We start from the raw sequence: 56663 nt of genomic DNA, 5'->3' as shown, positions 1-56663 counted from the left end.
AAGGTACTATTAGGCGCGTTGATTTGACCGATACTGAAAATCCTTATAATACTTATGTTATTGAAGGATTACCACCAACTCCAATTGCAATGCCAAGCATTGCCTCGCTCGAAGCTGCAGCACACCCAGCTAAAACCAATTATCTGTTTTTTGTGGCGAATGGAACAGGTGGACATACATTCTCAAGTACTTACAGTAACCATCAGCAAGCAGTTAATGAGTATCGTCGAATGAATAGTAGTGGGAATTAAATAAAAATTCAATAAAATCAATGCTCTGTCTGAGCATTTTTTCATGTTTGTTAACTTTAATTATTACCGCATATTAATGCGGTAATTTTTCATAATTAAGTTGCGACAAATCATCAAGTTGCTTAATTAGGTAAAGTAGATGATTAACATCTTGTTCTTGCTCTTTTAGTGCTTCTTCAAAATAAGGGTGTAAGGCAAATTTGGGCAAATTTGTTTTGGCGTCAATCATTGCTTGTATACGTGGAATAAAAATCCATTGTAACCATTCGTGTGCTTGCATGGTATCGATAGCAAAAGGTTCTTGGCTTAAAAATGCATTGGGATTTGGCGGTATAGTTTGCCATAAATCGATTTTTTGTAATTCCTCAATAATTTGGTCAAGTTGATTTAGTAGCTTTTGCCCTTGCGATTTTTGTGTTAATAAATTCTGATAATGTAGCCAATCAAAATAGGGGCCAGGATCTGTTTTTCGATTTGGAGCAATATCGCTATGCCCAGCAATATCTTTGATGGCATAAGTTTGTTGTAATAATAACGTAACGTTTACTAATTGCTGATATTGTTGTTCGGTAAAATTATCGCTATCACATCCTTCCATTTCGATGCCGATCGAAAAATCATTACAATTTTCTTGCCCTTCAAATGCTGATTTTCCTGCATGCCAGGCACGTTTATCAAATGGAACAAATTGAATAATTTCACCATCACGTCGAATAAATAGATGGCTTGATACTTCAAGTTGATGAATCGAAGCAAAGTACGGGTGCTGGTTGGGATCGAGCCGACCAGTAAATAATTGCTCAACATAAGGACCTCCATATTCATTGGGCGGTAAGCTTATATTATGAATAACAAGTAGTGATATCGGTTTATTAATAGGGCGTTCATTATAAAAAGGCGAAACAACTTGCTTTATACCTTGTAACCAGCCATTAACAATTTTTAGGGACATAGTGACTCCACTTATTTGATAAACCGATGTATGGATTTGTCTATTTTGCGATTTGCTTCGCAAAAATTGAACATACAACGTAATAATTAACTACATTAAGGATTTTACTTTCTAATCTTACTTTTTCATTATTATTCCATTTTTTTGTTTTGCTATAAAGGCTCTTAGATTAAATAATTGACTAAAAAATAGAGGTGTTTATGTCTAATCAATCGGGCTTTACGTTATTTGAACTTATGATTGCCATTATTGTTATCGCTATCTTAGCCGCTATCGGTGTTCCTGCTTATCAGGGATATGTAAAAAAAGCCGCAATGACTGATATGTTGCAAACAATGACATCGTATAAAACCGCTGTAGAAATTTGTGCTGTAGAGCAAGGTAGCTTAACCAATTGTAGTAATGGTAATAATGGCGTACCAGCTAGTCGGACATCAAATTATGTTACTTCTATTACGGTTAATAACGGAGTTATTACTTTGGTTGGAACTAGCGCCTTAACAGGGTTAACTACTACACTAACACCAACAATCAATGCTACAAATGGCAATTTAGATTGGAGCCGAGTTTGTACTACATCGCCAAGTGATACCAGTTTAACCAGTGCTTGTGAAGATATTTTTAAATTCTAATGTTTGTATTTAATAATTGACGAATAAGGAACCACCTTTATGCAAGAAGAACAGTTAATTGAAAGTATCGATAAATTGTTACTTGAAGCATTAGATAAGCGTGCTTCGGATATTCATTTTGAGCCTTACCAACATAGCTATCGTATTCGTATGCGCATTGATGGTGTTTTGCACGATATGTTATCACCCCCACTTGCATTAGCGAAACAGATAACAGCAAGATTAAAAATCATGTCTCAACTAAATATAGCTGAACATCGATTACCGCAAGATGGCCAACTCATTATTGATCGTTATACCATGCGTATTTCCACTTTGCCTGTAATGAATGGCGAAAAAATTGTTTTAAGAGTAATGGATAATCATGAATCTGAATTAACCATTAATGATTTAGGGTTAACGGATGCAGATCTGTTAACATTTAAACAAATTTTAGACTACCCACAAGGATTGATTTTAGTTACAGGTCCAACAGGAAGCGGTAAAACGGTGACGTTATATAGTGGATTAAAGCGGTTAAATAAAACCGAACGTAACATCTGTAGTGTCGAAGATCCCATTGAAATTCCTCTAGAGGGTATTAATCAAACTGCGATTAATCTCAAGGCTGGCTTAACATTTGCTATTGTATTGCGTGCTTTACTACGGCAAGATCCTGATGTAATGATGATTGGCGAAATTCGCGATCATGAAACCGCCGAAATTGCAATTCAAGCTGCGCAAACAGGGCATCTAGTATTATCTACATTGCACACTAATTCAAGTGTCGAGGCAATAACACGATTAAAGCAAATGGGGATAGAAAATTATCTATTGTCATCAAGTTTAAAATTAATTATTGCTCAGCGGTTAGTTCGAAAATTGTGCTCACACTGCAAAGTTGTGGCGAGTGATTTAGTTAAGCTAGGCAATGAATACGAACCGCATTATTTAGCTTCAGGATGCCCAAATTGTATTGGCGGTTATAAAGGACGAATTGGGTTATACGAGTTTTTAGTTATCACGCCCGATATTCAACAACAAATATTAGCCAATCAAACTATTTTACCTTCAAATATGACTTCGCTAAAAATAGCAGGACAAAAATTAGTGAGGCAGGGCGTGACAACATTAGCTGAATTAAATCGAGTCTTGGGTGATACAGCGTGAAACGGCTCTATTATTGGTATGATGTTGATTTTAATCAACACAAAATTATTGCCGAATCATCACAGGCAGCTAAAAGACTGTTATTATTGCAAGGTAAAATTGCCATTAAGATTAAAGCTGGTAAAATTATTACTGTACATAGTTTTAATCGTACAGATCTACTGATGATTACCAAACAATTAGCGACTATGTTAAAAGCAGGTTTGTCTATTATTGATACATTACAATTGCTAGCTCAAGAGCAAACCAAACCGCATTGGCAATATTTGTTACTTGATATCAAACAACAAGTCGCTAAAGGCGAATTTTTATCTCAAGTATTGCAGCAACATCAATCGGTGTTTTCCTCTTTGTATTGTGAGATTATAGCAACAGGTGAACTAACTGGGCAGCTCGATGAAAGTTTTGAACAATTATCGTTATTGCTTGAAAAATCAATTAAACTGCAAAAAAGCCTAAAAAAGGCAATTCGTTATCCGTTGTTTTTATTATTGATTGCAATGATGGCAAGTTTGGTAATGTTATTATTCGTTTTACCAAAATTTTCCGATATTTATCAAAATTTCGATGCTGAACTACCAGCTTTTACACAAGGAGTTATTGATTTTTCGAGTTATTTGCAACAAAGCTGGTTAATTTGGTGTATCGTCTTTTTTATTAGTTATTTCTGTTATCAACGCTATTTAAAAGTGCGTTATCGACGTAAAATCGAAATGATAGTAATAAAATTTCCCTTTATTGGAAAAATTATTCAAACCACTTGCTTAACTCAGATTTTTCAAACAATTGGAATCACTCAAAAAGCTGGCATACCATTATTAGCTGGTTTAACTGCGGCGGCTAATACTACTTGCTATTGTCTTTATCGTGATAGTATTTCTCAAATTATTGTAGGCATTGAGCAAGGGCTTCCATTTAGCCATGTATTGCATGGGCAACGATACTTTCCTAATTTATGTTCACAGTTAATTCATGTGGGGGAGGAATCAGGCACACTAGATTTAATGCTCGATAAATTAGCAATTTATTATCAAGAACAAAATCAAACCTTAACCGATAATTTATCACAAGCATTTGAGCCATTATTAATGCTAGTTTTGTCTTTAATTATTGGCAGTTTAATTATGGCTATGTATTTACCGATATTCCAAATGGGCGATGTAATTCACTAATGTTAGTATTTATTATTATCTATTTAGGTTTTTGTATCGGTAGCTTTGTTTATGTTGCTTATTATCGTTATTTGCCAACACTGACACCATACCAATATTTATGTCGAATTAGTTTTCATCGATCTGCTTGCCCACATTGTCATAGTAAGCTTAAAGCTTGGCAATTGATACCGATTATTTCTTGGTTAATATTAAAACGACGTTGTTATTACTGCAATACCAATATTTCATGCCAATATCTTATTGTTGAATTATTTGTCGCTGTTTTATTTACTTTTATCTATATTGATAAAAGCATCAATTATCAAAGCGGTATTTTAATGATTCTTGGTTGTTATTTTTTACTTTTAGCTTTAATCGATTTTAAATACTATTTATTGCCAGATTTGTTTACCCAACCATTAATGTGGACAGGTGTAATGCTTGCCTATTTTGATTTGGCAAACATCGTTTTAACCGATGCTTTGCTAGGTATCTTTTGGGGATATCTATTATTAAAAATACCTGCTACTTTATTTTATTTGGTATTTAAAAAACAGGGATTAGGGGGAGGTGATATCAAATTGCTTGCCGCTCTTGGTGCTTGGTTGCCTTATACATCATTACCAATGTTATTATTTTTTGCTTCCCTATTGGGGATTATATATTCTCTTTTTTTGCGATATGTGATCAATGAACCAAAATCAAAAGTTATTCCATTTGGTCCTTTCTTATTAATTTCTGGTTATGTGATTTATTATTTCTGTTAAAAAGTTTCAGGAAAATAGGTGTTTTAATCAATTTATTGTTAATCAATAAGTGTTAAAAGTGCATAAATGTATTATTTTTTCATTAAATGCAATATATAACTAAAATTGATATCCATAGTAAAAATAGTTATTTTTATAAAAGTGAAAATCGCGTTATAGTGTTAGCTAGGTTTGTTGAACCGCAGGTTATTCACCTACTAAGGAATTACTTATGATATCTAATAGTATTAATCAATTAAAAACCGAAATGATAACATGGCGCCATCATATTCACGCCCATCCAGAAACAGCCTTTGAAGAGGTTAAAACCACGCAATTTATTATCGAAAAGTTACAATCCTTTGGTATTACCGAGTTATATACTGATTTTGCTCCAACAGGAGTTGTTGGTATTATTAAAGGTAATCGTGATGGACGATGGATTGCTCTGCGAGCTGATATAGATGCATTAGATATTATTGAAGAAAATAATATTAATTATTGCTCAACCATTTCTGGCAAAATGCATGGGTGTGGTCATGATGGGCATACTGCAATGTTACTAGGAACGGCTAAATATCTTAGTGAACACCGTGATTTTGCTGGTACTGTTGTTCTTATTTTTCAACCAGCTGAAGAAAACGAAGGCGGAGCCAGAGTCATGGTTGAAAATGGTTTATTTGAACAATTTCCGATTGAAGCAGTATATGGCATGCATAATCAACCTAATATGGAGTTAAATCACTTTTATATTAATCATGGCCCAATGATGGCATCGTATGATGTATTTGAGATCAAAATAACAGGTGTTGGTGCTCATGCCGCTGCGCCTCATCTAGGAAAAGATACAATTTTGACAGCTACGCAAATCGTAAATGGATTACAAAGTATTGTGAGTCGTAATGCTGATCCTTTAAGTTCATTGGTAGTTAGCGTAACGCAAATTCATAGTGGCGATACTTGGAATGTGTTACCACAGGAAGCGGTTATTCGCGGTACTGTTAGAACATTTAGTGCACAAGTACAAGATATGGCTGAAAATCGTATTAAACAAATAGCAACAGGTATTGCCACAACATTTGGAGCCAAGGCGGAAGTAGATTATCAACGCCGTTACCCAGCTACCATCAATTACGCTAAACAAGCTGATATTGCTATTGCAGCTGCTAAACAAGTTGTGGGACAAGATAACTTAATTATTGATCCTCTCCCTTCAATGGGTTCAGAAGATTTTGCTTTTATGCTACAAAAAATCCCTGGTGTTTATGTATGGTTGGGCGCTGGTAAAGGGGCTAATTTGCATAATCCAGCTTTTAACTTTAATGATGAAGTGTTAACAACTGGTGTAAGCTATTTTGTTGAAATAGTTAATCAAGAACTTACTAACTAAGTTAAAACGATATTCCAACGACAGCTGGAATAAACGTTGCGTTATTCCAGCTTATTAGTCGAAAACAATTAAAATGTCATTCGGCTATTGTCATTTCCATATACTCTAAATGGCGTATTTAAATCAATTCCATTATTAAGTACCACTTGGACACAAACACCGTCTTTTTCGTCTAGTTTTGCCGCAGCTAACACAAGTCCCCCTTCTCGCCAACCACCGGCAAGTTTATACTCAAGCGTACTGCCTATTTTAGGTAGAACATCACTCGTACCCTTTATTACATACATACCACGAGTATTTGCTCCACGGAACTGCGCTCTAGCTACCATTTCCTGACCACAGTAACAACCTTTTTCAAAGCTGATTGCGTCATAAGATTGCAAATTACAGGCTTGTGGTAATAATATTGCCATATTGTCATTATCAATGATAGGGTAACCAGCTTGCAGATCAAGTTTTAGCCAGTCGCTACATGGATGTAAATCTTCAGAAATAGGCTCCGGCGTTACCATAATAACACGCATTTGCGGTAAAGGTAGTTTGATATAGGTGATATTATTTTCAGTAAAACAGTTTTTATCGCTTAATTTTTCTGTGATTCCAGGGGGGATCGCATCTCCAACCAAGCCGACCATATTTAGATCTTCGACTGGTTCGATAGTTACTTTAGAAAAAACAGCGTATTTTGTTAGTTCGGCAATCTGTTTTTTAACAACACTTTTACGCTCAATATAGTAAATATCATTACCTCGTTGAAATAACAATAAAGTACTCCACATTCTGCCTTTACTGTCGCAATGAGCAGCATAAAGCGTAGATTTTTCTGAAAGTCGGTTAATATCGTTAGTTATTTGACCTTGCAAGAAAGCTCGGTTATCCTCACCTGTAACTTTAACTAATTGCCAGTCAGCAAGAGAGGTTGGTTTAGAAGAAATATTGCTCATATTTGTACCTTTGGGTGAAGAAGAATCCTAGTACCGTTATGGCTAGAAATACTCATCTCCTGAGTTTATATAAAAAATAAAAAAATAACAATAAAATCAATTAGCAATATTTAAATAAAATAGATAGATTACGGATATTATTCATAATATTTTAAAAAATAATTTTATTTGTGGATAATTTTTTCAGTAAAACACTTAGTTAATTGACTTTAATTGATTTTGTTTATAAGTTGATGCAAAATAAACCACTAAATGACTAATCAGTTACATTGGAGACAACAACCATGGCAAAACTGTCAGGCGCAGAGATGGTTATTCAATCTTTGATTGACCAAGGAGTAAAACAGATATTTGGCTATCCCGGTGGTAGTGTTCTTGATATTTATGATGCCATTCACACGTTAGGTGGTATTGAACATATATTAGTTCGCCATGAACAAGCTGCGGTACATATGGCCGATGGTTATGCTAGAGCAACAGGGAATGTTGGCGTTGTTTTAGTTACATCAGGCCCTGGGGCAACAAACACTATTACTGGTATTGCAACAGCTTACATGGATTCGGTTCCACTGGTTATATTGTCTGGACAAGTTGCCAGTAACCTAATTGGTAATGATGCATTTCAAGAATGTGACATGATCGGAATTTCGCGTCCGATTGTTAAACACAGTTTTTTAGTCAAAGATAGTAAAGATATTCCAGAAACCATCAAAAAAGCATTTTATATTGCTTCGACAGGTAGGCCTGGTCCAGTCGTTATCGATCTACCAAAAGATATTGTTAATCCAGCTAACAAATATAATTATCATTATCCAAAATCAGTTTTAATGCGATCTTACAATCCAACGATTCAAGGTCATAAAAAACAGATCAAAAAAGCATTAACCACGTTGTTATCGGCTAAAAAACCGGTGTTATTTATTGGTGGTGGGGTTATTGCCGCCGATGCTAGTGGCGAAATTAAAACACTTGCAGAAAAATTAAACTTACCTGTCGCTTCAACGTTAATGGGTATTAGTGCTTTTCCGGGAACCGATAAACATTATCTTGGTATGATAGGCATGCACGGTATTTATGAAGCTAATATGGCCATGCATAATGCCGATGTAATTTTTGCAATCGGTGCACGTTTTGATGATCGAACAACCAATAATGTTGAAAAATATTGTCCAAAAGCCAAAATTATTCATGTTGATATCGATCCGACTTCTATTTCAAAAACTATATCTGCTTCAATTCCTGTAGTTGGTGATGCAAAAGTTGTTCTTGAAACGTTGCTGTCTATGTTAGATGAGTTAAATACAGAACGTGATCTTGACGCATTAATTGATTGGTGGAAACAGATAGAACACTGGCGATCACGTCACTGCTTAGCTTATAACCATGAAGGGCAAAGCATTAAACCACAAGAAGCGATACAAGTGTTATATAAATTAACCAAAGGTGATGCATTTGTGACGACCGATGTCGGTCAACATCAAATGTTTACTGCGCTTTATTACCCATTTGATAAACCTCGTCACTTTATCACATCTGGTGGGCTAGGCACGATGGGATTTGGTTTGCCAGCAGCGCTGGGAGTCAAATTGGCATATCCTAAAAAAACCGTTGTATGTGTAACAGGCGATGGTAGTATCCAAATGAATATTCAAGAATTATCAACCGCATTGCAATATGGCTTACCAGTACTGGTTTTAAATTTGAACAACCGCTTCTTAGGCATGGTTAAACAGTGGCAAGATATGATTTATTCTGGACGCCATTCAAGTTCTTATATGGAATCTCTACCTGATTTTGCTAAAATTGCAGAAGCCTATGGTCATGTTGGTATGGTAATAACAAAGCGTGAGGAACTAGAATCTAAACTGAAACAAGCACTGGCAATCAAAAACCGTTTAGTTTTTGTTGATGTTATGACTGATGCGACTGAACATGTATATCCAATGCAAGTTCGAGGTGGTGCAATGAACGAAATGTGGCTTAGTAAAACGGAGAGAACCTAATGCGTTATATATTATCAATCTTAACCGAAAACGAACCTGGCGCATTATCACGAATTATCGGCTTGTTTTCGCAACGTGGTTTTAATATCGAAACTATCACCACTGCGCAGACTGAAGATCCAACCATGCACCGCATGACAATTCAGACCTCGGGTGATGAGTATGTGATTGAACAGATCCAAAAGCAATTGCATAAACTTGTTAATGTTTACCGTGTTCATGATTTAACCGAAGGCCCGCATGTAGAGCGTGAAATCATGCTAGTAAAAGTAGAAGCAAAAGGTTCACAAGCACGTGATGAAGTTAAACGTTGTGCCGATATTTTTAGAGGATCGATCGTAGATGTTACTGCAACACATTATATTGTACAACTATCGGGTACTAGTGAAAAACTAGATTCATTTTTATCCTCAATTCGTGAAACATGCAATATTATCGAAACCGTCCGTTCAGGAATTATTGGCTTATCACGTAGTGAAAAAACAGTTAAATAGCCATATTTATAGTTAACATATTTATTAAGGCACATTGTGTGCCTTAATTTTGTTAACAATACTAAGACTGTTGATTTCTCAATCAAAAGGCATAAAGATGTTGTCATATTTTAATCTCGCCAAAAATTAACAATAGCAACTAGTTATGCCTAGAACAATGCTACTAGATACTTACTTGAAAAGGTGCCAAAATTAGAAGATCAGTAGTCTTTAGATTAAAGTAATAATTGTTAGTAATAACCATTACTGTATGAAGCAATAATAGAAACAATAATTATCATATATATAATGAAAAATAGTATTGAAGCGATAAATGTTATTAAAGCATATTTCCAATAGCCATATAGGTTTTCAATAGCATCAATAATATCATTTTCTTTTTGAACACTTGCAGCTAAGCTAAATGCGCTTCCTGACTTAAAAAGTTTTACCCCAGCAATGATTTGTGGAATACCAATAATAGCAGTGATTATACCTAGACAGGTAAGAGCGCCTACAATTATAAAAATAACGCCAAAAATTTGTTGCATTGTTGCAATAAAACGCATATGTTTTTTTAATAATTCAGTAGTTTGAAAAGAAATTACATTTGCTTGATTTGTATCCATTTTTATTCCTTATATTGTTGCTCTATTTAAAAACGACAAATAGAATAACATTTTATAAATTAATGTCGAGGTGATTTTTGCATAACATTTTAAGTTTAAATCGTTTTTCTATTTCCCCAATGTTAGATTGGACAGATAAACATTGCCGTTATTTTCATCGAATTTTAACAAAAAAAGCATTGCTATATACCGAAATGGTGACTACAGGCGCAATTTTATTTGGGAAAGGTGATTATTTAGCTTTCAACAATGAAGAGCATCCACTTAGCTTGCAACTAGGCGGTAGCGATCCTAACGCATTAGCGCAATGTGCAAAATTAGCGCAAGAACGTGGTTATGACGAAATCAACTTAAATGTGGGATGTCCATCGGATCGCGTACAAAATGGTATGTTTGGTGCTTGTTTAATGGGAAATCCAAATTTGGTTGCCGATTGTATCGCTCAGATGCAAGATCAAGTTGATATTCCCGTCACGGTAAAAACAAGAATTGGTATTGATGATTGCGATAGCTATACTTTTTTGTGTCAATTTATTGAAAAGGTAATGCCTTACACCAAAACATTTATTGTACATGCGCGCAAAGCATGGTTATCAGGGTTAAGCCCAAAGGAAAATCGTGAAGTTCCGCCACTTGACTATGAACGTGTTTATAAATTGAAACAAGATTATCCTAATTTAACTATAGCCATCAATGGTGGCATAAAAACAATTGATGAAATAAAATGCCATTTACAGCATGTTGATGGTGTGATGGTTGGGCGAGAGGCATATCAAAATCCACTGTTACTTACTGAAATTGATACGCAAATTTTTGGCACAAATACCCCCATCATTGATCCCCTATCTGCTATTCAAGCACTTTACCCTTATATCGAACAACAGCTAATGCAAGGTGCGCAACTTAACCATATTATGCGGCATACTTTAGGTATATTTAATGGACGTAAAGGAGCAAGGCAATGGCGGCGCTATCTTAGCGAAAATGCGCATAAAAAAGGGGCAGGGGTCGAGGTTGTTGAACAGGCTTTAACATTCATCAAATAATATTTAACAAAATAGCAATTTTATTTGCTCAATAATGACGCTAATTGCGCGCTGCTAGTATATCGTTATATACTAGCTCACATTTTTCCTAATGGTTTTATTCTGTGCGTTTAAATTCAAGTCAACAAAAAGCCGTTGAATATGTTTCAGGACCGTGTCTTGTTTTAGCTGGGGCAGGTTCTGGCAAAACTCGGGTTATCATTAACAAAATTTCCTATTTAATTCGTGTTAAAGAATATTTACCACGCCATATTGTTGCAGTTACCTTTACGAATAAAGCCGCACGCGAAATGAAAGAACGTATAGCCCAAGCACTTAGTAAACAAGAAGCAAGAGGGCTTAAAATATCAACATTTCATACGCTAGGATTGGATATTATTCGCCGAGAGTATACTCATCTGGGAATTAAATCTAATTTCTCATTATTTGATGATCATGATCAAACAGCGCTACTCAAGGAACTAACTCATCAATGGTTAGAAGATGATAAGGATCTGATTAATCAATTACGCTCAACAATCTCAAATTGGAAAAATGATCTTGTTGATTCAACTATTGCGATGGCAAGAGCGCAGACGAATAAAGAGAAACTATTTGCTCACTGTTATCAATTGTATGAAAAACAATTAAAAGCTTGCAGTATATTAGATTTTGATGATCTTATATTATTGCCCACACTCTTATTAAAAACCAACGAAGAAGTTCGCGAAAAATGGCAAAACAAAGTTCGTTATTTGTTGGTTGATGAATATCAAGACACAAACACAAGTCAGTACGAATTTATCAAATTACTAGTTGGTAACCGAGCTAAATTTACTGTTGTTGGTGATGATGATCAGTCTATTTACTCTTGGCGTGGTGCACGACCACAAAATTTAGTATTACTTAAACAAGATTTTCCTAATTTAGAAGTGATCAAATTAGAACAAAATTACCGATCATCGGGTCGAATTTTAAAAGTGGCGAATATCTTAATCGAAAATAATCCACATATCTTTGAAAAAAAACTTTTCTCAGAACTGGGTTATGGTGAAACATTAAAAGTTATTTCAGCCGATAGCGAAGAGCATGAAGCCGAAAAAGTTATTAATCACCTTATTGGCCATCGTTTTGCGCATAACAGTCAATATGGTCAATACGCTATCTTATATCGTGGCAATCATCAGGCACGACTAATTGAAAAGATACTCATGCAATATCGGATACCGTATCGAATCTCTGGCGGTACATCATTTTTTGCTCGAATTGAAATTAAAGATTTAATGGCATATTTGCGATTATTAACTAATCCAGATGATGATAATGCGTTTATTCGTATTATCAACACACCAAAACGAGAAATTGGTCCAGCAACTATTCAAAAACTTGGCGAATGGGCTAATCATCGAGGTGTTAGTTTATATCAAGCAAGCCATGATATGGGGTTGACCCAATTGCTTTCAGGTAAACGTATGGAGTCATTACAAGAATTCATACATTGGTTTGATGCCCTTATTCAAAAATCTCATACTGAACCCATGGAAGCAATTTATGAACTTCTACACGGGATTCATTATGAGAGCTGGATTTATGAAACCTCATCATCCCCAACATCTGGGCAAATGCGTATGCGGAATGTAGAACAATTGGTCAGTTGGTTAAATGATATGTTGCAAGGTGATGATATTGATGAAGCAATGACACTTGAACAAGCTGTCGCGAGATTTACTTTGCGTGATATGTTAGAACGTAACGAGTCCGAAGAAGAACTCGACCAAGTACAACTTATGACACTACATGCATCTAAAGGATTAGAGTTTCCTTATGTCTACTTGATTGGCATGTCCGAAGGTTTATTACCTCATCAAACTAGCATTGATGAAGATAACATTGAAGAAGAGCGCCGTTTAGCTTATGTTGGTATTACTCGGGCGCAACGAGAACTGACTTTCTCTTTTAGCCGGCAACGTAAACAATTTGGCGAGACACTTCAAGTTGAACCGAGTCGATTTTTATTAGAACTGCCACAAGACGACTTAGAGTGGCAAGATCAGTGTAACGAATTATCACCTGAAAAAAAAATGCAACAAGGGCAAAGTAGGCTAGCCATGCTAAAAGCGCAAATTGCCAAGGCTAAGTAACCAAATTTTGACAATTATAAAATAAGGAATAACAAATGATGAAGTTAATAATAAGTGTCATATTAATTTTAACTAGTTGCTTTGCGAATGCTACAGGTTTAAATTATCACTCAGAACGCACGAGGCTCTATCAATTAACCAAAAAATTTGAAGCGCAAAAAACATTACCTAGGTTATATACAAAAGAAGGCAAAGAAATTCTTAGCCAATTTACTGATCCCAAACTTCTTGAGAATTTTTCAAAAGATAAAATAGATGAGAAATTAGATATAACCAATTATATCAACCATATAGTTGAGACTTATTTAATCTTTTCATCAAATAAATCAAACGAAATAACCAGCCAAGATCTAACGAATAACCTAAAACGATTCCAACAAGAAATTATTTTATTAAGCACTTTTAATATAAAATATTTTGCGGCAATATCTCCCCATATTAATCAGTTTTATAAAGAACTTCCCGATAATGAAAGAGGTGGAGTCATACAGTATAGTGTGAAAATGATGCAATCAGAAATGTTAAAATATTACTACGGTGGATTTAAGTGGATTGCTTTACTAGATTGTTTAACTGAACAATCTAAATTGGATATTATCGACACATTTGAACAATCAGCTGAAAATTACGCTAAATTTATCCCAGAATCGAAAAAGACCGCAATCATTGAAAAGGCCGAACAATTAATAACTCAACAGCCTATATTTAAATCACAGTTATCACATATTATCAACGTGATGAAAACAAACGAATGTGAAGAAATATGTCAAATAATCTACGAAAATAAGTGACTTATGTATATACTCTTTATCAATCTAATTAAATTTATCATAGTAGAAGTTAGTTATAACTAATTTGGTTATTTGTATTAATTTTCATCAATATTTTTAAGGATAATTTGGTATGATTTTAGGTAATATTAATCATTTAGGGTTAGTTCCTTATTTACCCGAAAAAATTAAACAATCAATTGAATATATTAAAGATAATGTCAATAATAACACGCCTGTGGGGCGTTACGATATTGATGGTGATAATATGTTTTTTATGGTGTCAGATAGTACATCGCGACATATTCATGACGTTAATCCGGAATATCATGAAAAATATATTGACGTTCAGATTGTTTTAGTTGGGCAAGAGGGTATGGCAGTAAGTACGTTACCGCCATATACAAAAGTGTTAGATAATAAATTAGTAGAAAATGATATTGCCTTTATCGAAACACCAAAAGAAGAGACCTTGTTGATATTACACCCAAATGATTTTATCGTGTTTTTACCTAATGAAGTGCATAAACCGCTTTGTGCAATTGATAATAATATCGAAACAGTTCGCAAAGTTGTGGTAAAAATCGCGTTAGATTATTTATAAAAAGGTTAAAGATGATAAGTATATTATGACTACAAAAATAGCTGTTATTGGCGAATGTATGATTGAATTGTCGATGAATCAGGATTCGACTACGCGTGGTTTTGGTGGTGATACGCTTAATACATCGGTTTATTTGTCTCGTTTACTAAAAGATAATGATTTTTCAATACATTATGTAACCGGGCTTGGTACCGATCCCTTCAGTCAAGAAATGTTAGATTGTTGGCAAACAGAAAACATTCAAATAGATTTAGTTCAAAGAATGTCTGATAAAATGCCGGGGCTTTATTCTATTGTTACTGATGAACATGGTGAACGGTCTTTTTATTATTGGCGTAATGATGCTGCTGCTAAATTTTGGTTGAAAACAACTGAAACAGATAGAATAATTCAGCAAATTGAACATTATGATTATGTATATTTGAGCGGTATTAGTATTGCTATTTTAGATGCTGAAAGTATCCTTAAGTTATTAGATCTTTTAAAACGTGTTAAAGCTAATGGTGGTAAAGTTATTTTTGATAATAATTTTCGTCCATGTTTATGGAGTAGCCTTGATTTGGCTCGTAGTGTTTATGCTGATATTCTTAGCTTTACAGATATTGCATTTTTAACATTAGATGACGAAGATTTATTATGGGGTAAGCTACCTTATGAGCAAATTATTGAGCGTACAAAACAATTTGGTGTAACTGAAATTGTTATTAAACGTGGCAGTGATAACTGTATTATTGATTCTGCTGATGGTCGTTTTGAAGTTCCTGCTAATAAAATTACTAAAGATAAAGTGATTGATACTACGGCCGCTGGTGATTCATTTAGTGCTGGATATCTTGGGGCTCGTTTAAGTGGAAGGAACCCTTCTCAGTCAGCATTACAGGGGCATTTGGTGGCTGGCACGGTTATACAATATCGCGGCGCAATTATTCCTGTTGATGCGACTCCAAAATTGATATACTAAGTTAAATCAACAAATGACGGTCATTAATGACCGTTTTTTTCTGCTGTAGAAATAAAAATTTTAGTTTATTTTTTGTCAAAAAGTTTCAGGTAACACTGTGTTTTAGTATAAAATTAGTCAAGTAGTATATTCAGCTATATAGTTGTATATTTAATCAAATGTTACTGGTATAATATACAGTTAATTTTCTATCCATTTTGTTTAAAAACACAAAAAAGAAGAGATCTATGTCAATCAAAGATATCGATATTCGTGGTGCGAGAACGCACAATCTAAAAAACATTAATGTAACCATTCCAAGAGATAAATTAGTTGTTATTACAGGTCTTTCTGGATCAGGTAAATCTTCGTTAGCATTTGATACTTTATATGCCGAAGGGCAACGACGCTATGTTGAATCGTTGTCGGCGTATGCTCGTCAGTTTTTATCATTGATGGAAAAACCTGATGTAGATCATATTGAAGGATTATCACCTGCAATTTCGATCGAGCAAAAATCAACTTCGCATAACCCTCGTTCGACAGTAGGAACTATCACTGAAATTTATGATTACTTACGTTTGCTTTTTGCTCGAATTGGAGAACCTCGTTGTCCAAATCATCATTTACCGTTAGCTGCACAAACGATATCACAGATGGTCGATAGCATCATGGCGTTACCAACTGATAATCGTTATATGCTACTTGCCCCTGTGGTTACTGAGCGTAAAGGGGAGTTTGTTAAACTGTTCGAGCAACTTGCTGCTAGTGGTTATATTCGGGTACGAGTGGATGGTGATGTATATGATCTTTCTGATCCGCCAATTCTTGAATTGCAAAAAAAACATACCATTGAAGTTGTTGTTGATCGTTTTCGTATTCGTGACGACTTAAAACTTCGTTTAGCAGAGTCGATTGAAACGGTTCTTTCGATCACTAATGGTATTGCTAAAGTGGCCAATTTGGATGATCCACAAGCTGAAGAATATTTGTTTTCGGCTAATTTTGCTTGTCCTATTTGTGGTTACAGTATTTCTGAATTAGAGCCGAGATTATTCTCGTTCAATAATCCCGCTGGTGCGTGCCCTGAGTGTGATGGTTTGGGGGTGCAACAATATTTTGATCAAAAACGTATTGTTCAGATGCCAGAAGTTTCATTAGCTGCTGGTGCGATTAAAGGTTGGGACCGTCGCAATTTTTACTATTTCCAGATGCTAAAATCATTAGCGGATCATTATAAGTTTGACATTGATAAACCGTATGAAAAATTACCTGAAAAGATAAAAGACATTTTATTAAATGGTTCAGGTAATACCGAAATTCAGTTTGTTTATTCAAACGATCGTGGTGATGTGGTTAAGCGTAAACATCCATTTGAAGGGATTATTAATAATTTAGCTCGTCGGTATAAAGAAACTGAATCACAAACTATCCGTGAAGAGCTAGCAAAATATATTAGCCATCGACCTTGTCCTTGTTGTGGTGGTTCTAGGTTATGTACGGCAGCAAGAAATGTGTTTATTAATGATACAAATTTACCAACAATTAGTGAGTTAAGTACGCAACAAGCCAAGGATTTTTTTGATAAATTGACATTGACTGGGCAACGAGCTCAAATTGCAGAAAAAATTTTGAAAGAGATCAACGATCGTTTACAATTTTTGATTAACGTTGGACTTAACTATTTAACGCTTTCAAGATCCGCTGAAACATTATCAGGTGGTGAAGCACAACGTATTCGATTAGCAAGCCAAATTGGTGCAGGTCTTGTTGGCGTGATGTATGTGCTAGATGAACCTTCTATTGGATTGCATCAGCGAGATAATACTCGTCTGATTGACACTTTAACGCATTTACGTGACTTAGGTAATACTGTTATAGTCGTTGAACATGATGAAGAAGCTATTATGGCTGCTGATTATGTAATTGATATTGGTCCTGGGGCAGGGGTTCATGGTGGTGAAGTTGTTGCTCAGGGAACACCCAAACAAATAATGGCATGTAAAACATCTTTAACAGGAAAATATTTATCCGGTAAAGAAAAAATTGAAATACCAACTATTCGCACCAAAGTCGATAAGAAAAAAATATTATCACTTATTGGTGCAACCGGCAATAATCTTAAAGATGTGACATTAAATATTCCAGTTGGCTTATTTACATGTATCACTGGTGTATCGGGCTCGGGAAAATCAACCTTAATTAATGATACCTTATATCCCCTTGCCCAAAACGAACTCAATGGTGCAGAAAAAACTGAAATAGCACCCTATAAATCAATCAAAGGACTTAACCATTTTGATAAAGTAATTGCGATTGACCAAAGCCCAATTGGACGTACGCCACGTTCTAATCCAGCAACTTATACTGGATTTTTTACTTCTATTCGTGAACTTTATGCTGGTGTACCAGAATCTCGAGCTCGAGGCTATAATCCAGGTCGCTTTAGTTTTAATGTTAAGGGTGGACGCTGTGAAGCTTGTCAAGGTGATGGTTTAATCAAAGTTGAAATGCACTTTTTGCCTGATATTTATGTTCCTTGTGATCAGTGTCATGGTGCTCGCTATAACCGTGAGACCCTAGAGATCAAATATAAAGGAAAGTCTATTAACGAAATTTTAAATATGACAGTTGAAGAAGGTCGCGAGTTTTTCGATGCCGTGCCAATGATAGCACGCAAACTGCAAACATTGATTGATGTTGGGCTTTCTTATATTACCATTGGACAGTCAGCAACAACATTATCGGGTGGTGAAGCGCAACGAGTAAAACTTGCAAAAGAATTATCTAAGCGAGATACTGGTCGTACTTTGTATATCTTAGATGAACCAACAACTGGGCTACATTTTGCTGATGTGAAACAATTATTAACGCAATTACATTCTTTGCGAGATAAAGGCAATACTATCGTTGTTATCGAGCATAATTTGGATGTAGTTAAAACAGCAGACTGGATTGTGGACTTAGGACCAGAAGGTGGTAATGGTGGCGGGGAAATTATTGCCGAAGGGACGCCAGAAGAGGTTGCGAAATCTAAACATTCCTTCACTGGAAAATATTTAAAACCGTTGTTGGAAAAACAAAAAGTAGTCTAGGATTATTATTAATTAGCATATAAAGAACGGGCGAGGAGCAACGCCCAGTCTTTTTATATACTTTAATTAATATTATAGTTAAATAAGTACTGAAAATAGACAGAAACTGGATTTGCGACGAGTTTGGTAAGATTCTTAAGTGCAATTATCAGCATGGTGTGGTTGATGAAAGGGGTTGTATTTTGACATTGCTAATTGTATTGATGATCATAGTCGCCTATATTTTGGGCTCGCTTTCTGGTGCAATGATTATTAGTCGCATCATGCATTTACCTAATCCTTCAGAACATGGATCTCACAATCCTGGAGCAACCAATATTTTACGACTCAATGGCAAATTACCAGCCATTTTTGTTTTAATCTTTGATATGTTAAAAGGTACAATTCCTGTTTATATTTCATATCGGCTTGGTATTACACCTTTCTTTTTAGGTATTATTGGTATTTTTGCTTGTTTAGGACATATTTTCCCCTGTTTTTTTCATTTTCGTGGAGGAAAAGGAGTTGCAACTGCGTTAGGTATGATGGCTCCAATTGGGTTTGATTTTACAGGTTGCTTTATTTTAACTTGGTTACTTACTTTACTAATTACAGGATATTCTTCGGTGGCTGCAGTTGTTGGTTTTCTTATGGCGCCATTTTATGTTTGGTTATTCAAACCTGAGCTTACTTTACCAGTTGCAATGCTTTCTTGTTTGATTATTGTTCGACATAATAATAACATTATGCGCCTTTTTAAAGGTGAAGAACCAAAAAGTTATCATCGTAGCAAGAACAAAAGATAGTCTAAAAATTTATACATAATAATGTTATATATTTGAATATGTGCTTTTATAACATAGATTGTACGTTATGTAACATCCTACCTACTTATTTTCTGCAATCTTTTTGATTTTATCGTTAGTTAATTAAACAATAGAATAATTCTTGTTTGATAGATTTTTTAAAAAAGGTATTATTATCTTAAAACTCAAATATGTGGAAACCAAATAATTCATGCAAATAAGCCCATTATTAGAATCACTTATGGAAGCATTGCGTTGTTTACCTGGCGTTGGTCCAAAATCGGCGCAACGAATGGCCTTTCATTTATTACAACGAAATCGACAAGGTGGCATTAAATTAGCTCATGAGCTACATGAAGCAATGATAAATATCGGCCATTGCAAGGAATGCCGAACTTTTACCGAACAAGAAACCTGTACTATTTGTGCAAATGCTCGTCGTCAAAGTAGTGAACAGCTTTGTGTGGTTGAAACTCCAGCAGATATAGTAGCCATTGAACAAACTGGGCAGTATAGTGGTCGCTATTTTGTATTATTAGGGCATTTATCACCTTTAGATGGTATTGGGCCTAGTGATATAGGTCTTGATTTATTGAAAAAAAAACTATCTTCAGAGTCGATTAGCGAAGTTATTTTAGCCACTAATCCCACCGTCGAAGGTGATGCAACAGCTAATTATATTGCGCAAATGTGTGCAGAGTTTAATGTAACAGCAACAAGAATAGCTCATGGTGTTCCAGTTGGTGGTGAACTCGAAATGGTAGATGGTACCACCTTATCGCATTCGTTTGTTGGTCGTCAAAAAATAGAATTATAATTTTATTGAACTTTTAGTACTTAGTCAGTCTTTATAGCTAAGATCAGAAATGAGAAGAGGTATTATATGAAGTATAAAGCCGTAGCCTTTGATATGGATGGTACGTTGTTAGCCGGCAATCGTTTAATTTTACCAGAAACAATAGCGGCCATTGAAAAAATTACAGCTAAAGGTGTGAAAGTTATTTTAGTTTCAGGGCGGCATCATTCTGTAATTTATCCTTATTACTATCAGCTCAAATTATCAACCCCGGCAATTTGTTGTAATGGATCTTATCTCTATGATTTTGAGAAACAAAACGCTTTTGCCGCTAAACCAATGACGAAAGATCAGGCTCGAATGCTACTAAATCTTGTCAATCAATATGGTATTCATACATTAATTTATACTGATAAAATGATGACTTATGAATTGTTAGATGATCATCTAGAAAGCTTTTTTAAGTGGGTTAAATCATTGCCTGAGTTTTTACAACCTGAAATTAAAAAAGTAGATGATTTTGAAAAAGTTATTGAGCAATCTGACGCTATTTTTAAATTTGCAACAAGTAGTCATAATATACCTGCTTTACAACAATTTTCAAATGCAGTTGATTCCTTAGGAGTGTTTTCGTGTGAATGGTCTTGGACAAATCGAGCAGATGTAGCAGTTAAAGGAAATACTAAAGGGAATGGGTTAACTCACTGGGCAGAGCACGAAAATATTGATTTAAGCGAAATAGTCGCTTTTGGTGACAGTTATAATGACATAAGTATGTTATCTATTGCTGGATTAGGGATTGCGATGGGTAATGCTGATGATGAAGTGAAAGCCAAAGCGAATTATGCCATTGGTGATAATAACGGCCCTAGTATAGCTAAAGAGCTTGAAGAACTCTTTTTATAATTGATATTTTAATAAATATTCTATGTTTGAAATTCTTTATCAAGATGATGACTTAATTGCCATTAACAAACCATCTGGTTGGCTTGTGCATCGCAGTTGGTTAGATAAAACTGAAACAGTTGTTGTGATGCAAACATTGCGTGATCAAATCGGTCAACATGTCTTCCCTATACATAGGCTAGATAGACCAACCTCTGGTGTTTTGTTGTTTGCCCTTTCTAGTGATGTAGCAAGAATTATGTCAGAAGAATTTGCAAAAAAACAAATTGAAAAAACGTATCATGCAATAGTGCGAGGTTATCTTGAGGGGGAAGCGGTGATTGATTACCCGTTAGTTGAAGAATTAGATAAAATTGCAGATAAATTTACTAATAAGAATAAACCAGCACAAGATGCCGTCACATTTTACAAATCTATCAGCAAAATTGAAGTTCCGATTAAGGTTGGCAAATTTGAAACAGCAAGGTATAGTTTTGTTGAATTAAAACCACAAACCGGTCGTAAACATCAACTACGTCGCCATATGAAACATATTTTCCATCCGATATTGGGGGATAGCAAACATGGTGATTTACATCAAAATCGTGCATTTGCAACTTATTTTAATATCAAACGATTGATGTTACATGCAAGCAAACTTGAAATCAAACATCCAATCCAACATAAACCAATGATTATTGAAGCTAAATTAGATCAAAGTTGGCAAGATATCCTTTTAAATTTTAAATAGTGTTATTATTCCATATTACTTTGCAATTATTTGATTATATAGTATTATTTTGTCGCTTTCTGTGATTCTTTCTGTGGATTCAATTTAGGAGCATAATTTTAACATATTAATATTAAACATAAATAATATTAGGAACGGAAATAAAAATGAAATTAGTAATAAAGTTTTTAAGCATTTTCTTATTAGCACTTATGGTAACAGCATGCTCGAATGATGATTCTCCTGAACAAGTAGCAGAAAAATTTATCTCAGCGATCTACAAAGGTGATTCAGATACTGTTATAAATCTCATCAATTTTCCTAAAGATGATGATAACAAAGGTATGGATATGCGAATGTTCGTTAAAAGCAAAATGCAAGAAGCACTACAGCGAGGTAAACAATTTGCTGATGAACATGGAGGACTTGATAAAGTCGAATCTGAACTCGTAAAATATACTAATGATGAAAAAAATATGGCAATAGTTAGCACTACTGTTATCTTTAAAGATGCTACTAAAAAAGAGGAAAAAAACATATCGGTGATTAAAGCTGATGGTAAATGGCTAATTAATCTTAAATAGCTATATTATTGTCAATATAGATTATGTTTTTAGAAGAATCTAAAAAGGGTAAATAGTGATTACCCTTTTTTATTAAGAAACGATTTTTGATGAGATCTTGCTATTATCTTTGTATGATGTTAATTATGATGCTAGTAAATTTTGCTCTAGCTAATGATACTGTTCATTTTTCAAATCCAACCACCGAAACACCACATTCAGTAAAAGTTGGCGATTGGATTTTTAGAAAAGGTATACAAACCGATAGTCTTATAGTCAATCAATTAGGTGGTAGTAATTTTTCACATATTGGTATGATTATATCAATCAATCCAGAAATTAGAATTATTCATGCTACGACCAGCGATGATGAGTACCATCCTAACCAAGTTATTGTATCAACTTTAGCAGAGTTTATAACGCCAGAACTAGCCGAAACATATGCTATAGCAAGACCTAATTTTATATCTAATGAGCAACAACAACAAATTGTTAATGATCTTTTAACAAAGCAAGGTGAAGCTTTCATATTAGCCCCCCGTGAAGAGCCACATCTTTATTGTACAACGTTACTTTTTGATTCCATCATCAAATTTCAACCTGATTTTAATGTTAATTGGCAATCAATTAATTTTCCATTTCTAAGTGGTGTTTATTTATTTCCAAATGCATTCGCTAATTATCCAGATATTACCTGGATCTATAAATATCCCGAAACATCAGAATAATATTGTACAATTTGTTCTAGCATAAAATTAAATTTAAACACATATTTTGTGCGATCTTTTTGGGGAATATGCTGTTTACTCTTACTGTGGTTAGTTAAAAATAAAGTGACTGCTGTAATTATAATCTATTTAATCTTGACGATTAGTCAAGCCAGTGATAATATTTGCAGCCTATTCAGATAGACCATCAAGGCGCGTTGGCAGAGTGGCCATGCTGCGGATTGCAAATCCGTCTACCTCGGTTCGACTCCGGGACGCGCCTCCATAAAAATCAACGACTTACCTAACAACTTCTGAAGTGAATAATAACAAGTGGCGGTAAAATGGCGGTGAAATTTTTTTATAATCGTATATAATCCATTCCTACATATTCAAAATAAATTGTTGACATAGATATGCTCTTTCGATAGATTAGCTTTGTGCTAGCAAAATCTAGTGCCAAGATTGACCTCTTGAGACTCACAAAGGGCATAACCGCTCTGCGCGGTATTTTTATGTGCGCTTAGTCATACCTATTCTACGGTGGGCCGAGCAAGGGCTTCGAAAGAAGCGCCGTTTTCTTTGTGGGCGGTAAGGTCAACCTTGTTCAGTTCACCACCAATAATTGACCTTGTTGGAGGTGTTTACTTAATTTATTACACAAAGGTAAATACTATGAAAAACTTTAATCAAATTACACCAGTCGACACATCAGAAAACGTTATCGTTCATTTAAACCAATTCGCAAAAATCGAACAAGCCGAAACAATCGCTCGCGCTTGTATAAACACACATTCAACCCCCTCCGATTTTATGGTTATGGTTTGCTGTATTGCGGATTTGCTGCATTCTGTGATTGAAAAATCTGAATAAAATTAGGTGGGCTAAGTGAGGGAGCCGAAAGGCTCGCCGTGTTCCTTGTAGAGCGGTCTGCTAACCTTGCTTAGTTCACCTCCAAATTTTAGCGGGTTTGGACGTGATTAATTATAATTAATCAACAAGGAAATAAGCATGAAAAAGAATGTTCCCCAACAAAAGTTTAACTCTATTGAAACATCAGAAATAAGTATTGATGGTTATTGCAAATTAGAGCAAGCCGAATTAATTACCCGCCTAACTCTTGATTCAAATTTAAATAAAAATGACACGCTATGCGCTATAACTTGTGTTCATGATTTATTGCGTGAAACAATTAATCACGTTCAATAAAAGATATTTATGACTGAGCAATTTATAATTGTTCAGTCAATTGGCATTATCAATGATGATATAAAATTCTTTACTTCGTGAATTGTTTCAAATACACCGATTAGATCAAGAGAATCTTTTTTTAAAAAGACCCACCACTCATTTACCATAAGTGCCACGATATAACCCGATTCACAATTTTCTATATCAAACGATTCATCTATTAATATTGATATTTTCATATTATCCATTGTAATAAAATTTCAGTTGTAATAATTTATAACAAATTGATATTAAATGAATATTATATTTTATTAATTTTGGGATCTGGATTCCAAATAAATGGCGGTGGATATTTATTTTCAAATATAAAATCTAGCTAGCCATTTCCTTATGTTAACGTTTTTATTTGTTTCTAATCTTTATATAGTTCTACATAAAACATTCAAAGAATCAGGATGTTGATTAATTGATTATAAAATTTTTGCTTGATAATAATTCCTGCAATAAATATACTGTATGTAATTACAGTATAAAAAGGGAGCAGGCGATGGATGAAATAACAAAAAATGATATTAAACTGGAACAAGCTGAATTTGTTAATCGATTAATGATTGATGCTGAGCTGTCAGAATATGATATAAAAATTGGTTTGTGTTTATTGCATGAATTATTATTGAAGGTTAAGAATAGAAATGATTCGGAAATTAAAGAAAACTAATAAAAGCGGGCGCCCCCGCTTTTATTTATGCTGCTTGATGATTTTTGGTTGTAAGCGGTATTTTTACATTGGGATCAGGCATTGCACTTGGGACTATTGTTGCCGATATAGACTGCAAAACAACAAATGAATGACAACAATAAATATTTGTGCATTGTCTGTATTGTTTGCGAGTTATAGGGCTTATTTCTTCGCTAGTGCGGATTATTGTTTTTGAACGGCAATGGGGACACTTCATTACTTTCACCTCTTTAGCTATTGACTAAATTATAATTAATTTTATCATAATTCTATTTTAATTCAAAATGTTATAGTTATTTTTCTTGTTCTTCTTTAGGTTTTTCGTCATCTTCTAATTTAATTTCGAGTTCAACATATGTGGTATAACCGCTGTTTGTGTCTAAGCTGTGCGTGCAACGGGTTATTGTCCATAGTGTTGAGTCAATTTCCTTTTTAAATCCTTCGACTGAGGCGGGCATTTCGGGGTAAATGTCAGGGCGTCCTTCGGCAAGGGTGATGCTAAATTGTGATGCACCACGTTGTAATTTGTACCATTCATTACGAGCCGCTCGGTAAGCATTTTGTTTTGATGCGTATGTGTGCCGTAATATTTTTACATTTCCATCGGCGCCGACTAGCACGCCATTTTCATCTTTGTTTGTTTGGTTGTTTTTGTTTTTTGTTTTTCGAGTCGCTTTGGTTTGCTGTTTTTTCTGTTGGCGGTAGTCAATCCAATAAGCTTTTACACCCGTGTAAGCATTTCTATCGGCAATAGCAAAGCGGTGCTGGTCGCCAAGTTTGCGGGTGATTGTTGTTGTCGGGATGTCTTGACCATTTACCGTTTTTGCCAATCCTTTTTTGAAAATAATCAGCATGCCATTTTTTAATGTTACAGCGGCATTAAAATCGTTGTATAGGCGTGTTAAAAATGAAGCATCAGATTCGTTGGTTTGGTCTATATGGGCAATGTGTTCATGCTCTATACTTTTATCTATCCTGTATAGCAGATTGTGCCGTTTTGCAATTTCTTCGGTTATTGCCCCAAGCGTTGTATCGGAGTAGCTTTTTTCGCGTTTTTCGTTTAGTGAGTCACGCAAATTGGCGCTTTTGCCACGAATTGATAGTACATCTGGCGTTCCAGAGTGCTCACATTCGTCAATAGTGAAGATGTTTTGTAAAATGACGTTATCATTAACCCAGCCTAGTGATACGCTAATTTGAACTCCTCGCTTTGGTAGTTCAAGTTTGCCGTCGCTATCGTCTAATTCAATAGATATGGTGTCAGCATCTAACCCTCGATTATCAGTAATCTGCATCGAGATAAGACGTTTATCAAAGTTAGATGTAATATCTTTATCATCAATTGTAATTGTGTAGGTTGGTTGTTTCATATCATTCCTATAATATCCGCGAAAGGTAACCAGTCTGGCGGATCAACTTTTGTTAGTGATATAGTGAATTCAATCTTGCGTGGCGCACCATCTTTAAAAAATTCCGTTTTGGTTTTTTTTAAGTTGGTCATAACGAAGAAGCCAAGTGGTATGCCGGTACCTTCGATTAATGGCCATGAGTAACCAAGGTCGGCCATTCTTTCTAAAACTACTAAACTTAATCTACCCCCTGTTAATTCTGGATACAATACGCCAGATAAGGTTATCGTTTCGTTATCACGACCAATAAATTGTAATGCTGAGCGCTGATTTACACGAGAATTTGCTGGAAAACGCCAATCTTTGTTTTCTTCGGCTGTTTGGTAGGGTATTGTTTTTAAGCTGAAAACAAATAAGCCATAACACATCATCATATTAATCGATATCCCTTAAACTTGATCGGTAGCGAGCTGATTGATTGCGTTCACGTCGTTCTATCTCTTTAGCCACACAACGTGCCAATTGTTGTTCATTCATGCCAGGTGCGGCATTTATTGTTATGTAATATTGCGATATACCTGAGGTACCACTAATAGGGCGGCGATTATCTATGGCAACACCACTTGAAAGTTGTGATCCTGTGGTTATTATGTTGTTTGCAAGTTGGCCAACGCTTCGTATTGCGTCATTTTGATTTCTTTCAATACCGTTAACATACCCATCAACCGTGTGTCCGCCAAATTTTGCAAACAAACGAGAAGGGGAGTGAATGTCTAATGTATTTTTAAATCGGTTGCTGATACTTTTTCCAAGTTGGCTCATTGAGCGGAATGCATCGCTTTGGTTATGTTCGATACCGTGTATATAGCCGTCGATAGTATAACCGCCAAACTTAGCAAAAACTCTGGATGGTGAGTGAATATCTAAAGTGCTTTTAAACCAGTTGCCAATATTATTACCGAGATTGGACACTGTTTTTTTTGTTTCATCCCATTTGTTGTTTATTCCTTGAATTAGTCCGTTAGAAATATCAGATCCAATTCTTGAAAATTTATTAAATAGGCCATTTTCGCCTGTGAATATTTCTTCAACTTTTTTTGCTAAATCCCGAATTTTTTTCGGCATTGACAGTAATTCTCTAATTGTATTTACAATTATTTCATGTAGCTTTTTAAACGGCCAAATTAATAATTTAATTGCAGTTCCTATGGTGTTGCCAAAAGATTTACCCGCTTCTTTTGTTTTTTGAAACTCTTCTTTTGTTAATTCTACGGGTTTAAATAGATCACAAAACCAATTTATTAAGCCGCTTATTTTTTCTCCAAGCCATTTAAATCCATCTCCGATTGTTGTAACAAACGGTTCAAGATATGAAAATTCTTCAACTACGGGTGATAATGATTCTTTCAATCCCTCCCAAAATCCAATAAAGAAAGCTTTAATTGGTTCCCAGTACTTACGAATCACTAAGGCCGCAATAACAATAACAGCAATTATTGCCGTAATTGCTAATCCGATTGGGGTTAATAAAAAAGCGCGACCAACAGAAGTGAATATGAATCCTAAACCCTTAAAAGCGGCTCCCAAGGTTTTTATCGGTGAGCCAGCAATTGCAAGTAAAGTACGTCCAAAGGCTTTAAACCCACCACCGGCTATATTTGTTTTAGTTAATAAACCACCCAGAGACAATCCCAATCGTGATAATATAAATCGGGTCATCAACATTGGACCAAATACACTCATTAGCATTATTGCAAATGCGCCAAATGCAGTAGTAATTGTTGCTAGCCCCGCACCAATAACAACCAATGCTTTACTTACCGCTGGATGTTTTTTGAGAAACTCACCAAATCCATGTAATAAATTAGTTAGGCCTTGAACAGCTTTACGTAGCCAGTCATTATTTTTTTCGAATAGTTCAACGCTGATGTTTTCAAATGCAGCATGTAGCATTGTCATATCACCGGCTAAATTGTCGAGTTTGGTTTTTGCAACTCTGGCGGCCTCTCCATCATATTCCCCTTGCTCACCACGCATTTTTTTCAAAAAGCCTGTTGATGCTTGGGTTAGCAAAACTTCAAATCCAGTTAAACCAATTTGCCCTGCAATTTGTTTATTTATTTGGGCTCGTTGTACATTGCCCATATGTTTGGTTGCTTCAGATATTTCTGACATGATATCAATAACATCACGCATATTGCCGTTTTTATCTGCAACTTTAACGCCCAGTTTTGCTACTGCATTTGATGTACCAAGCCGTACTAAAATTTGACGTAATGTTGTACCTGCTTGACTTCCTTGAATACCTGCATTACCCATTACAGCTGTTAGTGTTGAAATAGTTTCTAAGCTTTGGCCAAAGCTAGCGCCAACACCCGCACTATATTTTAGAGATTCACCTAGCATAGGGATATCAACATTATTGCGAGTAAACATGGCTGTTAGAACATCAGCAACGTGATCCATTTTTTCTGCAGGTAATCCCATAGCCATTTGAATGTTTGATGCAATATCAGCTGTAGTGCCGAGATCAACATCACCAGCGGCGGATAGATTCAGCATGCCAGGCATTGCTTTTAATATTTGATCTGGGTTATATCCCGTTCTTCCTAAGAAATATTGTCCTTGAGCAACTTCGCTATCGGTAAATTTAGAGACTAATGGCAATTCTCGTGCTTGTTTTCGTAGTGCTATCATACGAGGATCGTTTTTGTCATCAATTCTTGTTACTGCTTGGGTTGCACTCATGCTAGCATCAAATTCGTAGCCAACATGTAGCAGGTTTTTCATGCCTCTTGCTACTGTTCTCCCAGTTGATAGGGCACCATAGCCAACACCGCCGAGTACAGCAACTCTTTGCATGCCGGTGTCGTATTTTGATCGAACTTGGTTTATTTTTTGTTGATGTTGGTTTAGTTGTTTTAGTCGTTCGGACTGCTGGCTAATGCTTTGATTGGCGCTAGTTATTTGGTTTTTTAATGTAACTTGATGTTGTGCTAAATTTTTAGTATTAATACCTGATTGTTGTAATTCTGCACGTAATGGCGTTAATTTATCTTTTAATTTTTTGGTTTCTGCTGTTGCTTTATTAAATTCGCGTTGCAGTTCCTTTGTTGGTGTAGATGTGTTTTTTAGTTCGAATGCCAATGACTTAGCTTTATTTTTTGCATCTTCAAACTGTTTTTTTAACTGAATAAAACCATCAACATTTTTTTGAATGTTGCTAAGTTGGTTTAATTGATTTCGTGTGTCTTTTAATTGCTGAGCTAATCCTTTAGCACCACTTATAACGTTGCGAAGCGGTCGGCTTATGTTGTCGACACCTTTCAAATTAACGTTTAATTGTAAATTATTCATCAGTTGAACCGCTTCTTAGGCGGGCTTGTTCCCGCCATTCCATTAGTTCGGATAATGTAAACTCATACATAGCTGATGGTTGCCAATGAAATATTGAAGCAATATCCGCTATAGCATCTTCTACTCGGTTTGGGATCCCGTTGTTGCATTGTTCGATTTCTCTGACAAAAAACCAGCAATTACTTTTGTTATTTCGGAAAGGTCAATTAAATCTAAATTGAAAACTTCATGTTCAGCAATTGCTGGAGTTGCAATGCGTGGTAGTACCTTTGCTAGTGAATCAATATCTAGCTCGATAAAATCGACCAATTTTACTCCACGAAGATCACCCGTTAACGGTTTGCGTATTGTTAATTCAGTAATAGTTGTTTTACCTGATTGTAAGCCTGATTTTAATTTAACTTGTTGTGTGTTTTGCATAACTTTTACCCTCATAATAATTTTATTGATAATTGTGATAGCCCTTGCGGGCTATGTTTGTTGATTTATTAAATTCCGATGGCGTGGCGTGCTTGTTTTAAACGATCTTTTCCGCCAATTTTATCTATCATATTGATATAATCGATTTCTGCGGTTTCTTCGTTGTCAATAACTTCCTTATAGTAGGTGCAGTGTGTTGTAATCTTAGTCGAGTTACTTTCGCCTTGTTTGAGTTCGCCGCGATCTTGTTCTTTGTGCCGCCCAGTCATAATAATTTCGACTTTAGTGAAATCCTCACTATCATCTTTTTGGTAAGCACCCGCAAAGCGTAATTTAACACCATTTAATAACCCTCCATGTTGTTTTAGGACTTCGTATGCTAAGCCGCCGATTGACCACTCCACAACTAAGGCGTCATCGTCATAACCAAGATCGATAGGAGCAGAACCTGGCATACCACCGCCGCGGAAATTTTCAAGCTTGCGAGTTAATTTCGGTGGCGTAAATGATTCGACCTGACCGATATAAGATGTACCGTTAACATAAACGTTAAAGTATTTGAGTTTTTTAGGTAAAGCCATTTAGTTGATCTCCGCTTAATTAGATGCTACCGAATCAGCCAGATCGACCAAATACTTGTCAGTAATGCGCTGGCGTAACATAAGGTTTTCTAATGGTGGTACTGGGGTGTAGTCGTAATCAATATAGAGTTTACCCACTTTTAGAATGTCTGGTGTGTTCGCTTCTGGATCAAACCATGCTTTGCCATCAACAATGTAACCGTTCGATTTTAATTCACGGAATTTATTGTTGATGGATTCGACTAAGTCTTTAATTAATGATGCATGCATTGGCGCATCGACTAAGGCAAATTGTGCTTCGGCGATTGTGTCGGCCAATACTTGTGCTGTTCGTGTATAGTTTTCAAATGCAAATAGGTTATCAGCGGAACATGTGCGAGATCCCCAAAAGCGGTAACCTTGGTTACAAATTAATGTGGTTACTTCATGTTCGTTTAGGTAATTTGAATCAGAGCTTTCTTCTTGTAAATCCCAAAAGACATCATGAGAAATACCCGTTACACCATTAACGGTGACATTTGATAATGTTTTATGCCAGCCGACCTGTTGGTCGATTTTGGCACGCAAACCAATGGCCCTAGCAGTTGCGGCCAATGTGACATTTTGTTTTTGTGTTGTATCAAAACCAACAAAATCAGGCCAAATCACCATGGCTTCACGGGCGCCAAGTTGATCACGATAAAGTACTGCATCTTCTTTGGTTTTTGCTCCGTAAGCTGATAAATAACAAAATGCACGTAATTTTTGTGCTAGCGATATTAGTGCGGTTGCAACTGGTAATGAGTCGTAACCCGGTACAGCCAAAATACGTGGCTTAACTTTAAGTTGGGTTTGTGCTGAAAGCAGGGCTTTCATGCCAGTATATTTGCCGTCGTTTGTTGTTGTACCAATGATATTTGCTGTTGTGTCGGCATCTGTTGCACCTGTTTCAACACGCACAGCAACCATAACGGGGGAACACTGATCCGCAATGGCTTCAAGCGTTGGTTTTAGTGTGCCTTGTGAACCCGCTTTGCCAATTACAGAATTAACGTTGGTAATTAAAATCGGTGTATTAAGTGGAAAGTGGTTAGCGTCCGCATCATCGCTGGTACACACAATGCCAATGACAGCCGTTGATACTGTTCTGATTGCTCGTGCACCTTCATTAATTTCGATAACTCGGACGCCGTGATGGTAATCGTTGGCCATAAGATCTCCGTAGCAGTTTACATATGTAAGGTTATAAAATAAATGTACGGAGATAGTTGCACATTAAAAAAAATGATGTTAGTTGTTCAGGTTGTAGATTTTGTTTTTACAAGTTGAACAACTAACATCGATATTTTAAGTAACGTTTGGTTTTTCAGGCCAATTTATATCAGACTGGTTAATATCAACACGCATTAACAAGATCCGGTATTTTTTCCATTGCTTAAGTTGTTCTTCTTCGTTTGCTTCTTGCATATCAAGATCAATGGTATCTTGAAGCACTGCTATTTTTCCGTTTGCTTCATTGATTAATTTTTGTTTTTTTGATTCATTTATTGCAATTACTTCTTTTGTTGTTAATACTCGTTTGACCGCAATTGGATAACCAGACTCATCGGGTTGTATAACTAAACCAGCATATTGTTTTTGTAGTAATTCAGAATGATATTTATCATCAATTATTATAGAATTTTTTAGGGGTTCACTAATATTAGAATCATAAAAACCGTTTGTTTTTGCATTATAAAATATCATTGTTTTATCTCCCGACTGCTATTATTTGTAATAAAGAATCAACATAAATATCCCCAACCTTACCAAATAATCTAACTGATTCTTGTGTATTGGGTGATGCACTAACGGTATGACATCCATCGGCTCCGTCACTAGCTATTGCAAAATAAAAGTTGTTTGGGAATGCAATTGGCAAAGATGCAATTGTACCGTTAATACCGTCCACACCCAAGAACATGGCTTTAAAACATTGAATAATAAGTCCGTCTGCACGCCGTAGAACAATTACAGAATCATTAATCTCATATTTGTAATCTGCTAAGCAGATCAATTCCGAACCTTTTAAAAGAGGACGTTGTTCGAATTCAGTTTGTTTACTCACACCAAAAATATATTCATGCCCATTCATCTTTTTTAAAGCTGGTAATGCATTAATATCGACAGCATTTAAAACGATGTCTTGCTTTAATTCCTTGTTATTAATTTTGCGTGTGATTGGTACTCGCTTTTTTATACCTTTGTCAACATATTCACGGGTTGCCAACACAACAGATGGATCGATTTTTATTGCCACAGAATCAACATTATCAACAACAATAATCATTCTGATAATTTGTGTTCTGCCACTACCTTCGGCAAGTTTTGGCTTATAGGTTGAAGGACAATTACCCACAGCTATTAAATTGCCTTTATCATCATAGAGCCCCACTTCGTGAATAAACCAACCTCCCTCTGTTTCGGGTATAACTTGTTCAGCAATGATTTGATTGGGATTATTTTTATCAACAGAAAGTACATTAATTGCCGCACGACGTACTTCGTTAACAAGTGCGGTTTGAGTGGCGGTGGGTTTAGGTATTGAACCATTACCATCACCAACTGCAATACTGGTTAATTTTAGTGGGACTCCTAAAGCGGTTGCATTGGCTAAAAGTTCCGCCCCTAGTTTTGTTAATATTGTATAGTATGTTTGACTCATGGTTTTATTCTCATTGTGTCGATAAAATGTATAGCCACGCTTAAGTGGCGCTTAGATGAAGTAGAAATCGTATCTGTAATATAGGGATAAACATTAAGTGTATTAATACAATGAATTGTTGCACCTAAATGGCGTTTTGTTGTTGTATGGATGGTTTGGGTAATATACGGGTAGATATTTAATGTGTTTCCATCATAACAACTGGCTCCTATTGTTGTGCTACCGCTTGTTACCAGTTGCAGTGATAAACCTGATAAATGCCGTGAGACAGGTTTAACATCATCAATGATACGGCTTAACTCTTGGTAAGATTCATCGGTAATACCCTTATCTGATATACCAATTTCAATTGCAAATGTGCCAGGTGTTTTGTTGTTTTGCCACCATTCGATAACATTTATCAAATAACCAAATGGTTCAACTGCACGGCGAATGGCTTCCTTGGTACCTTTTAGTTTGTGAATTTCGAATGCTTCAGCAATAACTTTGCGTTTTGTTCGTTCTGGCCAGTTTTCGTCCCAACGATCAACGCTATATTGCCAAGCTAAATAAGGTAATAGTTCAAATGGGCAAGTTTTTGGATCCCAAAGTGAACGTAAATGAATAGGTGGATCACAAATCATAGCTTGTGATAGATTTTTTTCAAGTTGAGTGGCAGATGGTGGTAATAGCGTCCTATTCGTCATAACCGGCAACCTCAATTTGATAATTTGTGCAATAACTGGCTTGTTCTCGATTGATTAATATATCTTGTGCAGGTTGTAGTAATTCGACACGTTGAACACCAGCAACATGTAATGCTGAAATAATTGCACTGCGATTAATTCTGCGTCCAATGCGGTGTTTTTCGGTTATATAATCTTGCAAATTTTTGATAGCCGATTTTTTGATTGGTTCCGACTCGGGACCTGGATATAAATAAAGCTTGGCTTTTATTTCATACTCAATCAGGGTGACTGATTTAACCGTGACACGATCGGCAATAGGGCGACGATTGTCTTGATTGACAGCATCGGCAACAATACGAATAAGATCGCTACTGGCTATACCATTATTTTCGCGAGATAGAATGGCGAGAGTTACGCAAGCAGGTGCGGGGCTTTCGGCGGCGGCATCTAATACTCGACCGTCAGCACTGCGAGCATAAAACTCATAAGCGGCACGAGGACCTGCGACAGATAAACCTTCAAATGCGGCTTGAATTCGCATTCTAAAATCGCTATCTGATTCTTTTATTTCGGGGATTGATGGCGTGACTGTATTATCTTCGTGCTGAATGATTAAGCGATAAACATGAAAGTTAGCCCCTAGATTATCTAAGTCATTGCCTTTAGCGTGGGCAATCATTAATGCGTGCGATGCTTCGTTTATACGCTGGCGTATAATTAACTCATAGTACGTGCTTTCTTGTAGTAGTTTAACGATTGGCTCACTTTCATATTGCAATGTTTTTGCTACTTCATTTTGTTGATCTGCTGGATATAGCGATATAAACTTTTCTTTACGTTGAGCAAATAAAGCTTCAAAGTCTAGTGACTCGATAATATCTGGTGCTGGTAGTTTTGATAAATCAGTTAACGTGGCCATGTTGCGATCTCTATGTCACTGGTAAAAGTTTGGTTGGGTTTGTCTGTGCGTGAGCCTGTTAATTGCATTATCAGTTTTTCTTTATCGGCAAAAACGTCTACAGCATCTAGTTTTATACGTGGTTCCCACTGATTTAATGCCATGACTGTCGCTGAAATGACACGCAATCTGGTTGCTTCGGTGTTTGGGTTGTCTAAAAGCAAAAATAAAAATGAACCATAATCACGGCGTTCAACTCGTGAGCCTATCGGTGTTGTTAAAATATCTTTAACTGATTGATTAATGTGATCCATATCAGTAATAGTTCTACCGTTCTGGCAATTCATTCCGATATAACTCATTTTTGAGGTCCCCCAGTTAGATCGCCACCAGCTTTGACTCCATTATGTTTATGCGTATCAAGTACAACCCCGTTTGATGACAATTTGCCTTGCTGATGAATTACGTTTCCGGTTAATACACCCGTATTACCGCTAGCGCTGCCACCTGTTGCGCTAAATGATTTAAATGTCACATGATCACTACATTCAACAAGTGGTGTATCAAGGTGGATTTTGGTACCCGCTTTAGCGGTGATTTGTTCACTTGCTTCAATAACTGCAGTTTTTATGCCTTTTATGGTTAAACTGCTGTTTTTCGGTTCATATTCAAATGTTGCACCGTCTGGAAATGTTACTAAATAAGCATCTTCTGAAGTTGATGGCGCAGGGTTATCATTACAATAAAGGCTTGGTAATACGCAACCAAGTTCAAGATTACCATTAGGGCTTAAAATAAATACTTGTTCACCAATAGAAGGGCGCCACCACGATCGGCTTTTACCTGCACGGTGAGTAAACCATGGTAACCAGGCAGTAACCAATTTGCCAGAACGCACTTTTACCCGATCGCCTTTGGTTTGACAAACAACGCCTTGGCGGATCAGGTTTTCAATTTTTCGTAATATATCGACTAGGTCGGCAGGGTGATAATTTTGCATAGCGCTATCATTATTATTTATAGGTAAACAATAAAGCTTATCGACTTGTAAAATCGATTTTTACAACTTACTGGCTAAGTGGGCGATAGTAATTTGCTCAATTGTGTTATAGTCGTGTTGATTGAATCCGAGCAACTTTCTGGACGGATATTTAATTGTCCAATCATCTTTTTTATTTACTCGTGCACGTAATCCGTAATGATGAATGTGGGTTATACGAGATACCGAATTAATAAATTTTACGGTAGCGCAGTTGCTGTTTGCTGATATGCGTAGATATTTAGTTGTTCGTAGCTTGGTAAACATTTTACGGCGAATCTTTCCCGTTTTTTTTCGGAATGCTTGAGGTCTTTTAGGTTCGAAAGATGTGCCATCTGGTTGCCTTTGTGCTGTAATGCGTTTGCGGTTGCTTTCTCGTAATTTTTGGGCAATTTCACGAGCCAACTTGGTGCGATTACTGTTATTTAGCTGAGTGAGTATGCCGTTTGCATACTCATGTAATTTATTTAACTCGTCGGCCATATTTCATTGACCCAATCAGGACGCATATCAATGGGAGGTTCGTCGGTAACGTGTTTGTATTCAAGCCCATTCGAACCTTTTTTAACAATGACTCGCTCAGTTAATTTAAGTTCAATACTGATATCGGCTGTATTATTGTTTAATTGCTCAATCTCAAATTTAATGGCGCCTTTTCTTAATTCAGGGTTTGCCATAAATTCTTGCTGATTGATATACATCCAGCTAATTATCGGCACAATCAGATAGTCAATTGGCTGTTCATAATCAGTAATGATCAGGTTTACTTTATACTCATATTCAAAACTAAGACTTTTGGCGGCCGTAGCTGTTATGTCACCATCATCAACAAATATATGTAATTTATCGGGATTGGTTTTGATAAACAAATTGTTGTCTTCAAGTACTTTTCGAAGCTGGTTAATTTTTTTCATTCTGATCCTGTTGGCATTGATAAATCATTTCAACTTGAACCGCACATTGATGCCATGCTGTTAAGATGGTTTGATTATCGTCAATTAATGAACGATTTTGCCTTAAATTATTCATGGGAAGATAACAAGGCGTTACGGCTGGACAGCCAGTTTTGATAATCTTCACTTCTTTTGATTTCTGGCCGTGTGTACAACCGTTTAATAACATCAGGCAAATCAGTATCAGACCACATGCGTAATTGTTTATTTTCATTGATAAGTTGCTCCAACTGTTGTTGATATTGACGATTTAACGTATCAACTGCTTGCAGTTGATTTTTTTGTTCTATCAGTTTTTGTTCATTTGCTTGATACTGATCGCTAAGTTCAAGTAATTCATTGTTTTTATAATCAATGATTTCGATTAACGCTTGCTTATCATTCTTTAGTTGTAGATTACTAGCTTGTAATTGTTTGTTTTTAGTGCTTAATAGTTGATCTCGTAAATAGCCAAACGACAAACAAAGTAGCAATAGTAACCACGGTAACAATTTACTTTTTAATAGATTTTGCATAGTTTTCGTATGCCTCTTTAAGTTTTGAGTCATAGCTATTTTTTTTATAAGCCGGACCGTTGTAGAGTTTTGCAAACGTTGAAAAATTTTTGTCTTTCATTGCTTGTAATAGCTTGCAATTCGATTTATGAGCAACAAAACGGTAAAACGCATCTAATTGCATTTCTTCGCTTTCTGTCATCTGTTGTTCAAATTGCTGAGCTGATTCATAGCCAAGTAGTTGCCAGTGGAACCCCATAATCTGAAATAAGCCCCAACTTGCACTTTCAATTGCCGAATCAATATCAATTTGTTTGGCCAGCGTTAGCCGATAGTTTTCACGAGCACCACCTAAATAACCACCAGCAATTGAGTTGACTAAATCTGGATAAGTATTTGTTAATTTTTCTGCATCAAAGCCATGCTTTTTAAGCTGACGGTAAAAGATATGCCTTTCAAATAGAATTACGGGCAAGCCGTTTTTAATACCTGATGAGCGAGCTTCAACTTTGGTTACTGCTTGTACCATAGCCAGCTCAACTTCTAGCTTATTAGCCACGTTTTGCAATTGTTCAGTTGTTATCATTATTTATTTAACCTCTTATGATGCTGATGTTGATTTGGAGAACGGCAAAGCGTGCCAATGTTGCCTTTGCTTTTTAAAAAGCAGATCAGCAGTGCTATATTCATAACTACCTGAGCGCAGTAAGCACGGCTTAATAAACCGAAAGATGAGAATAAAAATACTGATGCACTTGATGTAATCATTAGCCATGCTAGCCAGCTATATTTGGCTTTGTATTGGCAATTTTCACGATCAAAGGTAAATAATCGAATAGCAATTAATAAACAAAGAAAAGCGTTAAGGGTTATCATGGTTTTCCCCCTTTAAATTTATCCAATAAATCAGATGGATCATCAAACTTTTTAATTAACCAAAGAAGTAGTTTGACACTTACCGCTGATGCCACTAACGCACCAAGACCAAGCGGTACCTTGGTTTGAATGTTGGATGGAAAAAGTGGTATTAGTAAATATAATGTTATTTCGGCCAACAATATTCCAAGCACAAACGATATAAAAAATAGAATGGTGCGACGAAGAACCGAGATATGCTCTTCACTAATTACCAGTAAGATTGATCCACACAGTGCGCCTAAAATAATGCCATTTTCAATATTGGGATAAATCATTGATATTGAAAATGCACTAATCACTGCGGTGAAGGTTGTTGTAGTTGGTTCTGTCATTCGGTTAATCCCATAAATTTAAGCGTTTTTTTTCTGGCTCTGGCACCACTTCAGGCACATTTACGGCGGTACCCATGGGGAGTGTTGCTGGCAGTTCACAAAGTGTTGGGTTTTGTTGGTAAATAATTTCAACAATCCCTTTAGTTTTGCCAAAAACTCGATACGCCAATGCGTCAACGGTTTCATTTTGCATTGCATAAACAATCATTAAATTAATTCCATGGTCGATCGTGATTTACCTAAAATGTCACGAATGGCATAACGTGCATTGCGGTATAAGTTGCCCACACTTTCGATGTTAGGTTCAATGTCGCCTTTGGCTTTTGCTGTTGCATCAAAATTAATGTACTGTTCATTCAATAAGGCGTTTGCCCATGAATAAACCGCATGCTTGTATAAAATCAAATATTTTGATTCACCATTAATTTGCTCATCATTTAGATCGTTAATCGATGTAATACCTGCCGCTTGCTTTGTTAGCCGCCAGTCATATAAGTCGTCATTCACTGCAATAATTGCACTGGCAATTGCTGTTTTTAATCGCTCTGTTGTGACGGTACCGTCTAGCCGTTGAGTTTTTCGAACATCACTGATATTAATTGCTGGAAAAAACGAAATATTACTGATTTCGAGATTGTCAGCTTCGTTAGCGCTTGCGATAGCCGTAAAGTCGTTCATAATTTACCTTTGTTGATCGGCGGTGGACAAAAGCGCTAATGTGTAAAATACATTTATTGCTTTTGTGCCGCCGAGGTGTGAGGGTTCACCCAGTTAAGAATCCGCCTTATTTAAGGCCTTTTCTAATTCTTTAATAGCTGTTTTTACGCCTGAACTTTCGTCAAGTTCAAGTGCTCGTTTTAAATAGCCTAAAGCTTGCTCTGGCTGTGTTTCTTTTAACACATAGCCAATAGCTTTATTTAATTTTGCTCTGACCTGATCAAACATATCTTTATCAGCCACTAATTCGGCAAATTTAAGCAAAACATCAGCGTTAACTGTTTGCTTATTGCTAATTTGTGCTAGCGTTGTATTAGCTAATTCTTCGGTAATTAGTGTGGCGGTTTGGCGTTGGTACTCATCGGGTGTAACCCAATTGTGTTTTAATGCATGCTCAGCAAGCGGGTAGGCAAGCTCAAATTGTTTGGTGTCAATCATCCATACCATTAAACGCATAAAAACATCATCTTGCTGAGCATTATCAGACTCAAGCACGCCGTTAATCCAATCCATGTATTCGGGAATAAGTTGCTTTTTAAGCTCAATTTTTGCTTCCGTTGATTGAAATTTTTTTAAACGAATACGATCGTTATTTAGCTTGGCTAGCATCATTTCGTAAGCGTTGATTGCTCGCAGGTTGTCTGTATTACGCTCCTTTTGAGCGTAATGTTTTTGTAAAAACTTTTGTGCTGGTGATATCATCTATCTTTCCCTTATCTGACTTCAATATTTTCAATTAAACAGCCGGCATCATAACGTTCTACAACAAAGGCTTCATTGGCAGATTGGAAGTCTTCAATGCGATCACGTTTAGGATTGTCAATAATTTGACGGCGGGCTGTTTCATTTTGAATATAGATAGCTAAATTGCTAAAAGGTGTAATTAGCATTGCTCCTTTAGGGAAGTAGGGCACTCGGTATGCTGGTAATTCACCAATTGATTTTTTAGCAAGTAAGATTTGACCTGCTACTTTTTCGGTGTTCTTATCTGCTTCGTTAGCAATAGGGAAGTATTTATCATGAAGTAATCCACGACCACAAATAACAACTAGATCGGTGTCTTCTGAATAAACTGGATCGATTAAGTTTTCAACGGCATCATAGACTAATGCGTCAAGGTTTTTATAGTCACCACCGTTGCTGGCAATAATAATTTTACCTGGTGTTACTGTACCTTCGTTCATTACTCTTTCAGGTGCATCTTCTCGGTAATGTTGTAACCAGCCTTTATTTACATCTTGTAGTAAAGGGTACGTAGTTTTATTGGAAGTTGACGCACGATGGGTGCCATTAAAACCAATCATAATCCGATCTAATGCTTTTTGTTTAATTAGGGCATCACGCAAAAGGGTTTGAAAGTTCTTTTTGTGGCGCCATGCATCCAATTTTGCATAACGAATTGATGTATCGTAATTGGTTTGTTCACAACGGTAACGGAATTGGTTTAGATCTGAGATATCTACAGCTTCACGTTCTTGTGCTGTGGTATCGGTTGTACTGGCTGTTGTGCCTGTTACACCAACGCCAACTTTTTCACCTTCTTGGGCATCAACAAATTCAAAGTTAATTTTACTTAAAAATTCAGATGATTGTTGGGTGCGTTTTTCTAATGTTTGGTTTACCTCTGGATTGACAGCAAAACTTTCACTGGCATCATCAATGCCATTAAGCTGTGCAATGCGGTGTTTAAATCCATTAAATAACTTTCGGGTTTCATTTCTCATTATGGGTTTCCTAATTCGGTTAATCTAATTTGTTTGTTATTGTTGGTTTTAATCGTCTGCTTTTAGCAGTCGGTTTCAGTGTCCATGGATCCGCCCGCCGAAATTGGACGCTCTGGCGATTCAGGAAGTTCACTCAATAGCTCGACAAGCTCAGTATTTTGTTTTTTTACTTTGGTAAGTTCGTTGGTTAACTCAACAATTTTGGCGTCAAGATTAGTAAAGCGTTCAGTTGTCGCCGTTGCGAACTGCTCAATAATCTCACCAAGTTGTACAAACTTAGTAGAGTCTTTTTCTGATTTACTTTTAAATAAACCTGTTAGACGATCCAACATGGCACTAAAAGCGGTATCACTTTGGGGATCCACCTCTTCAAAGTCGATCACTGTTTCTTCGGCAACGGTGAAAAGGTTATTTGGTGATTGTTTACGGCTAGCTAACGGGTTAACGCTTGCTTTTGCACTGAACTCTAAAAATTCGGTACCAAGGCTTGCAGGGTCGTCAGTGACAGCAAGACCAACAAGGTAAGCTTTGCCTGTGTCAGCAAATTCGGCATTAACTTCGATAGAGGTATAAACTTTTTGCTTAGCTTTATTAAGCTCAATGAGTTCATCGGTTGGTTCAATTTGTGCAAGTAATGCTAGCTTTCCAGCTAATGGACCGGTTTTGATTTCTTCGGCTCGTAATGCTAATACATCGCCATAGCGTTTAAATTGGCTATCAGGTGAATAACCTTTGATATGTTCCAAATTGATACGTGCACCATAAACATCACGATTATAATTTTCTGCCATTTGCTCGATCCATTCTTTTTGGATCTTACGTCCGTCGGTGGTGGCACCTTCGACCGCAACACGAAACCATTTTGATTTAATTTTTTTTGACTTTTTAACTTCTGTGCCCATTGTTGTAATCCTTAGCTGATTGTTTTGCCTTATGTTGAATTGACAAACAAAAGAGAGCAATTGGGGCAACTTGTAAATTAGAGTTTTACAACCTGAACAAACATAAAAAAACAAAAATCATAGGTAAATTGGCATTACTAAAGGAGAACACATGGTAAACGTCAATTTATTAGATCATTTAATTAGCGATAATACCGATCCAAGAAAAGCGGCCAGATCGCTGTATTGGGCAGGGTATCGTATTAGCCGTATTTCTGAATTGCTGAATGAAAATATTAATACTATCCATAGCTGGAAACGGCGTGATAGGTGGGATGAATCAACCGTATTGGATAGGGTTAACGGCGTGCTTGAAGCGCAATTAATCCATCTTGTTATCAAGCCAAATAAAGAAGGCAAAGATTTTAAAGAGATTGATTTACTTAGCCGTCAGCTAGAACGTACGGCTAGAATTGAAAAATATCAAAATGGCGGTAATGAAGTTGATTTAAACCCTAATATTGCCAACCGTAATGCCAAGCCGAAGCAAAAGCCTAAAACTAATCTTTTAACTGATGAGCAGATCGAAAAAATTAACGAACTATTTAATGATGGCTTATATGAGCATCAAAAAGTTTGGTACCGAGCTGGGTTACAAAATCGCATTAGAAACATAAATAAATCACGCCAAATTGGGGCAACTATGTTTTTTGCGCAGGAAGGGGCGGTTGATGCTGTGAATACTGGGCGTAATCAGATATTTTTATCCGCATCAAAATCACAAGCATTTCAATTTCGGCAATATATTATTGATTTTTTCCACGGTATCGATATGGATCTGAAAGGGGAAGTTATACATTTTCCTCATAATGACGCTCGCCTTTACTTTTTAGGTACCAACTCGAAAACAGCACAAAGTTATCACGGTAATTTATATCTGGATGAATATTTTTGGATTAATAAATTTTTAGAACTGCGTAAAGTTGCTTCGGGTATGTCGAGCCAAAAACGTTGGCGACAAACCTACTTTTCAACGCCTTCTAGTATTAATCACGAAGCGTATAAATTCTGGACTGGCGAGCTATTCAATAAGGGACGTAGAAAAGAGCAACGTATTAATGTTGATATTTCTCATCAAGCTTTAAAAAATGGCAAATTATGTGCTGATGGACAATGGCGGCAGATTGTTACTATAGAAGATGCCGAGCAATTGGGATTTGATTTATTTGATATTAATCAACTAAAACTAGAATATAGCCCCGATGAGTTCGCTAATTTATTTTTATGTAATTTTATTGATGATTCATCATCAGTGTTTCCGCTATCCAGTTTACAGCCGTGTATGGTCGATTCTTGGGATATTTGGGATGATTATAAGCCATTTGCAATGCGCCCACTTGGTGAACGGCCAGTATGGATCGGCTATGACCCGTCACATACGGGTGATAGTGCTGGGTGCGTTGTTGTTTCACCGCCATTGGTTGAGGGTGGAAAATTCCGAGTCATTGAAAAGCATCAATGGACAGGTATGGACTTTGCCACACAAGCCGAAGCCATTCGAAAAATGACCGAACGCTATAACGTTACCTACATTGGTATTGATGCTACTGGGTTAGGCGAGGGGGTTTATCAACTAGTTAAGCAATTTTATCCTGCTGTAGTGGCGTTCAAATATTCAATTGAAATTAAACAAAGGCTAATTTTAAAAATGCAAGATGTGATCAGACGTCAGCGTTTAGAGTTTGATGCAGGTTGGACAGACTTAGCCCAATCATTTATGGCAATTCGAAAAACATTAACGGCCAGCCAGCGTTATGTAACGTATGTGGCTGATCGTAATGAAGATGTATCACATGCCGATATTGCATGGGCAACCATGCACGCAATTTATAACGAGCCGCTAGAAAGCATTGGCGGAGCAAACAGCAACAGCGGATTTATGGGAGTTTTTTAGTCATGACAGAATTAATACAACAAGATGAAAAAATAGAATTTTTTACGTTCGGCGATCGTGAGCCTTTAGCTGATGCCAAAGACTTATTAAATTATTTACAATGCACATCGTGCGGCAATTGGTATGAACCGCCAGTTAATTTCGATACGCTGGCCAATACCTTTAGTTCATCGTCATATCATAGCAGCCCGATATACGTTAAACGAAATATCTTAACCAGTACTTTTATTCCACATAAATACTTATCACGTCAGGCATTCGAACGCATTGCTAATGATTTTTTAATATTGGGTAACTGCTATCTCGAAAAACGAACAAACATGCTAAAGCAAACCGAGGTGCTAAAACCAACACTGGCGAAATACACACGGCGAGGTGTTGAAGAAAACGAATATTGGTATATTGATAAGTATTGGGAAGAGCATAAATTTAAAAAAGGTTCGGTGTGGCATATGTTAGCACCTGATATAAATCAAGAAATTTACGGATTACCCGAATATTTAGCCGCCATTAATTCGGTTTGGCTTGATAACTCGGCTACCGTATTCCGTCAACGTTATTATAAAAATGGTTCGCATGCAGGGTTTATTTTATATTTGTCTAATCCATCACATAACGAAAAAGATATTGAAGAATTAAAGAAAGCATTACAAAGCAGTCGAGGACCAGGAAACTTCCGTAATTTGCTAATGTATTCACCAAATGGTAAGCCAGATGGATTAAAACTGATACCTGTTGGAGAAGTGGCCGCTAAAGATAATTTTGCAGACATTAAGTCAGTAAGCCAAGATGATATCTTAACTGCACACCGAGTGCCGCCATCATTAATGGGCATAACACCAAAAAACACAGGTGGATTTGGTGATCCAGAAAAAGCCTCTAAAGTATTTGCCCGCAATGAAATTAAACCGTTGCAAGATAGATTTTTACAGCTTAATGATTGGATTGGGGAGGAGGTTATAAAATTTAACCCTTATATCCTTGAATAACAATCACAAAACCAAAGCCCGAATGGGCTTTTTTATTACCTTCCATTCAAATTCTCTCTATAACGCTCATGCTGACACTTTTTTATTTGTTGTGTGGTGATTAGTCCTTTATTCATTTTATCTCTCAGTGTGCTTGATGTTTAATATAATTAGTCACTTTGATGATGATTGAAAAGGTTATAGATAAAATTGCGCCGTTGAAACCCCACGCCACCCCCACGTTAAAAGTGTGGGAAATTGTGCAAAGTTGCAAACATCACAAAAGAAGCCCTAGTATAAGGGCTTTGGCTATCCGAGATCCTTTTTATAACTTGCGATTTCGTGCAGTATGGGCGTGCAGTAAAATTTAATTCTTTTATAAAAATATAGTATAAAATAAATAATTAATTAATTTAAGGAGGATCTGCTGTATGACAAATAATTTAGTAACGGGAAGAGATAAAGTTATCGACAATATATTAACTCTTTATAAGTATTTAAATAGTAGTGTTTCGGAAGATGTTGAAGAATCAAAAAAAATTTTAAATCATGGAATGTGGTTTGTTGTTGAAAAAATTGAAGATGATTTATTTTTTGGTCCCAGTAAATTTGTTGGCTATGAAGATAATACTCTTAAAATGAATAATGAAAATAGTAGATTTAGAAGCGGAAGTGATACTAATAGAAGACTTTTGAATTTTTATGACCAAATTGATCCTAAAAAAACAGATTGCAGTTGTTTAAAAAAGAAATTTGAAAATTTTCTTGATCAGTTTGAATTAAAATTATCTGATAGATTTACTGGTTTTTTTGTTCCTGAAGATCTTAGCAATTTACTAAATTCAAAACCATCTTTTTCAGAAGAAGAGCAAGAACAGCAGGTTGAAATACTAAATGAGGAAACTTTATATGCAAAATCTAAATTAAAAAATAAGAAAGTAGAAAAACGACATTCTGTTTCCTTTTTTCGATTTGTTAGAAACCCTTACATTTCAGAACTAATCAAGCGAGAAGCAGAAGGTAAATGTGATCTCTGTAATAATTTGGGTCCTTTTATTGTAAAGGATAATATTCCTTTTTTAGAATGTCATCATATAGATTGGTTATCTAAAGGTGGTGATGATTCCATTGAAAATACAGCTGCATTATGTCCTAATTGCCACCGTAAAATGCATCATGTAAAAGATAAAGAGGATATAAATAAACTAAAAAAAATTGCTAACGAAAGAGCAGAAAACCTTAAAGATAAATATAAGTAAATTAGTTCTTGTTGAAATTATTATCAATTAACTGTTTTTTTAATGGCTCCAATAAATCACGGAGCCAAAATAAGGCAATATCCTTATCTTTTTCTGTTAGATGTTCGGATTCTGTTACAACACGGATAAGTAATTCAGCTCTCTCTACTTTTTTTGCTTTTTCTAATTCGTCCATTTCTAATACCTCACTGTTTTTATATACAGTATATTTATACAGTAATTTTTTAGCAAGAAAAAAGTAAAAAAATGTGATCAATGTCTAGTTGCATGATTTTATTACATAAAACAATATAAAGCTAAAAATAAAACTCAACAAAATCATTTTTAACGGGCTTTCTAGGTCGACTTGGCGAATTGCTAACGATGAGATGTACACCGTTTAAAGTGTTATCTAATTTTAAATATTGATTGTGGCTGATTTTTATACTTTCACGTAAATAAAGCCGGTTCACAGTGAAATTATCGTCAGGCAGACCGATTATTTTTAACTGTTTTCTAATTTCTTCACGCTGATCGTCTAGCGATGATTTTTTAACCTGCGTACAGTTATTGACAGAACTCCAAGGCGTGCGTGCCGCACGTTTTTTAAGGTCAAGGTCCTTGCTTGTTTTTTCTTTCTTAACTATTTTCCATTTAATAAGCCTTGTGCAAATAAAGGACGTTAGTCCCGATAATGGTGAAAATACGCCTTTTATTTTTTTAATTACTTCCTCATATTGATTCAATTCTTCTTCGTAAGATAGCCTAACTTTTAAATCTTTGCGCAAAACCATTGGACCACCTTGGTGATTAGTATATGCGGCCCAATCACCAATATCAGCGGACGCTAAAACAGGATCGATAATTTTATCTTCCACTTTTTGGCTTTTTAATCTTCGTAGTTCCCGCCAAACGGTGACAGGTGCGCCGCCTAATTGTTGGAATTGGCGTATTTTCCAACGGCTTGCCCATGCAGTAACAGCTTTAGATGTTTCTTTTAAGTTTTCGCCAGTTTCATCATCTACTTCATTATCCAACGCATAACCATCAATATTTTTAGAAATATATTTAGCAATGTAGCCAGTTGCTGAGCCTTTTTCTTTATCGATCATGGTAAATTCAAAGCGGTTTTTTGCGGCCCCTTTTTCTTGTCCGTCTTCATCCATGGCATAGATCCACATTACTTTAAAAGCTGTTTGCAAATCTTCGGGACGCATAAAAACTAAAATATGCCAATGAGGTGTGCCGTCGTGATGAGGTTCTGCGACGCGGAAGCCAAAAAACTTAATATCTTCACGATTGAGCTTTGCTCGAATCCTTGACCATACTTTACACAAATAGGCTTGGGTTTCACGTGGATTATTACCTTGCCAGTTTTCGACAAATCCACCTTTTGAGTAGGCGCTATGGTATTTTGAAGGAGCTGTTAATGTAATAAATGCACCGGTATACCCCATTTCATCAGCCAAATCTTCAAAGCCCCTCATGCGGGTCATTAGCTCAGCACGACGAATAGCTGGATTGGAAATCGATTTATATACCTGCAAATCAAGTGCTATTTGTTCGCCAGTTTCTTGATTTTCAATTGCCATTTGTTCTAAATATTTTTTATTGCGTCGCTTTTGTTCTTTCCATTCTGATTGGCAAGATTGACTTGCATATGGGGTAGATTTCTTTTGTACTTGCCCAACGGCAATAGCCAAATGTTCATGTTGGAAATCTCGACGAGTTTTTAGCTTGTTATACCACCAATCCTCATTAGTTAATTTTGCCAACGCTCTGACAATATTTTCATTGGTTAACTTTCCATTTTTATAATCGGCAAAGTAGGGCGGTACGATATTGATGCCGTCAAGTTCATTTAAAACAGATTTATAAAGTTGATGCTCAAGCCCAAGCTGATTAACCTCATTGGCAGATAAACAAAATTCATGATCCGCTAATAAGTGTTGTATAAGTTTATCTATATAACGGGCTATTTCGACACTAAGTTCAGCAATTCGCTCTCTGCCAAATGTAGGTAAGTTCTCAAACTCAGCAGAAAAGTTAATAGATAGTGCGCTTGGTTTAATAAATTCATATTGTTTATTAACCAAATCAAGCCTTGATTTAATATTACCGCCAAGTGTTTTACGCAAAAATGTATTGGCGGATTTTCGGCTTTTTGTTTGAAATAGTTTGATGTATTCATTTGCAAAATAGCTACTTAAAAAGTCTGGCAAACCAGAAAAATAATTAGCTCTAAAGTTATGATCTTCGGTATCTACTTGCCATAATTTTATTTCACTATAAGAAAGCCCTTGTGGCATTTTAGGTGATAATGCATGTGGATTAACTGGCGTTCTGATAACTTCTTTGTTTGGTAAAAACTTGCCGACTGTATCGTAAAAATCACGCATACCAGAAAGCAGGGCATATTTAACCCTGTGATTTAATGTTGGTAGGTTTTGCGTGATTGTGGTCATTTTACTTGCTACGTTGTTTATTACGCATCTTTTTAGCTGTTCGGCGAGCCTTTGCTATACCAGTTGGCTTGTGTGCGGTTTTATTTTTGCCTTTGCCTTTTTTTAATTTCGACGGCTGCATAACGATCACTGAACGTTTCAAAGAGTTAGCAGCACGTAATAAATATTTACATATATAATTGAACACAGTTACACCCCCCAATTTTGATGATGATTGTTAAAGCATGTCCGGCGTTAACACGCCAATGATCTCTTTTGCAGGCTTTCGGTTGCCGTTTGCCGCCACTGACCGCGGTGCGTCTATTGAGTGAAGTTTAAAACGGTGGAATATGTCACGCGTGGCGCTATTGTCGCAGTTTGAAATAATTGCGGTTGCTCCCCGTAAAACTGCATCATACAAACAGTCAGCCAAAAGCTCGGTGTCTGAGTAGCAAAAACCTGACGGTGTATACCCAACAAAGCTATCTTTATGTTTAGTTAAATATGGCGGATCGCAATAGATAACCGATCCGGCACCTGCTAGCCCAATCGTTTGCGTGAAATCACAGCAGAGTAAAGAGACATCGGAATAAAGTAATTTATTACTAAAATTAATCATTTCCGCACCCGGAAAATAAATATTTTTATGTTTTCCTTTCGGGACATTAAATTCCCCCTTTTTGTTATAACGGCACATCCCATTAAATCCGTGTCGATTTAGATAGATAAACTGAGCCGCTAACTTTACCGTTTCCCTGAATTTTGGGTGATTGAATTGACTTCGAATATCGTAAAAATCATTTTCTGTATCAAATAATTCTTTAGTTGTGTTATATAGCATTGCTAAATCATCTTTTAGCCACGAATATGTATTGATTAAATCGTGATTAATATCAGCCAAGATATAGCTTTTAGCTGATACATTAATAAAAACATTGCCAGCACCAACAAACGGTTCAATGAATTGACAATCTTTGGGGAAATGGGGTAATAACTTATCTATAATTCGGCCTTTACCTCCCGGCCATTTCAGGAAAGATTTTTCAATATTCATTTATTTGTCCTTAATCCAAATGCATTCGGTTCTTATGATTGCTCCACGCTGTGACGCCGCTCTTGATTGTGCTTCTTTTTTTGTCCAGCCATTTAATATGTCGTTATATAACTCATTGTCATAGCCAGAAATGACAACTTTTCCAGATAATCCAATAATTTTGTTTAATAAAATTTCATGATCTGAAAAAGACATTTCATATTGATAGCCCTTGGTTGTTGTCCTAGTTTCGTGCAAATATGGCGGATCACAATAAAATAGAGTTGATGGAGTATCGTGTTTATCTAATAGTTCAATTGCTGGAATGTTTTCAATAATTACACCCTGTAACCGTTGAACAATTGATGATAAATTATTGGGTATATTTGCCCACACCGTGGCGTCTGTAGTTTTTCCTTTTTTAGTGCTACCGCTAAAACCAGAGTTTTTTTGATGAATTCCATTTGATGAAAACGACATAAACGAGCGAATTACTAACTGCGAAGCTTGAATTATTTCATCTGAGCAGTGGCAATAACATGCATTTAAATATTCATTGCGGTGAAACGGTGTTAACGAAATCAGTTTAATTAATTTGTCTGCAGATTGTTGATTGCGGAGCACTTTAAATAAGTTGAAAACAGAACTATCAATATCGTTATAAACTTCTCGTGATATCTTTTCTTTTTGTAATAAAACACTACCAGCACCGCCGAATGGCTCTACATAAATTTCATGTATTGGAAAATTCGATAAAATCCAAGGAGCTAGTCGAAACTTGCCACCAAAATATCGTAATAATGGATGTTTTATTTTTATTGCTTTTTCTACACACATTTTTTGAGCCTTAAAGATTTGGGGCTGATTGCCCCGATTGATTATTGATTTAATTCAAATTCAATAACATTTGTACTATTTTCAACGTTTGAATCGTATGAACCATCAACCTCGCAAATAATTACTGCATCGTGACATGTGATAGCAAAAGTTGCTCCGGCAGTTAATTCCCGTGATTGTTCTTTAGAAACGCTAATTGCTCGCACTCCGTAAGCCGCAACTAGCTCGAATGTATGCTCGTCTACAATGATGCTTTTGTGAGCATTATTTTTAAATTTATCAAACATCTGTTTTCTCCTTTATTGATAATTTATTGCCCGTGCTTACCTTTTGCTTCTGAAATTTGCTGACAATAAACACACAAACTACAACCTGGCACAGCTTCACGCCGTGCCTCTGGTATTGGCTCGCCACATTCACAGCAATAAAGTGATGATTTGCCGGTGTAAACTTTTCTTTTTGCAATCAAGTTATCAAGCTCTAATTGAGCAATGTCATTGGCTCGGTCGATAACATCACGCATCAGTTCTGGTTCTCATAATGTTGATTGCGTATTGCTTCGGCTTCTTGCTCTAACAGCTCTGCCGATTCGGTCGGTGTTAAGTAGTTTGTGCGGATATGTGTAGCTAGTCGTTCCAGCTTTGCCGTAAATACGTCACAAAGTCCGCTTTTTGTTTCTTCTTTTGCCTGATTTAAGGCTTGCAATAATGCATCGCCCGATAATGCTGTCATTTTCATTTATGCCACCTTTTTAGTTTCTTTTTTAAAATCTTCTTCTTCACATAATGCGAATGCATCAATAATTGCTTGCAATCGACGTAAACCTTTCTTTAAGTCGTCGACTTCTTTATCTGTCAGATTGTCATATTGCATTTGCCAAGCATGAGTAAATTGACTATCTGAGTTATAAATTTCCGTTGTACGCAATTCGATGCCCGACGCACTAAGTAACAACCGTTTTTGACCTGGTTTTAAATTGTTAAAAGCCGAACGGGCAAGGCTGCGTTTGCCGCTTAAAATGTGATTGAACTCACGGATTAAACTGCGTGGCTCAATGGTTTGAGTGCTTTGTGCTACATTCATCTTCATCACCTATTAACGGTTGATGCAACTTAATTACCTGCCCGTTTGATTTTTCAACCCAGCCCTTTGGGTTGTGGGCATTGATCTGAATATCGATCGGGGTTGGTTGCTGAGCGGTCTGTTTTAAATAGGATGAGTGAGCCATTATTCAGCCCCCTCAATGTTGACTACTAGATTACCTTTGTAGCTGGCTGCACCCTCTAACGTTAAGGCGACCATGTTAATTAATGGGGTTTCACGGCTAGCCGTTCCTGCGTTGCTTATTTTCTTGCGGATAGGAAGCTCACCACGTTGGATTTTGCCCTTAACAGTTGCCAACGGCATTTTTGCCAAATCGGCGAATTGCTGAGCCGTGACAAATGGGGCAGGTATAGCTATTGCAATTTGAATCGTCATAAGGCATTATTCCTTAATTAATGTTTATTGGTGTTTATTAGTGTTTATTAATAACCGAATCGGTATTTTTTTATTATGATAACCTTTTAGGTTTATGTCAATACCTAAACGGTTTTATTTTTCTTTTTGGTATTTTGGGAGTTAACATGATTCAGTTTGACAGTGCTAAAAACATAATAGATAGAATGGTTAGCGCTTATAGATTAAAGACAATGAAAGCATTGTGTGAGTATTTTGGGGTTGGCATTAGCGTTCTCTCAAATAGAGTAGTACGGAATACAACTCCGGCAGAATATATAATACAGTGCGCACTAGATACGGGAGCTAATCTATTATGGCTTTGCACTGGCGAGGGAGAGCCAAACATCGACGGTATGAAAACAGAAAAAAAATCAATTGAACTATCGAGCGAAGCATTAGAAAAACTAGAACGAATTGCAGCACTAAAAAGCAGCGGTGCTATTACTGATGATGAGTATCAGTTATTAAAGAGTAGTATTTTTAATAAATAATAAAAAAGGGGGAATAGTGAAGAAAATAAATGATTAAGTTTGATAATAGTAAAAACGTAATAAAAAGAATCCTCTCAGCTTATAAATTAAAAACAGTTAAATCATTAGCTGACAAATGGAACATGACGGCCAGCGTTATAGGTAGCAGAGTTCAAAGAAATACGTTTCCCTCTGATTTTGTAATTAAATGCATATTAGATACTGGCGCAGATCTGAAATGGCTTTGTACGGGCGAGGGTGAGCCAAACATCGATGGTATCAAAACGGAAAAAAAATCGATTGAATTATCAAGCGAAGCTTTAGAAAAATTAGAACGAATTGCGGCACTAAAAAGCAGCGGTGCTATTACTGATGATGAGTATCAGTTATTGAAGAGTAGTATTTTTAAGAGGTCTCATTAAACTTTATTTGTGTTTACATGATAATTAAGTATCTTTTCCCCGAACCGGATTTTTTATGGGTGCTTTATTAATACCGAAAATGTATGTAAAAAAATAATTAATAGATTAGTTTTTGCTTATGGCGTAAAAACAGTAAAGTCTTTAAGTGAAAGGTTAGATACTACAGTGAGCGTTATAGGCAATAGGGTTGCAAGAAATACTATCCCTTATGATCTAATAGTTAAATGTTCCATAGATACAGGCGCTAACCTGCAGTGGATTTTAACAGGCGAGGGAGAGCCAAACATCGACGGTATCAAAACAGAAAAAAAATCAATTGAACTATCAAGCGAAGCATTAGAAAAACTAGAACGAATTGCAGCACTAAAAAGCAGCGGTGCTATTACTGATGATGAGTATCAGTTATTAAAGGCGAGTATTTTTAATAAATAATAAAAAAGAGGAAGGAAATAAAATGATTGATTATAAAACAGCAACAAAAGCCGAATTATTAGCCGAATTTGAACGATTAAAAAAAATATCTCATGATGACGGTTTTTTTACTAAAAAAGAATTTTTACACTTTCCGCAAATCGCAATGCCAAACGAGACGCCGATCGGTATATCATCGGGAAGCATGGACGGTAAAACATGGTTGATTATTTTAACTAATCAACGAGTAATATTTTTAGATAAAGGCATGTTTTTTGGATTGAAACAAGTTGCATTAGATTTAAGTCACATTTCATCAGTTGGCGGAGAAACTAAATTACTATTTGGTGAAATCACGATCGCCGCCGACGGACATACGTACAAGGTCGAAAACGTCTCAAAAAAAGGTGTGGTACCGTTTACCAATATGGTTAAGCAAGCAATAGAAGCACTAAAACAAAGCAAAGAGCAAAGCGCAAACAACCACGCCCAACAACCAGCAACCAATAATGACCTACTCGAACAATTAGAACGCCTAGCATCATTAAAAGAAAAGGGCATTATCACAGAAGAAGAATTCCAAGCGCAAAAGGCTAAAATTCTGGGATGAGTATCAGCTATTGAAAGGGAGTATTTTTAATATTTTTAGAAGGTAAAAAAGAATGTCTAATTTATTTAAAGCATACGCTCCATTAAGTAAAGATAAAATTAACGAAATATGGAAAAGTGATAATACTATTTTCATTCTTGATACAAATATATTGTTAAATTTGTATTCTTACAGAAAAGAAACTCAAAATGACTTTTATAAATTACTCGAAAAATTAAAAGGCAAAATTTGGATCCCATATCATGTCATGCTTGAGTATCATAAGAATAGATTGAGAACCATTGCAAATATAGAACAGTTTAACAATGTTATTATTAAATCTTATGAAAAGAAATTATCTGAACCTCCAAAAATCAAATTTGAAAAAAAGTTGCTAGATGAAATTCAAATTAAAATTGAGAGTTTTCTTTCCGAAATAGAACAACTTCTCGATAATGGAGTTTCTTTGAATAAAACAGATACTATTTATGAAAAAATTATGGGATTGATAACTATTGGCAAACCTGATAGTAAGGAAGAGATAGAGAAAATAATAAAAGATGGTGAATATAGATTCAAAGATAAACGTCCTCCTGGTTATTCTGATGATACAAAAGATGAATACTATTATCATATAGATGTTTGCATACCAAATAAATATGGAGATTTAATTATTTGGGAGCAAATAAAGAAACATGTTAAAAAATATACCTCAATTAATAATGTTATTTTTATAACAGATGATAATAAAGAAGATTGGGTTAAAAAATATGATAATGGTACAGGAAAAAAAATAATTCATGCTCGTTATGAATTAATTGAAGAGTTGTTAACTGAGGCAGATCATGTAGAACATTTTATCATTAACGATTCAGTTAGTTTTATTAATAATAGCCCATTATTTGATTTGAAATTTAAAGATAATACTGTAATGGATGTCAAAAATATTGCTGATAACAGCTTGCAGGATGATCCAGAACTGTTTGAAGATGAAAATTTAATCAATCAAAAATGTACTGCAAATTCAGTTTACAACAGGTCAAAATTTAATTCTTTAATGTTAAACTTATACTCTCCTAATAAAAAATATTATGGAGAGTTATTTAGTCAAATGTTAAAACCGAAAGTATACAAATCCCAAAAGAGTGAAAAAATCACGCAAGAGATTCTTAAATCTCTTTTAAATAGAAAGTTATAAATTTCACATTATGAAACAAATATGACGGTACGCAAGCAATCTAACGGCAAATGGCTGTTTGAAAAATACTTAGAGGGCGGCAGACGCATCCGCAAAACGTTCGCAACCAAAGGCGAGGCGTTAGCGTATGAAAGCTATATCGAAGAACAAGCAGCTACCAAGCCTTGGATTGCTGAAAAGCAAGATCGGCGGCGGTTGTCTGATTTGGTTAATACTTGGTATTTATCGCACGGCAAAACGTTAGAAGACGGTGAGCGAGAAAAGCGGATACTTGATTTTATTTGTGAAAGCCTGGGCGATCCGCTTGCCGATAACTTTACTGCCAAGGACTTTACTAATTACCGACAAAAACGGTTAAGCGGTGAAATTTATAGGGTTAAGTCTAAGCAGGTGGTATCAAAAAGAACGTTAAACCTTGAATTGGTCTATTTTCGATCTGTATTCAATGAATTAAAAAGACTTGGTGAGTGGAATAAGCCCAATCCTTTAGACAATATTAAGCAGTTCAAAACAACCGAGCAAGAAATGGCATACTTCACAGCCGATCAAATCGATGCCGTGCTTGCCGAATCTGCATTAAGCACCGATAAAGAATTGCTGTTAAAAGTTAAAATTGGGTTATCAACCGGGGCGCGGTGGTCTGAAATATGCGATCTGACTGCATCACAAATAAAAGACGGTCGGATTACATTTATTAAAACAAAAGGACGGCGTAATCGTTCAGTACCGATCACACAAGAGCTATTAAACGAATTACCCAAAACAAAGGGCAAGCTATTTAAATGCACTATTAGTGATAAATACTTTCGTAAAATGATTGAGAAGTGCGGCATTGAATTGCCCGACGGTCAATTAACGCATGTACTGCGCCACACTTTTGCCAGCCATTTTATGATGAACGGCGGTAATATCTTGGTGCTACAAAAAATATTAGGGCATACCGATATTAAAGTAACAATGCGTTACGCTCACTTTGCACCTGACCACTTGGAAGAAGCAGCTATATTAAACCCACTAATTAAACGCTAAAAAATGGCGGTAAAATGGCGGTTGAGTTAACTTATATTGCTGTTTATTAGTGTTTATTACATTTTTAACTAATTGATTATTAAGTAAGTTGTTGTTTTTTATTATCTAATGCAAGGATTGCAAATCCGTCTACCTCGGTTCGACTCCGGGACGCGCCTCCATTTTTAATCAATAAAATCAATAAGATAAAATCTTATTATTTTAAAATCATCAATACTTAGAATTAACTTAGGATATACAGTTAGAATAAATCTTCTTTTTT

70 protein-coding genes, 1 tRNA gene and 3 pseudogenes (1 of these 74 running past the window's edge) are annotated in these 56663 nt (G+C 35.9%); 33 read left to right on the top strand and 41 right to left on the bottom strand.

The features are described 5' to 3' along the window. On the top strand, window positions 1–251 hold the 3' end of the coding sequence (mltG, locus tag B9N71_RS08275) for an endolytic transglycosylase MltG (protein ID WP_085165467.1). It extends 772 nt beyond the left edge of the window; only the last 251 of its 1023 coding nucleotides appear in the window; its start codon lies beyond the left edge, outside the window; the stop codon is at window positions 249–251. Window positions 252–324: 73 nt separating this feature from the next. Here the strand turns inward: mltG and B9N71_RS13545 are convergent. Together B9N71_RS13545 and ampD are read right to left on the bottom strand one after the other, a co-directional pair. Beyond that, a pseudogene (locus B9N71_RS13545) lies at window positions 325–633 on the bottom strand (YqcC family protein); the annotation flags it as partial. Between the two features lie 21 nt (window positions 634–654). Beyond that, window positions 655–1203: pseudogene (gene ampD / locus B9N71_RS13540) on the bottom strand (1,6-anhydro-N-acetylmuramyl-L-alanine amidase AmpD); the annotation flags it as partial. Window positions 1204–1403: 200 nt separating this feature from the next. Between ampD and ppdD the strand changes: the two are divergent. The 5 genes from ppdD to B9N71_RS08245 all read left to right on the top strand — a co-directional run bounded on the left by ppdD (window position 1404) and on the right by B9N71_RS08245 (window position 6274). Then, window positions 1404–1835, top strand: coding sequence for a prepilin peptidase-dependent pilin (ppdD, locus tag B9N71_RS08265; protein WP_065591018.1), 432 nt, complete (start codon window positions 1404–1406; stop codon window positions 1833–1835). 39 nt (window positions 1836–1874) lie between these two features. Next, window positions 1875–2984: an ATPase, T2SS/T4P/T4SS family gene (locus B9N71_RS08260; protein WP_065591019.1), complete on the top strand. Its 1110-nt coding sequence runs from the start codon at window positions 1875–1877 to the stop codon at window positions 2982–2984. Then, entirely contained in the window at window positions 2981–4156 is a 1176-nt protein-coding gene (locus B9N71_RS08255; protein ID WP_085165465.1) for a type II secretion system F family protein, read from the top strand. Before B9N71_RS08260 ends, B9N71_RS08255 begins: the two co-directional genes overlap by 4 nt. Beyond that, the gene (locus tag B9N71_RS08250; protein WP_085165463.1) at window positions 4156–4905 is read left to right on the top strand and encodes a prepilin peptidase; all 750 of its coding nucleotides are present in this window, start codon (window positions 4156–4158) and stop codon (window positions 4903–4905) included. Before B9N71_RS08255 ends, B9N71_RS08250 begins: the two co-directional genes overlap by 1 nt. A gap of 211 nt (window positions 4906–5116) precedes the next feature. Next, the gene (locus B9N71_RS08245; RefSeq protein ID WP_065591022.1) at window positions 5117–6274 is read left to right on the top strand and encodes a M20 aminoacylase family protein; all 1158 of its coding nucleotides are present in this window, start codon (window positions 5117–5119) and stop codon (window positions 6272–6274) included. Window positions 6275–6342: 68 nt separating this feature from the next. On the opposite strand, the gene ygfZ is transcribed toward B9N71_RS08245, so the two are convergent. After that, on the bottom strand, window positions 6343–7218 hold the full coding sequence (ygfZ, locus tag B9N71_RS08240; protein ID WP_065611291.1) for a tRNA-modifying protein YgfZ: 876 nt from the start codon (window positions 7216–7218) through the stop codon (window positions 6343–6345). 284 nt (window positions 7219–7502) lie between these two features. Here ygfZ and ilvI point away from each other — a divergent pair, with 284 nt between their 5' ends. After that, on the top strand, window positions 7503–9221 hold the full coding sequence (ilvI, locus tag B9N71_RS08235; protein WP_085165460.1) for an acetolactate synthase 3 large subunit: 1719 nt from the start codon (window positions 7503–7505) through the stop codon (window positions 9219–9221). Next, window positions 9221–9715 (top strand): acetolactate synthase small subunit, encoded by a 495-nt coding sequence (gene ilvN, locus B9N71_RS08230; protein ID WP_085165458.1) that lies wholly within the window; start codon window positions 9221–9223, stop codon window positions 9713–9715. Before ilvI ends, ilvN begins: the two co-directional genes overlap by 1 nt. Window positions 9716–9945: 230 nt before the next feature. Here ilvN and B9N71_RS08225 read toward each other — a convergent pair whose 3' ends face one another. Beyond that, window positions 9946–10323: a DUF5362 family protein gene (locus B9N71_RS08225; RefSeq protein WP_065560130.1), complete on the bottom strand. Its 378-nt coding sequence runs from the start codon at window positions 10321–10323 to the stop codon at window positions 9946–9948. 119 nt (window positions 10324–10442) lie between these two features. Between B9N71_RS08225 and dusA the strand changes: the two genes are divergently transcribed. The 16 genes from dusA to B9N71_RS13035 all read left to right on the top strand — a co-directional run bounded on the left by dusA (window position 10443) and on the right by B9N71_RS13035 (window position 25273). Then, window positions 10443–11369 (top strand): tRNA dihydrouridine(20/20a) synthase DusA, encoded by a 927-nt coding sequence (gene dusA, locus B9N71_RS08220; protein ID WP_085165494.1) that lies wholly within the window; start codon window positions 10443–10445, stop codon window positions 11367–11369. Between the two features lie 104 nt (window positions 11370–11473). Further along, a complete protein-coding gene (gene rep / locus B9N71_RS08215; protein WP_085165456.1) occupies window positions 11474–13489 on the top strand; it encodes a DNA helicase Rep in 2016 nt (671 codons plus the stop codon). Between the two features lie 35 nt (window positions 13490–13524). Next, window positions 13525–14280 carry a hypothetical protein gene (locus tag B9N71_RS08210; RefSeq protein WP_085165454.1) on the top strand — a complete coding sequence of 252 codons (756 nt, stop codon included), beginning with the start codon at window positions 13525–13527 and terminating at the stop codon, window positions 14278–14280. A gap of 112 nt (window positions 14281–14392) precedes the next feature. Beyond that, window positions 14393–14863: a NanQ anomerase/TabA/YiaL family protein gene (locus B9N71_RS08205; RefSeq protein WP_085165452.1), complete on the top strand. Its 471-nt coding sequence runs from the start codon at window positions 14393–14395 to the stop codon at window positions 14861–14863. 25 nt (window positions 14864–14888) lie between these two features. After that, window positions 14889–15824: a 2-dehydro-3-deoxygluconokinase gene (gene kdgK, locus B9N71_RS08200; RefSeq protein WP_085165449.1), complete on the top strand. Its 936-nt coding sequence runs from the start codon at window positions 14889–14891 to the stop codon at window positions 15822–15824. 233 nt (window positions 15825–16057) lie between these two features. Further along, window positions 16058–18898 carry an excinuclease ABC subunit UvrA gene (gene uvrA / locus B9N71_RS08195; RefSeq protein ID WP_143422090.1) on the top strand — a complete coding sequence of 947 codons (2841 nt, stop codon included), beginning with the start codon at window positions 16058–16060 and terminating at the stop codon, window positions 18896–18898. Window positions 18899–19080: 182 nt separating this feature from the next. Continuing rightward, window positions 19081–19683, top strand: a complete 603-nt coding sequence (gene plsY, locus B9N71_RS08190) for a glycerol-3-phosphate 1-O-acyltransferase PlsY (RefSeq protein ID WP_085165445.1) — start codon at window positions 19081–19083, stop codon at window positions 19681–19683. A gap of 211 nt (window positions 19684–19894) precedes the next feature. Further along, complete coding sequence (gene recR / locus B9N71_RS08185; RefSeq protein ID WP_065560888.1) at window positions 19895–20500, top strand: recombination mediator RecR; 606 nt, start codon at window positions 19895–19897, stop codon at window positions 20498–20500. Window positions 20501–20566: 66 nt separating this feature from the next. After that, window positions 20567–21385, top strand: coding sequence for a pyridoxal phosphatase (locus B9N71_RS08180; RefSeq protein ID WP_085165443.1), 819 nt, complete (start codon window positions 20567–20569; stop codon window positions 21383–21385). 22 nt (window positions 21386–21407) lie between these two features. Further along, on the top strand, window positions 21408–22115 hold the full coding sequence (gene truC / locus B9N71_RS08175; protein WP_085165441.1) for a tRNA pseudouridine(65) synthase TruC: 708 nt from the start codon (window positions 21408–21410) through the stop codon (window positions 22113–22115). 146 nt (window positions 22116–22261) lie between these two features. Next, window positions 22262–22678 (top strand): DUF4878 domain-containing protein, encoded by a 417-nt coding sequence (locus B9N71_RS08170; RefSeq protein ID WP_085165439.1) that lies wholly within the window; start codon window positions 22262–22264, stop codon window positions 22676–22678. A 125-nt stretch (window positions 22679–22803) separates the two neighbouring features. Next, window positions 22804–23385 carry a YiiX/YebB-like N1pC/P60 family cysteine hydrolase gene (locus tag B9N71_RS08165; RefSeq protein ID WP_167370082.1) on the top strand — a complete coding sequence of 194 codons (582 nt, stop codon included), beginning with the start codon at window positions 22804–22806 and terminating at the stop codon, window positions 23383–23385. A gap of 191 nt (window positions 23386–23576) precedes the next feature. Beyond that, window positions 23577–23650: transfer RNA gene (locus B9N71_RS08160), tRNA-Cys, on the top strand. A 389-nt stretch (window positions 23651–24039) separates the two neighbouring features. Then, a complete protein-coding gene (locus B9N71_RS08155) occupies window positions 24040–24237 on the top strand; it encodes a hypothetical protein (RefSeq protein ID WP_085165435.1) in 198 nt (65 codons plus the stop codon). Window positions 24238–24375: 138 nt separating this feature from the next. After that, on the top strand, window positions 24376–24573 hold the full coding sequence (locus tag B9N71_RS08150; protein WP_065610199.1) for a hypothetical protein: 198 nt from the start codon (window positions 24376–24378) through the stop codon (window positions 24571–24573). Between the two features lie 529 nt (window positions 24574–25102). Next, window positions 25103–25273 carry a hypothetical protein gene (locus tag B9N71_RS13035; RefSeq protein ID WP_167370081.1) on the top strand — a complete coding sequence of 57 codons (171 nt, stop codon included), beginning with the start codon at window positions 25103–25105 and terminating at the stop codon, window positions 25271–25273. A 25-nt stretch (window positions 25274–25298) separates the two neighbouring features. Here the strand turns inward: B9N71_RS13035 and B9N71_RS08140 are convergent, their stop codons facing one another. The 26 genes and pseudogenes from B9N71_RS08140 to B9N71_RS08020 form a co-directional block, all read right to left on the bottom strand. Then, complete coding sequence (locus B9N71_RS08140; protein ID WP_085165433.1) at window positions 25299–25511, bottom strand: Ogr/Delta-like zinc finger protein; 213 nt, start codon at window positions 25509–25511, stop codon at window positions 25299–25301. Window positions 25512–25587: 76 nt separating this feature from the next. Then, window positions 25588–26664: a phage late control D family protein gene (locus B9N71_RS08135; protein ID WP_085165432.1), complete on the bottom strand. Its 1077-nt coding sequence runs from the start codon at window positions 26662–26664 to the stop codon at window positions 25588–25590. Next, window positions 26661–27077 carry a phage tail protein gene (locus B9N71_RS08130; protein ID WP_085165430.1) on the bottom strand — a complete coding sequence of 139 codons (417 nt, stop codon included), beginning with the start codon at window positions 27075–27077 and terminating at the stop codon, window positions 26661–26663. The genes B9N71_RS08135 and B9N71_RS08130 overlap by 4 nt, the downstream gene beginning before the upstream one ends. Before the next feature lies 1 nt (window position 27078). Next, the gene (locus tag B9N71_RS08125) at window positions 27079–30000 is read right to left on the bottom strand and encodes a phage tail tape measure protein (protein WP_085165428.1); all 2922 of its coding nucleotides are present in this window, start codon (window positions 29998–30000) and stop codon (window positions 27079–27081) included. After that, a complete protein-coding gene (locus B9N71_RS08120; RefSeq protein WP_255305606.1) occupies window positions 29993–30103 on the bottom strand; it encodes a GpE family phage tail protein in 111 nt (36 codons plus the stop codon). The genes B9N71_RS08125 and B9N71_RS08120 overlap by 8 nt, the downstream gene beginning before the upstream one ends. 17 nt (window positions 30104–30120) lie before the next feature. After that, window positions 30121–30420 carry a phage tail assembly protein gene (locus tag B9N71_RS08115; protein WP_065574048.1) on the bottom strand — a complete coding sequence of 100 codons (300 nt, stop codon included), beginning with the start codon at window positions 30418–30420 and terminating at the stop codon, window positions 30121–30123. Window positions 30421–30488: 68 nt separating this feature from the next. Beyond that, a complete protein-coding gene (locus B9N71_RS08110) occupies window positions 30489–31001 on the bottom strand; it encodes a phage major tail tube protein (protein WP_065590153.1) in 513 nt (170 codons plus the stop codon). Window positions 31002–31016: 15 nt separating this feature from the next. Then, window positions 31017–32192 (bottom strand): phage tail sheath protein, encoded by a 1176-nt coding sequence (locus B9N71_RS08105; protein WP_085165426.1) that lies wholly within the window; start codon window positions 32190–32192, stop codon window positions 31017–31019. 135 nt (window positions 32193–32327) lie between these two features. Next, the gene (locus tag B9N71_RS08100; RefSeq protein WP_085165424.1) at window positions 32328–32726 is read right to left on the bottom strand and encodes a tail fiber assembly protein; all 399 of its coding nucleotides are present in this window, start codon (window positions 32724–32726) and stop codon (window positions 32328–32330) included. Between the two features lie 499 nt (window positions 32727–33225). Then, window positions 33226–33684 (bottom strand): annotated as a pseudogene (locus B9N71_RS13535) (phage tail protein); the annotation flags it as partial. After that, complete coding sequence (locus B9N71_RS08090) at window positions 33681–34370, bottom strand: phage tail protein I (RefSeq protein WP_085165420.1); 690 nt, start codon at window positions 34368–34370, stop codon at window positions 33681–33683. The pseudogene B9N71_RS13535 and the gene B9N71_RS08090, both read right to left, overlap by 4 nt. Next, window positions 34360–35271, bottom strand: a complete 912-nt coding sequence (locus B9N71_RS08085; RefSeq protein ID WP_085165418.1) for a baseplate J/gp47 family protein — start codon at window positions 35269–35271, stop codon at window positions 34360–34362. The genes B9N71_RS08090 and B9N71_RS08085 overlap by 11 nt, the downstream gene beginning before the upstream one ends. Further along, window positions 35259–35612 (bottom strand): GPW/gp25 family protein, encoded by a 354-nt coding sequence (locus B9N71_RS08080; protein ID WP_065590159.1) that lies wholly within the window; start codon window positions 35610–35612, stop codon window positions 35259–35261. Before B9N71_RS08080 ends, B9N71_RS08085 begins: the two co-directional genes overlap by 13 nt. After that, window positions 35609–36250 (bottom strand): phage baseplate assembly protein V, encoded by a 642-nt coding sequence (locus B9N71_RS08075; RefSeq protein WP_065590160.1) that lies wholly within the window; start codon window positions 36248–36250, stop codon window positions 35609–35611. The genes B9N71_RS08080 and B9N71_RS08075 overlap by 4 nt, the downstream gene beginning before the upstream one ends. A gap of 60 nt (window positions 36251–36310) precedes the next feature. Then, complete coding sequence (locus B9N71_RS08070) at window positions 36311–36772, bottom strand: phage virion morphogenesis protein (RefSeq protein WP_065608896.1); 462 nt, start codon at window positions 36770–36772, stop codon at window positions 36311–36313. After that, on the bottom strand, window positions 36757–37203 hold the full coding sequence (locus B9N71_RS08065; protein ID WP_085165415.1) for a phage tail protein: 447 nt from the start codon (window positions 37201–37203) through the stop codon (window positions 36757–36759). Before B9N71_RS08065 ends, B9N71_RS08070 begins: the two co-directional genes overlap by 16 nt. After that, complete coding sequence (gene lysC / locus B9N71_RS13335; protein ID WP_244178538.1) at window positions 37190–37411, bottom strand: Rz1-like lysis system protein LysC; 222 nt, start codon at window positions 37409–37411, stop codon at window positions 37190–37192. The genes B9N71_RS08065 and lysC overlap by 14 nt, the downstream gene beginning before the upstream one ends. After that, window positions 37311–37757 carry a hypothetical protein gene (locus tag B9N71_RS08060; RefSeq protein WP_065608898.1) on the bottom strand — a complete coding sequence of 149 codons (447 nt, stop codon included), beginning with the start codon at window positions 37755–37757 and terminating at the stop codon, window positions 37311–37313. The genes lysC and B9N71_RS08060 overlap by 101 nt, the downstream gene beginning before the upstream one ends. Next, window positions 37735–38322 carry an N-acetylmuramidase family protein gene (locus B9N71_RS08055; RefSeq protein ID WP_085165413.1) on the bottom strand — a complete coding sequence of 196 codons (588 nt, stop codon included), beginning with the start codon at window positions 38320–38322 and terminating at the stop codon, window positions 37735–37737. Before B9N71_RS08055 ends, B9N71_RS08060 begins: the two co-directional genes overlap by 23 nt. Further along, the gene (locus B9N71_RS08050; protein WP_065579641.1) at window positions 38322–38612 is read right to left on the bottom strand and encodes a phage holin family protein; all 291 of its coding nucleotides are present in this window, start codon (window positions 38610–38612) and stop codon (window positions 38322–38324) included. Before B9N71_RS08050 ends, B9N71_RS08055 begins: the two co-directional genes overlap by 1 nt. Further along, complete coding sequence (locus tag B9N71_RS08045) at window positions 38609–38986, bottom strand: putative holin (RefSeq protein WP_065590163.1); 378 nt, start codon at window positions 38984–38986, stop codon at window positions 38609–38611. The genes B9N71_RS08050 and B9N71_RS08045 overlap by 4 nt, the downstream gene beginning before the upstream one ends. A 4-nt stretch (window positions 38987–38990) precedes the next feature. Continuing rightward, window positions 38991–39194: a tail protein X gene (locus tag B9N71_RS08040; protein ID WP_065590164.1), complete on the bottom strand. Its 204-nt coding sequence runs from the start codon at window positions 39192–39194 to the stop codon at window positions 38991–38993. Next, complete coding sequence (locus B9N71_RS08035) at window positions 39194–39664, bottom strand: head completion/stabilization protein (RefSeq protein ID WP_085165411.1); 471 nt, start codon at window positions 39662–39664, stop codon at window positions 39194–39196. Before B9N71_RS08035 ends, B9N71_RS08040 begins: the two co-directional genes overlap by 1 nt. Before the next feature lie 93 nt (window positions 39665–39757). Then, window positions 39758–40405: a phage terminase small subunit gene (gpM, locus tag B9N71_RS08030; protein WP_065590166.1), complete on the bottom strand. Its 648-nt coding sequence runs from the start codon at window positions 40403–40405 to the stop codon at window positions 39758–39760. Window positions 40406–40416: 11 nt separating this feature from the next. Next, window positions 40417–41427, bottom strand: a complete 1011-nt coding sequence (locus B9N71_RS08025; protein ID WP_085165409.1) for a phage major capsid protein, P2 family — start codon at window positions 41425–41427, stop codon at window positions 40417–40419. A gap of 62 nt (window positions 41428–41489) precedes the next feature. Then, window positions 41490–42329 (bottom strand): GPO family capsid scaffolding protein, encoded by an 840-nt coding sequence (locus B9N71_RS08020; protein ID WP_085165407.1) that lies wholly within the window; start codon window positions 42327–42329, stop codon window positions 41490–41492. 151 nt (window positions 42330–42480) lie between these two features. Between B9N71_RS08020 and B9N71_RS08015 the strand changes: the two genes are divergently transcribed. The 3 genes from B9N71_RS08015 (at window position 42481) to B9N71_RS08005 (ending at window position 46489) form a co-directional block, all read left to right on the top strand. Next, window positions 42481–44262, top strand: a complete 1782-nt coding sequence (locus B9N71_RS08015) for a terminase large subunit domain-containing protein (RefSeq protein ID WP_085165405.1) — start codon at window positions 42481–42483, stop codon at window positions 44260–44262. 2 nt (window positions 44263–44264) lie between these two features. Further along, window positions 44265–45251, top strand: a complete 987-nt coding sequence (locus tag B9N71_RS08010; protein WP_085165403.1) for a phage portal protein — start codon at window positions 44265–44267, stop codon at window positions 45249–45251. Window positions 45252–45661: 410 nt separating this feature from the next. Then, window positions 45662–46489, top strand: a complete 828-nt coding sequence (locus B9N71_RS08005; RefSeq protein ID WP_085165401.1) for an HNH endonuclease — start codon at window positions 45662–45664, stop codon at window positions 46487–46489. Window position 46490: 1 nt separating this feature from the next. Here B9N71_RS08005 and B9N71_RS13030 read toward each other — a convergent pair whose 3' ends face one another. The 11 genes from B9N71_RS13030 to B9N71_RS07960 form a co-directional block, all read right to left on the bottom strand. Continuing rightward, on the bottom strand, window positions 46491–46664 hold the full coding sequence (locus tag B9N71_RS13030; RefSeq protein WP_167370080.1) for a hypothetical protein: 174 nt from the start codon (window positions 46662–46664) through the stop codon (window positions 46491–46493). Window positions 46665–46785: 121 nt separating this feature from the next. Beyond that, a complete protein-coding gene (locus B9N71_RS08000) occupies window positions 46786–48933 on the bottom strand; it encodes a replication endonuclease (protein WP_085165398.1) in 2148 nt (715 codons plus the stop codon). 1 nt (window position 48934) lies between these two features. Beyond that, window positions 48935–49120, bottom strand: a complete 186-nt coding sequence (locus B9N71_RS07995; RefSeq protein ID WP_085165396.1) for a hypothetical protein — start codon at window positions 49118–49120, stop codon at window positions 48935–48937. A gap of 30 nt (window positions 49121–49150) precedes the next feature. Further along, complete coding sequence (locus tag B9N71_RS07990) at window positions 49151–49966, bottom strand: DNA adenine methylase (protein ID WP_085165394.1); 816 nt, start codon at window positions 49964–49966, stop codon at window positions 49151–49153. Then, a complete protein-coding gene (locus tag B9N71_RS07985; protein WP_085165391.1) occupies window positions 49967–50782 on the bottom strand; it encodes a DNA adenine methylase in 816 nt (271 codons plus the stop codon). It lies immediately after the preceding gene. Between the two features lie 41 nt (window positions 50783–50823). Further along, the gene (locus B9N71_RS07980) at window positions 50824–51069 is read right to left on the bottom strand and encodes a hypothetical protein (RefSeq protein WP_065590175.1); all 246 of its coding nucleotides are present in this window, start codon (window positions 51067–51069) and stop codon (window positions 50824–50826) included. A 23-nt stretch (window positions 51070–51092) separates the two neighbouring features. Beyond that, window positions 51093–51305 (bottom strand): TraR/DksA family transcriptional regulator, encoded by a 213-nt coding sequence (locus B9N71_RS07975; protein ID WP_065590176.1) that lies wholly within the window; start codon window positions 51303–51305, stop codon window positions 51093–51095. Beyond that, a complete protein-coding gene (locus B9N71_RS07970; protein WP_065590177.1) occupies window positions 51305–51520 on the bottom strand; it encodes a DUF2732 family protein in 216 nt (71 codons plus the stop codon). The genes B9N71_RS07975 and B9N71_RS07970 overlap by 1 nt, the downstream gene beginning before the upstream one ends. Further along, window positions 51521–51865, bottom strand: a complete 345-nt coding sequence (locus B9N71_RS07965; RefSeq protein WP_085165379.1) for a hypothetical protein — start codon at window positions 51863–51865, stop codon at window positions 51521–51523. Further along, window positions 51834–52010: a hypothetical protein gene (locus tag B9N71_RS13025; RefSeq protein WP_167370079.1), complete on the bottom strand. Its 177-nt coding sequence runs from the start codon at window positions 52008–52010 to the stop codon at window positions 51834–51836. The genes B9N71_RS07965 and B9N71_RS13025 overlap by 32 nt, the downstream gene beginning before the upstream one ends. After that, window positions 52010–52261, bottom strand: a complete 252-nt coding sequence (locus tag B9N71_RS07960) for a hypothetical protein (RefSeq protein ID WP_085165377.1) — start codon at window positions 52259–52261, stop codon at window positions 52010–52012. Before B9N71_RS07960 ends, B9N71_RS13025 begins: the two co-directional genes overlap by 1 nt. 146 nt (window positions 52262–52407) lie before the next feature. Between B9N71_RS07960 and B9N71_RS07955 the strand changes: the two genes are divergently transcribed. The 6 genes from B9N71_RS07955 to B9N71_RS07930 are packed head-to-tail and all read left to right on the top strand — an operon-like array spanning window position 52408 to window position 56401. Next, window positions 52408–52773: a helix-turn-helix transcriptional regulator gene (locus tag B9N71_RS07955; protein ID WP_085165375.1), complete on the top strand. Its 366-nt coding sequence runs from the start codon at window positions 52408–52410 to the stop codon at window positions 52771–52773. A 29-nt stretch (window positions 52774–52802) separates the two neighbouring features. Next, window positions 52803–53174 carry a helix-turn-helix domain-containing protein gene (locus B9N71_RS07950; RefSeq protein WP_085165373.1) on the top strand — a complete coding sequence of 124 codons (372 nt, stop codon included), beginning with the start codon at window positions 52803–52805 and terminating at the stop codon, window positions 53172–53174. 30 nt (window positions 53175–53204) lie between these two features. Beyond that, the gene (locus tag B9N71_RS07945; protein WP_085165371.1) at window positions 53205–53606 is read left to right on the top strand and encodes a helix-turn-helix transcriptional regulator; all 402 of its coding nucleotides are present in this window, start codon (window positions 53205–53207) and stop codon (window positions 53604–53606) included. 22 nt (window positions 53607–53628) lie between these two features. Further along, entirely contained in the window at window positions 53629–54195 is a 567-nt protein-coding gene (locus B9N71_RS07940; RefSeq protein WP_085165369.1) for a PH domain-containing protein, read from the top strand. A 52-nt stretch (window positions 54196–54247) separates the two neighbouring features. Continuing rightward, window positions 54248–55372 carry a PIN-like domain-containing protein gene (locus B9N71_RS07935; protein WP_085165367.1) on the top strand — a complete coding sequence of 375 codons (1125 nt, stop codon included), beginning with the start codon at window positions 54248–54250 and terminating at the stop codon, window positions 55370–55372. Between the two features lie 21 nt (window positions 55373–55393). Then, the gene (locus B9N71_RS07930) at window positions 55394–56401 is read left to right on the top strand and encodes a phage integrase (RefSeq protein ID WP_085165365.1); all 1008 of its coding nucleotides are present in this window, start codon (window positions 55394–55396) and stop codon (window positions 56399–56401) included. The last annotated feature ends 262 nt before the right edge of the window (window positions 56402–56663 follow it).

Source organism: Gilliamella bombi (genome assembly GCF_900103255.1).
GTDB lineage: Bacteria > Pseudomonadota > Gammaproteobacteria > Enterobacterales > Orbaceae > Gilliamella > Gilliamella bombi.
Note: the sequence above shows the minus strand (reverse complement) of the source record. Positions and strands in the feature narration are given on the sequence as shown.

Bases quoted from the DNA above. Each gene is read 5' to 3' on its own strand.
- B9N71_RS08260 (WP_065591019.1), top strand. From the start codon at position 1,875: ATGCAAGAAGAACAGTTAATTGAAAGTATCGATAAATTGTTACTTGAA.
- B9N71_RS07985 (WP_085165391.1), bottom strand. From the start codon at position 50,782: ATGTGTGTAGAAAAAGCAATAAAAATAAAACATCCATTATTACGATAT.
- B9N71_RS08070 (WP_065608896.1), bottom strand. From the start codon at position 36,772: ATGGCCGACGAGTTAAATAAATTACATGAGTATGCAAACGGCATACTC.
- B9N71_RS08020 (WP_085165407.1), bottom strand. From the start codon at position 42,329: ATGGGCACAGAAGTTAAAAAGTCAAAAAAAATTAAATCAAAATGGTTT.
- B9N71_RS08080 (WP_065590159.1), bottom strand. From the start codon at position 35,612: ATGAGTTATATCGGAATGAATTGCCAGAACGGTAGAACTATTACTGAT.
- B9N71_RS07935 (WP_085165367.1), top strand. From the start codon at position 54,248: ATGTCTAATTTATTTAAAGCATACGCTCCATTAAGTAAAGATAAAATT.
- B9N71_RS08210 (WP_085165454.1), top strand. From the start codon at position 13,525: ATGATGAAGTTAATAATAAGTGTCATATTAATTTTAACTAGTTGCTTT.
- B9N71_RS08225 (WP_065560130.1), bottom strand. From the start codon at position 10,323: ATGGATACAAATCAAGCAAATGTAATTTCTTTTCAAACTACTGAATTA.
- B9N71_RS07960 (WP_085165377.1), bottom strand. From the start codon at position 52,261: ATGACGATTCAAATTGCAATAGCTATACCTGCCCCATTTGTCACGGCT.
- B9N71_RS08245 (WP_065591022.1), top strand. From the start codon at position 5,117: ATGATATCTAATAGTATTAATCAATTAAAAACCGAAATGATAACATGG.
- B9N71_RS08035 (WP_085165411.1), bottom strand. From the start codon at position 39,664: ATGAACGACTTTACGGCTATCGCAAGCGCTAACGAAGCTGACAATCTC.
- B9N71_RS08090 (WP_085165420.1), bottom strand. From the start codon at position 34,370: ATGACGAATAGGACGCTATTACCACCATCTGCCACTCAACTTGAAAAA.
- B9N71_RS07990 (WP_085165394.1), bottom strand. From the start codon at position 49,966: ATGAATATTGAAAAATCTTTCCTGAAATGGCCGGGAGGTAAAGGCCGA.
- B9N71_RS08205 (WP_085165452.1), top strand. From the start codon at position 14,393: ATGATTTTAGGTAATATTAATCATTTAGGGTTAGTTCCTTATTTACCC.
- B9N71_RS08065 (WP_085165415.1), bottom strand. From the start codon at position 37,203: ATGAAAAAAATTAACCAGCTTCGAAAAGTACTTGAAGACAACAATTTG.
- truC (WP_085165441.1), top strand. From the start codon at position 21,408: ATGTTTGAAATTCTTTATCAAGATGATGACTTAATTGCCATTAACAAA.
- B9N71_RS08250 (WP_085165463.1), top strand. From the start codon at position 4,156: ATGTTAGTATTTATTATTATCTATTTAGGTTTTTGTATCGGTAGCTTT.
- B9N71_RS07970 (WP_065590177.1), bottom strand. From the start codon at position 51,520: ATGAAAATGACAGCATTATCGGGCGATGCATTATTGCAAGCCTTAAAT.
- B9N71_RS08085 (WP_085165418.1), bottom strand. From the start codon at position 35,271: ATGGCCACGTTAACTGATTTATCAAAACTACCAGCACCAGATATTATC.
- B9N71_RS07965 (WP_085165379.1), bottom strand. From the start codon at position 51,865: ATGAATGTAGCACAAAGCACTCAAACCATTGAGCCACGCAGTTTAATC.
- B9N71_RS08075 (WP_065590160.1), bottom strand. From the start codon at position 36,250: ATGCAAAATTATCACCCTGCCGACCTAGTCGATATATTACGAAAAATT.
- ygfZ (WP_065611291.1), bottom strand. From the start codon at position 7,218: ATGAGCAATATTTCTTCTAAACCAACCTCTCTTGCTGACTGGCAATTA.
- B9N71_RS13025 (WP_167370079.1), bottom strand. From the start codon at position 52,010: ATGGCTCACTCATCCTATTTAAAACAGACCGCTCAGCAACCAACCCCG.
- B9N71_RS08115 (WP_065574048.1), bottom strand. From the start codon at position 30,420: ATGCAAAACACACAACAAGTTAAATTAAAATCAGGCTTACAATCAGGT.
- dusA (WP_085165494.1), top strand. From the start codon at position 10,443: ATGTTAGATTGGACAGATAAACATTGCCGTTATTTTCATCGAATTTTA.
- B9N71_RS08010 (WP_085165403.1), top strand. From the start codon at position 44,265: ATGACAGAATTAATACAACAAGATGAAAAAATAGAATTTTTTACGTTC.
- B9N71_RS08005 (WP_085165401.1), top strand. From the start codon at position 45,662: ATGACAAATAATTTAGTAACGGGAAGAGATAAAGTTATCGACAATATA.
- B9N71_RS08150 (WP_065610199.1), top strand. From the start codon at position 24,376: ATGAAAAAGAATGTTCCCCAACAAAAGTTTAACTCTATTGAAACATCA.
- B9N71_RS08110 (WP_065590153.1), bottom strand. From the start codon at position 31,001: ATGGCTTTACCTAAAAAACTCAAATACTTTAACGTTTATGTTAACGGT.
- B9N71_RS08155 (WP_085165435.1), top strand. From the start codon at position 24,040: ATGAAAAACTTTAATCAAATTACACCAGTCGACACATCAGAAAACGTT.
- B9N71_RS08040 (WP_065590164.1), bottom strand. From the start codon at position 39,194: ATGATTGTTTATGCAATGCAAAATGAAACCGTTGACGCATTGGCGTAT.
- ppdD (WP_065591018.1), top strand. From the start codon at position 1,404: ATGTCTAATCAATCGGGCTTTACGTTATTTGAACTTATGATTGCCATT.
- B9N71_RS08180 (WP_085165443.1), top strand. From the start codon at position 20,567: ATGAAGTATAAAGCCGTAGCCTTTGATATGGATGGTACGTTGTTAGCC.
- B9N71_RS07980 (WP_065590175.1), bottom strand. From the start codon at position 51,069: ATGTTTGATAAATTTAAAAATAATGCTCACAAAAGCATCATTGTAGAC.
- gpM (WP_065590166.1), bottom strand. From the start codon at position 40,405: ATGATATCACCAGCACAAAAGTTTTTACAAAAACATTACGCTCAAAAG.
- B9N71_RS13035 (WP_167370081.1), top strand. From the start codon at position 25,103: ATGGATGAAATAACAAAAAATGATATTAAACTGGAACAAGCTGAATTT.
- recR (WP_065560888.1), top strand. From the start codon at position 19,895: ATGCAAATAAGCCCATTATTAGAATCACTTATGGAAGCATTGCGTTGT.
- B9N71_RS08170 (WP_085165439.1), top strand. From the start codon at position 22,262: ATGAAATTAGTAATAAAGTTTTTAAGCATTTTCTTATTAGCACTTATG.
- B9N71_RS08045 (WP_065590163.1), bottom strand. From the start codon at position 38,986: ATGACAGAACCAACTACAACAACCTTCACCGCAGTGATTAGTGCATTT.
- B9N71_RS08135 (WP_085165432.1), bottom strand. From the start codon at position 26,664: ATGAAACAACCAACCTACACAATTACAATTGATGATAAAGATATTACA.
- B9N71_RS08050 (WP_065579641.1), bottom strand. From the start codon at position 38,612: ATGATAACCCTTAACGCTTTTCTTTGTTTATTAATTGCTATTCGATTA.
- B9N71_RS07955 (WP_085165375.1), top strand. From the start codon at position 52,408: ATGATTCAGTTTGACAGTGCTAAAAACATAATAGATAGAATGGTTAGC.
- B9N71_RS08165 (WP_167370082.1), top strand. From the start codon at position 22,804: ATGATGCTAGTAAATTTTGCTCTAGCTAATGATACTGTTCATTTTTCA.
- B9N71_RS08100 (WP_085165424.1), bottom strand. From the start codon at position 32,726: ATGATATTTTATAATGCAAAAACAAACGGTTTTTATGATTCTAATATT.
- B9N71_RS08130 (WP_085165430.1), bottom strand. From the start codon at position 27,077: ATGATGATGTGTTATGGCTTATTTGTTTTCAGCTTAAAAACAATACCC.
- B9N71_RS08105 (WP_085165426.1), bottom strand. From the start codon at position 32,192: ATGGCCAACGATTACCATCACGGCGTCCGAGTTATCGAAATTAATGAA.
- B9N71_RS08140 (WP_085165433.1), bottom strand. From the start codon at position 25,511: ATGAAGTGTCCCCATTGCCGTTCAAAAACAATAATCCGCACTAGCGAA.
- ilvI (WP_085165460.1), top strand. From the start codon at position 7,503: ATGGCAAAACTGTCAGGCGCAGAGATGGTTATTCAATCTTTGATTGAC.
- B9N71_RS08015 (WP_085165405.1), top strand. From the start codon at position 42,481: ATGGTAAACGTCAATTTATTAGATCATTTAATTAGCGATAATACCGAT.
- B9N71_RS07930 (WP_085165365.1), top strand. From the start codon at position 55,394: ATGACGGTACGCAAGCAATCTAACGGCAAATGGCTGTTTGAAAAATAC.
- B9N71_RS13030 (WP_167370080.1), bottom strand. From the start codon at position 46,664: ATGGACGAATTAGAAAAAGCAAAAAAAGTAGAGAGAGCTGAATTACTT.
- B9N71_RS08000 (WP_085165398.1), bottom strand. From the start codon at position 48,933: ATGACCACAATCACGCAAAACCTACCAACATTAAATCACAGGGTTAAA.
- B9N71_RS08125 (WP_085165428.1), bottom strand. From the start codon at position 30,000: ATGAATAATTTACAATTAAACGTTAATTTGAAAGGTGTCGACAACATA.
- B9N71_RS07950 (WP_085165373.1), top strand. From the start codon at position 52,803: ATGATTAAGTTTGATAATAGTAAAAACGTAATAAAAAGAATCCTCTCA.
- B9N71_RS07940 (WP_085165369.1), top strand. From the start codon at position 53,629: ATGATTGATTATAAAACAGCAACAAAAGCCGAATTATTAGCCGAATTT.
- ilvN (WP_085165458.1), top strand. From the start codon at position 9,221: ATGCGTTATATATTATCAATCTTAACCGAAAACGAACCTGGCGCATTA.
- lysC (WP_244178538.1), bottom strand. From the start codon at position 37,411: ATGTTATTAAACGGTTGTACACACGGCCAGAAATCAAAAGAAGTGAAG.
- B9N71_RS08060 (WP_065608898.1), bottom strand. From the start codon at position 37,757: ATGCAAAATCTATTAAAAAGTAAATTGTTACCGTGGTTACTATTGCTA.
- B9N71_RS08055 (WP_085165413.1), bottom strand. From the start codon at position 38,322: ATGATAACAACTGAACAATTGCAAAACGTGGCTAATAAGCTAGAAGTT.
- B9N71_RS08025 (WP_085165409.1), bottom strand. From the start codon at position 41,427: ATGAGAAATGAAACCCGAAAGTTATTTAATGGATTTAAACACCGCATT.
- B9N71_RS07975 (WP_065590176.1), bottom strand. From the start codon at position 51,305: ATGCGTGATGTTATCGACCGAGCCAATGACATTGCTCAATTAGAGCTT.
- kdgK (WP_085165449.1), top strand. From the start codon at position 14,889: ATGACTACAAAAATAGCTGTTATTGGCGAATGTATGATTGAATTGTCG.